The 41,669-nt window shown below is 73.5% G+C and carries 46 protein-coding genes and 1 riboswitch (1 of these 47 only partly in view); of the genes, 24 read left to right on the forward strand and 22 right to left on the reverse strand.

The genetic code is table 11. The features are described from left to right. Together ABD343_RS08320 and ABD343_RS08325 are read right to left on the reverse strand one after the other, a co-directional pair. On the reverse strand, nucleotides 1-608 hold the start of the coding sequence (locus tag ABD343_RS08320; protein WP_344525699.1) for a non-ribosomal peptide synthetase. It extends 3,370 nt beyond the left edge of the window; only the first 608 of its 3,978 coding nucleotides appear in the window; its start codon is at nucleotides 606-608; its stop codon lies beyond the left edge, outside the window. A 549-nt stretch (nucleotides 609-1,157) separates the two neighbouring features. Next, complete coding sequence (locus tag ABD343_RS08325) at nucleotides 1,158-2,090, reverse strand: NADP-dependent oxidoreductase (protein WP_344525701.1); 933 nt, start codon at nucleotides 2,088-2,090, stop codon at nucleotides 1,158-1,160. A gap of 122 nt (nucleotides 2,091-2,212) precedes the next feature. Between ABD343_RS08325 and ABD343_RS08330 the strand changes: the two genes are divergently transcribed. Both ABD343_RS08330 and ABD343_RS08335 read left to right on the forward strand, forming a co-directional pair. Then, entirely contained in the window at nucleotides 2,213-2,746 is a 534-nt protein-coding gene (locus tag ABD343_RS08330) for a MarR family winged helix-turn-helix transcriptional regulator (RefSeq protein WP_344525703.1), read from the forward strand. Nucleotides 2,747-3,062: 316 nt separating this feature from the next. Continuing rightward, a riboswitch (cyclic di-AMP (ydaO/yuaA leader) is annotated at nucleotides 3,063-3,271 on the forward strand. Nucleotides 3,272-3,276: 5 nt separating this feature from the next. Next, nucleotides 3,277-4,479: a peptidoglycan DD-metalloendopeptidase family protein gene (locus ABD343_RS08335; protein WP_344525705.1), complete on the forward strand. Its 1,203-nt coding sequence runs from the start codon at nucleotides 3,277-3,279 to the stop codon at nucleotides 4,477-4,479. Between the two features lie 40 nt (nucleotides 4,480-4,519). Here ABD343_RS08335 and ABD343_RS08340 read toward each other — a convergent pair whose 3' ends face one another. From ABD343_RS08340 to ABD343_RS08350, 3 genes are all read right to left on the reverse strand, one after another. Next, nucleotides 4,520-5,434: a glutathione S-transferase C-terminal domain-containing protein gene (locus ABD343_RS08340; protein WP_344525707.1), complete on the reverse strand. Its 915-nt coding sequence runs from the start codon at nucleotides 5,432-5,434 to the stop codon at nucleotides 4,520-4,522. 115 nt (nucleotides 5,435-5,549) lie between these two features. After that, nucleotides 5,550-5,681, reverse strand: coding sequence for a hypothetical protein (locus ABD343_RS08345; protein WP_344525709.1), 132 nt, complete (start codon nucleotides 5,679-5,681; stop codon nucleotides 5,550-5,552). Between the two features lie 60 nt (nucleotides 5,682-5,741). After that, nucleotides 5,742-6,350, reverse strand: coding sequence for a TetR/AcrR family transcriptional regulator (locus ABD343_RS08350; protein ID WP_344525711.1), 609 nt, complete (start codon nucleotides 6,348-6,350; stop codon nucleotides 5,742-5,744). 71 nt (nucleotides 6,351-6,421) lie between these two features. Between ABD343_RS08350 and ABD343_RS08355 the strand changes: the two genes are divergently transcribed. After that, nucleotides 6,422-6,829: a RidA family protein gene (locus ABD343_RS08355; RefSeq protein WP_344525713.1), complete on the forward strand. Its 408-nt coding sequence runs from the start codon at nucleotides 6,422-6,424 to the stop codon at nucleotides 6,827-6,829. A 17-nt stretch (nucleotides 6,830-6,846) separates the two neighbouring features. Here ABD343_RS08355 and ABD343_RS08360 read toward each other — a convergent pair whose 3' ends face one another. Together ABD343_RS08360 and ABD343_RS08365 are read right to left on the reverse strand one after the other, a co-directional pair. Then, on the reverse strand, nucleotides 6,847-7,323 hold the full coding sequence (locus ABD343_RS08360) for a MarR family winged helix-turn-helix transcriptional regulator (protein WP_344525715.1): 477 nt from the start codon (nucleotides 7,321-7,323) through the stop codon (nucleotides 6,847-6,849). Between the two features lie 207 nt (nucleotides 7,324-7,530). Further along, nucleotides 7,531-7,656 (reverse strand): hypothetical protein, encoded by a 126-nt coding sequence (locus ABD343_RS08365; protein ID WP_344525717.1) that lies wholly within the window; start codon nucleotides 7,654-7,656, stop codon nucleotides 7,531-7,533. A gap of 208 nt (nucleotides 7,657-7,864) precedes the next feature. On the opposite strand from ABD343_RS08365, the gene ABD343_RS08370 reads away from it, so the two are divergent. Then, the gene (locus tag ABD343_RS08370; RefSeq protein ID WP_344525719.1) at nucleotides 7,865-8,332 is read left to right on the forward strand and encodes a hypothetical protein; all 468 of its coding nucleotides are present in this window, start codon (nucleotides 7,865-7,867) and stop codon (nucleotides 8,330-8,332) included. Between the two features lie 53 nt (nucleotides 8,333-8,385). Continuing rightward, nucleotides 8,386-8,778 (forward strand): hypothetical protein, encoded by a 393-nt coding sequence (locus ABD343_RS08375; RefSeq protein WP_344525721.1) that lies wholly within the window; start codon nucleotides 8,386-8,388, stop codon nucleotides 8,776-8,778. A 34-nt stretch (nucleotides 8,779-8,812) separates the two neighbouring features. Here ABD343_RS08375 and ABD343_RS08380 read toward each other — a convergent pair whose 3' ends face one another. The 3 genes from ABD343_RS08380 to ABD343_RS08390 all read right to left on the reverse strand — a co-directional run bounded on the left by ABD343_RS08380 (nucleotide 8,813) and on the right by ABD343_RS08390 (nucleotide 10,587). Continuing rightward, nucleotides 8,813-9,178, reverse strand: a complete 366-nt coding sequence (locus ABD343_RS08380; RefSeq protein WP_344526383.1) for an antibiotic biosynthesis monooxygenase family protein — start codon at nucleotides 9,176-9,178, stop codon at nucleotides 8,813-8,815. Further along, on the reverse strand, nucleotides 9,103-9,822 hold the full coding sequence (locus tag ABD343_RS08385) for a hypothetical protein (protein WP_344525723.1): 720 nt from the start codon (nucleotides 9,820-9,822) through the stop codon (nucleotides 9,103-9,105). Before ABD343_RS08385 ends, ABD343_RS08380 begins: the two co-directional genes overlap by 76 nt. A gap of 291 nt (nucleotides 9,823-10,113) precedes the next feature. Beyond that, nucleotides 10,114-10,587: a carboxymuconolactone decarboxylase family protein gene (locus tag ABD343_RS08390; protein ID WP_344525725.1), complete on the reverse strand. Its 474-nt coding sequence runs from the start codon at nucleotides 10,585-10,587 to the stop codon at nucleotides 10,114-10,116. Between the two features lie 194 nt (nucleotides 10,588-10,781). On the opposite strand from ABD343_RS08390, the gene ABD343_RS08395 reads away from it, so the two are divergent. Both ABD343_RS08395 and ABD343_RS08400 read left to right on the forward strand, forming a co-directional pair. Next, nucleotides 10,782-11,609: a hypothetical protein gene (locus ABD343_RS08395; RefSeq protein WP_344525726.1), complete on the forward strand. Its 828-nt coding sequence runs from the start codon at nucleotides 10,782-10,784 to the stop codon at nucleotides 11,607-11,609. A 78-nt stretch (nucleotides 11,610-11,687) separates the two neighbouring features. Beyond that, nucleotides 11,688-13,127 carry an MFS transporter gene (locus ABD343_RS08400; protein ID WP_344525728.1) on the forward strand — a complete coding sequence of 480 codons (1,440 nt, stop codon included), beginning with the start codon at nucleotides 11,688-11,690 and terminating at the stop codon, nucleotides 13,125-13,127. A 73-nt stretch (nucleotides 13,128-13,200) separates the two neighbouring features. Here ABD343_RS08400 and ABD343_RS08405 read toward each other — a convergent pair whose 3' ends face one another. From ABD343_RS08405 to ABD343_RS08420, 4 genes are all read right to left on the reverse strand, one after another. After that, a complete protein-coding gene (locus ABD343_RS08405; RefSeq protein WP_344526385.1) occupies nucleotides 13,201-14,421 on the reverse strand; it encodes an MFS transporter in 1,221 nt (406 codons plus the stop codon). Between the two features lie 92 nt (nucleotides 14,422-14,513). Beyond that, nucleotides 14,514-15,626: a PLP-dependent cysteine synthase family protein gene (locus ABD343_RS08410; RefSeq protein WP_344525730.1), complete on the reverse strand. Its 1,113-nt coding sequence runs from the start codon at nucleotides 15,624-15,626 to the stop codon at nucleotides 14,514-14,516. 109 nt (nucleotides 15,627-15,735) lie between these two features. Further along, a complete protein-coding gene (locus tag ABD343_RS08415) occupies nucleotides 15,736-16,134 on the reverse strand; it encodes a hypothetical protein (protein ID WP_344525732.1) in 399 nt (132 codons plus the stop codon). Nucleotides 16,135-16,225: 91 nt separating this feature from the next. Then, the gene (locus ABD343_RS08420) at nucleotides 16,226-16,666 is read right to left on the reverse strand and encodes a hypothetical protein (RefSeq protein WP_344525734.1); all 441 of its coding nucleotides are present in this window, start codon (nucleotides 16,664-16,666) and stop codon (nucleotides 16,226-16,228) included. A 91-nt stretch (nucleotides 16,667-16,757) separates the two neighbouring features. Here ABD343_RS08420 and ABD343_RS08425 point away from each other — a divergent pair, with 91 nt between their 5' ends. Then, nucleotides 16,758-17,378 carry a dihydrofolate reductase family protein gene (locus ABD343_RS08425; protein WP_344525736.1) on the forward strand — a complete coding sequence of 207 codons (621 nt, stop codon included), beginning with the start codon at nucleotides 16,758-16,760 and terminating at the stop codon, nucleotides 17,376-17,378. Here the strand turns inward: ABD343_RS08425 and ABD343_RS08430 are convergent. Beyond that, nucleotides 17,347-18,693 carry an MFS transporter gene (locus tag ABD343_RS08430; protein WP_344525738.1) on the reverse strand — a complete coding sequence of 449 codons (1,347 nt, stop codon included), beginning with the start codon at nucleotides 18,691-18,693 and terminating at the stop codon, nucleotides 17,347-17,349. The two genes, ABD343_RS08425 and ABD343_RS08430, sit on opposite strands and share 32 nt — an antisense overlap. Continuing rightward, on the reverse strand, nucleotides 18,690-20,393 hold the full coding sequence (locus ABD343_RS08435; protein WP_344525740.1) for an amidohydrolase: 1,704 nt from the start codon (nucleotides 20,391-20,393) through the stop codon (nucleotides 18,690-18,692). The genes ABD343_RS08430 and ABD343_RS08435 overlap by 4 nt, the downstream gene beginning before the upstream one ends. 223 nt (nucleotides 20,394-20,616) lie before the next feature. On the opposite strand from ABD343_RS08435, the gene ABD343_RS08440 reads away from it, so the two are divergent. After that, nucleotides 20,617-21,534 (forward strand): Lrp/AsnC family transcriptional regulator, encoded by a 918-nt coding sequence (locus ABD343_RS08440; RefSeq protein WP_344525742.1) that lies wholly within the window; start codon nucleotides 20,617-20,619, stop codon nucleotides 21,532-21,534. 41 nt (nucleotides 21,535-21,575) lie between these two features. Here ABD343_RS08440 and ABD343_RS08445 read toward each other — a convergent pair whose 3' ends face one another. Then, the gene (locus ABD343_RS08445; protein WP_344525744.1) at nucleotides 21,576-23,189 is read right to left on the reverse strand and encodes an FAD-binding oxidoreductase; all 1,614 of its coding nucleotides are present in this window, start codon (nucleotides 23,187-23,189) and stop codon (nucleotides 21,576-21,578) included. Between the two features lie 70 nt (nucleotides 23,190-23,259). Between ABD343_RS08445 and ABD343_RS08450 the strand changes: the two genes are divergently transcribed. Both ABD343_RS08450 and ABD343_RS08455 read left to right on the forward strand, forming a co-directional pair. Then, nucleotides 23,260-23,976 (forward strand): TetR/AcrR family transcriptional regulator, encoded by a 717-nt coding sequence (locus ABD343_RS08450; RefSeq protein ID WP_344525746.1) that lies wholly within the window; start codon nucleotides 23,260-23,262, stop codon nucleotides 23,974-23,976. Continuing rightward, nucleotides 23,973-24,416 carry a cytidine deaminase family protein gene (locus ABD343_RS08455; protein ID WP_344525748.1) on the forward strand — a complete coding sequence of 148 codons (444 nt, stop codon included), beginning with the start codon at nucleotides 23,973-23,975 and terminating at the stop codon, nucleotides 24,414-24,416. Before ABD343_RS08450 ends, ABD343_RS08455 begins: the two co-directional genes overlap by 4 nt. 14 nt (nucleotides 24,417-24,430) lie before the next feature. On the opposite strand, the gene ABD343_RS08460 is transcribed toward ABD343_RS08455, so the two are convergent. Beyond that, complete coding sequence (locus ABD343_RS08460; RefSeq protein WP_344525751.1) at nucleotides 24,431-24,991, reverse strand: TetR/AcrR family transcriptional regulator; 561 nt, start codon at nucleotides 24,989-24,991, stop codon at nucleotides 24,431-24,433. Nucleotides 24,992-25,072: 81 nt separating this feature from the next. On the opposite strand from ABD343_RS08460, the gene ABD343_RS08465 reads away from it, so the two are divergent. Beyond that, nucleotides 25,073-26,023 carry an NADP-dependent oxidoreductase gene (locus tag ABD343_RS08465; RefSeq protein WP_344525753.1) on the forward strand — a complete coding sequence of 317 codons (951 nt, stop codon included), beginning with the start codon at nucleotides 25,073-25,075 and terminating at the stop codon, nucleotides 26,021-26,023. 35 nt (nucleotides 26,024-26,058) lie between these two features. Here ABD343_RS08465 and ABD343_RS08470 read toward each other — a convergent pair whose 3' ends face one another. Beyond that, entirely contained in the window at nucleotides 26,059-27,330 is a 1,272-nt protein-coding gene (locus tag ABD343_RS08470) for an MFS transporter (protein ID WP_344525755.1), read from the reverse strand. A 78-nt stretch (nucleotides 27,331-27,408) separates the two neighbouring features. On the opposite strand from ABD343_RS08470, the gene ABD343_RS08475 reads away from it, so the two are divergent. Continuing rightward, complete coding sequence (locus tag ABD343_RS08475; RefSeq protein ID WP_344525757.1) at nucleotides 27,409-27,993, forward strand: CGNR zinc finger domain-containing protein; 585 nt, start codon at nucleotides 27,409-27,411, stop codon at nucleotides 27,991-27,993. A 70-nt stretch (nucleotides 27,994-28,063) separates the two neighbouring features. Here ABD343_RS08475 and ABD343_RS08480 read toward each other — a convergent pair whose 3' ends face one another. Beyond that, a complete protein-coding gene (locus ABD343_RS08480) occupies nucleotides 28,064-28,897 on the reverse strand; it encodes a dienelactone hydrolase family protein (RefSeq protein ID WP_344525759.1) in 834 nt (277 codons plus the stop codon). A gap of 90 nt (nucleotides 28,898-28,987) precedes the next feature. On the opposite strand from ABD343_RS08480, the gene ABD343_RS08485 reads away from it, so the two are divergent. The 3 genes from ABD343_RS08485 to ABD343_RS08495 all read left to right on the forward strand — a co-directional run bounded on the left by ABD343_RS08485 (nucleotide 28,988) and on the right by ABD343_RS08495 (nucleotide 31,615). Beyond that, on the forward strand, nucleotides 28,988-29,959 hold the full coding sequence (locus ABD343_RS08485) for a GlxA family transcriptional regulator (protein ID WP_344525761.1): 972 nt from the start codon (nucleotides 28,988-28,990) through the stop codon (nucleotides 29,957-29,959). A gap of 99 nt (nucleotides 29,960-30,058) precedes the next feature. Next, nucleotides 30,059-31,159: a methyltransferase gene (locus tag ABD343_RS08490; protein WP_344525763.1), complete on the forward strand. Its 1,101-nt coding sequence runs from the start codon at nucleotides 30,059-30,061 to the stop codon at nucleotides 31,157-31,159. Between the two features lie 33 nt (nucleotides 31,160-31,192). Then, on the forward strand, nucleotides 31,193-31,615 hold the full coding sequence (locus ABD343_RS08495; protein ID WP_344525765.1) for a hypothetical protein: 423 nt from the start codon (nucleotides 31,193-31,195) through the stop codon (nucleotides 31,613-31,615). Nucleotides 31,616-31,652: 37 nt separating this feature from the next. Here ABD343_RS08495 and rox read toward each other — a convergent pair whose 3' ends face one another. Continuing rightward, nucleotides 31,653-33,104, reverse strand: coding sequence for a rifampin monooxygenase (gene rox / locus ABD343_RS08500; RefSeq protein ID WP_344525767.1), 1,452 nt, complete (start codon nucleotides 33,102-33,104; stop codon nucleotides 31,653-31,655). 206 nt (nucleotides 33,105-33,310) lie between these two features. Between rox and ABD343_RS08505 the strand changes: the two genes are divergently transcribed. From ABD343_RS08505 to ABD343_RS08540, 8 genes are all read left to right on the forward strand, one after another. Further along, nucleotides 33,311-34,354 carry a phosphotransferase family protein gene (locus ABD343_RS08505; RefSeq protein ID WP_344525769.1) on the forward strand — a complete coding sequence of 348 codons (1,044 nt, stop codon included), beginning with the start codon at nucleotides 33,311-33,313 and terminating at the stop codon, nucleotides 34,352-34,354. Nucleotides 34,355-34,512: 158 nt separating this feature from the next. Continuing rightward, complete coding sequence (locus ABD343_RS08510; protein WP_344525771.1) at nucleotides 34,513-35,568, forward strand: polyprenyl synthetase family protein; 1,056 nt, start codon at nucleotides 34,513-34,515, stop codon at nucleotides 35,566-35,568. A 470-nt stretch (nucleotides 35,569-36,038) separates the two neighbouring features. Next, nucleotides 36,039-36,791 carry a dienelactone hydrolase family protein gene (locus tag ABD343_RS08515; protein ID WP_344525773.1) on the forward strand — a complete coding sequence of 251 codons (753 nt, stop codon included), beginning with the start codon at nucleotides 36,039-36,041 and terminating at the stop codon, nucleotides 36,789-36,791. Nucleotides 36,792-36,911: 120 nt separating this feature from the next. Then, nucleotides 36,912-38,168, forward strand: coding sequence for a serine hydrolase domain-containing protein (locus tag ABD343_RS08520; protein ID WP_344525775.1), 1,257 nt, complete (start codon nucleotides 36,912-36,914; stop codon nucleotides 38,166-38,168). A gap of 78 nt (nucleotides 38,169-38,246) precedes the next feature. Then, nucleotides 38,247-38,555 (forward strand): hypothetical protein, encoded by a 309-nt coding sequence (locus ABD343_RS08525; protein WP_344525777.1) that lies wholly within the window; start codon nucleotides 38,247-38,249, stop codon nucleotides 38,553-38,555. Between the two features lie 60 nt (nucleotides 38,556-38,615). After that, entirely contained in the window at nucleotides 38,616-39,047 is a 432-nt protein-coding gene (locus ABD343_RS08530; protein ID WP_344525779.1) for a GNAT family N-acetyltransferase, read from the forward strand. A gap of 78 nt (nucleotides 39,048-39,125) precedes the next feature. Continuing rightward, on the forward strand, nucleotides 39,126-39,977 hold the full coding sequence (locus tag ABD343_RS08535; protein WP_344525781.1) for a MerR family transcriptional regulator: 852 nt from the start codon (nucleotides 39,126-39,128) through the stop codon (nucleotides 39,975-39,977). Continuing rightward, on the forward strand, nucleotides 39,974-41,005 hold the full coding sequence (locus ABD343_RS08540; RefSeq protein WP_344525783.1) for a BtrH N-terminal domain-containing protein: 1,032 nt from the start codon (nucleotides 39,974-39,976) through the stop codon (nucleotides 41,003-41,005). Before ABD343_RS08535 ends, ABD343_RS08540 begins: the two co-directional genes overlap by 4 nt. Nucleotides 41,006-41,036: 31 nt before the next feature. Here the strand turns inward: ABD343_RS08540 and ABD343_RS08545 are convergent, their stop codons facing one another. Beyond that, nucleotides 41,037-41,624: a dihydrofolate reductase family protein gene (locus ABD343_RS08545; protein ID WP_344525784.1), complete on the reverse strand. Its 588-nt coding sequence runs from the start codon at nucleotides 41,622-41,624 to the stop codon at nucleotides 41,037-41,039. Nucleotides 41,625-41,669 lie beyond the last annotated feature (45 nt).

The raw sequence follows: 41,669 nt of genomic DNA on the forward strand, positions 1-41,669 counted from the left end.
GAGAGGATGCGGGAGCGCTGGGCCTCGGTGTGCTCGGCGTACTGGAGCGGGAGGGGCGGCAGCGGGTCGGGGCCGGATCCGGGGTCGGAATCGGGGCTGGGGCCGGATTCGGTGCCGGGGGCGCCGTGTCGCGAGGCGGCGTAGAGGCGGCCGAGTTCGTCCAGCATGACGTTCATCGACTGCCCGTCGAAGACCGTGTGATGGATCGTGAGCAGGAGGACGTGGTGGCCGGGCGCGAGCGCGACGAGGGCTCCGCGGGCGAGCGGGCCCCGCGCGAGGTCGAACGGCGTGGCCGCGTCCTCGCGTCTCAGCTCCGCGAGCCGCGCGGCGGCGGCGTCGGCGGGCAGGGCGGTGAGGTCGTGCGTCTCCAGGGCGAAGCCGGTGCCGGGCGGGCCGACGATCTGCCGGACCTCGCCGTCGACGGCCACGAGGCGGGTGCGCAGGGTCTCGTGACGGGCGGTCAGCGTGTCCAGGGCGCGGCGGAGGAGGTCCGGGTCGAGCGGGCCGCGGAGGGTGAAGGCCATCGGCTCGTTGTAGGCGGCGTTCGCCCCAGGAAGCTGGGAGAGGAACCACAGCCTCTGCTGGGCGAAGGAGGCAGGGACGGACATGGGCGCGCTTCCCCTCTCGCACGGTACGGGGGGTGGTGGGGTGAGGAAGAGGAGGTCACGGGAGTCGCGGGACAGGGTGGCGGCCGAACGGGACGGCGGCGCCGACAACACCGACAACGTTGCCAGCGCGTGCCGGACTTGCCCTTCCGCGCTCGTTCTCCGGCATGCCGCGCACCAGCTCCCAGCTCTCGGCGCCGCACGCGTGCGGCAACGTCAGGGACACCGGCGCCGGCCGGGGCCGCCGGGACACCTCACGATGATGATCACCCCTCGGGTGGCTGTCAATGGCACCCTTTCCGCTGCGCACACGCCCTGGACGGACCGGCGCCGCGCCGGAACGACCGCTTCCGGAGGGCCCGTTGAGGGCGCGGCCACGCGGTGGCACGGCCCTGGCCACACGGTGGCACGGCCCTGGCCACACGGTGGCACGGCCCTGGCCACACGGTGCACGGTCCTCGACGGGCCCTCCGGCGCCGGTCCCGGCGCGTGCGTTCATCCGGGTCCGGGGCTGGGCCGGACCGGCCCCTCCGGGAGCCCCGGGCGGCGCCGTCAGCCGGCGAGCAGGACGGTCTTGCCCGGGAGCCGTCCCGCCTCGGCGTCCGCGTGGACGGCGGCGAGGTCGGCGAGGGGACGACGGTCGGCGACGTCGATACGCAGCTCGCCCGCGTCGACGCGGCGGACGAGCCCGGCGAGCTGGTCCGCGTCGCTGCGGGCGAAGACGTGCGAGGTCCGCACCCCGCGTCCGGCGTCCTCGGGCACCTCGGTGGTGGTGCTGACGAGGACACCGCCGTCCCGGGCCAGGCCGACGAGGTCCCCGGTCTCCTCCGGCGAGGTGCGGACCAGGTTGAGCACCACGTCGTACGGCCCGTCCGCCGCCTCGGTGAGCGGGGCCGCGGTGTAGTCGAGGACGCGGTCGGCACCGCGGGCGCGGATCCGCTCGGCCTTGCCGGGGCTCGCGGTGGCGGTGACGCGGGCCCCGGCGCGGTGCGCGAGCTGGACGGCGTAACCGCCGACCGCGCCGCTCGCGCCGTTGATCAGGATGCGCTGGCCGTCGCTCAGCCGCGCGTGCTCGAACAGGGACTGCCAGGCGGTGAGCCCGACGGCGGGCAGCGCGGCGGCGTCGGCCGGCTCGACCGCCGTGGGGGCGGCGGCGAGCGCCTCGGTGGGGGCGAGCACGTACTCGGCGGCCGCCCCGGGCCCGTTCAGCGGCAGGAACGCCACGACCGCGTCGCCCTCGCGCCATCCCCCGGCGCCGGGGCCGGTCGCGGCGACCGTCCCGGCCACGTCGATGCCCGGGGTGTGCGGGAACGCGAGGGGGAACGCCTCGCGCAGAAAGCCGGCGCGGATCGACGCGTCGACCGGGTTGAACGAGGTGGCGGCCACCCGCACCAGCACCTGCCCCGCGCCCGGCACCGGCCGCTCGGCCTCCTCGTGGACCAGGACGTCGCTGTCGCCGTACCGGTGGTATCGCACTGCCTTCATGATGTCCTCCACAGTGATGTGCTTCGAATTCGAAGTACATCCTCACCCTAAACTGCTTCGATGTCGAAGTAAACAAGTAGCCGGTTCCACTCCTTCGATCTCGAAACACATAAGGTGGGGCGATGACGGAGACCGACGCGCAGCGAACCGAAGAGCAGCCACTGCGTCCCGAAGAGCTGGGGACCTACTTCGCGCTCATGGAGGCCGTGAGCCTGCTCCAGCACGCCGTCGAGCGGCACCTGCGCGCCGAGGGCGACCTCAGCTACGTCCAGTTCCAGCTCCTCGCGCGCCTGGCCGGGTCCGACGGGGCGCTCACCATGACCGAGCTGGCCGACGGCGTGGTCTACAGCCGCAGCGGCCTCACCCACCAGGCCGGGCTGCTGGAGAAGGCCGGGCTCGTCACGCGCGGCCCCAGCCCCGACGACCACCGGGCGACCCTCGTCGCCCTCACCGAGGCGGGCCGGGAGCGCGTGGACCAGGTGCTGCCCGGTCACGTCCAGGTCGCGCGCCGCCTGCTTTTCGACCCGCTCTCCGCGCAGGACGTGGAATCCCTCGGCTCGATCATGACCCGCGTCCGCGACCACATGCGCGACCTGCCGCCCCGCTCCGCCGCTCCCCGGCGGGGGCGCGGCGGAGAGCAACGCGCGAACAGTTAGGGCATTTCGGGCATAAGCGTCGATACAACCTCTCGACGGCCCTTCCTCCAGGGCGACTTCGGGCGCCTCCGGAGGGCCCTGGTCGGTGAGTCGACTCACAGGACGCAGCTCACACCAGGGGGGCCATCCCTGACATGTCCGTACCGCACACCTCTGTGTTTTCGCAGCGCACGCCGGAATTGTGATCTCCATGCGGGCCTTCTGCGGAGAATTCCGACGAGCCTGTCAAGCACCCCGGAAAACGATCAATTGTTTGTCGCGCCCAAATCGGTGTGCTTAGGGTGCACGAGCTGTCGCCGACCCAGTGCGGCAGCTCGCCGCCCAGACGCCGAATCCTGCCGCTGGCGCGCGAAAACAACACCGTTGGCAGGAGCGGGGGAACCAGGTAAGCGCCTCGCCGGACCTTCAGGGGTCCGCCCGGGGCTTGGGGTGAAGCCGCACTGGCGCGCGAAACGTGCCTTTGCGGCCGGGCTACTACTCCGGCCCGAATCCGACAGCTCACCTCGTAGGCGTAGGAGAGGAATTCCCCTATGTCCGGAGCGCATGCTCGAAAGTCCCGTCGCCTTCGCATAGCCGCCTCCCTCGCGCTGACCGCGGGTGGCGCGGGCGTCGTCCTCCCGCTCGTCACCGCCGGCCAGGCCTCGGCCGCCTCGGTGGACACCTGGGAGAAGGTCGCCCAGTGCGAGTCCAGCGGCAACTGGCAGGCCAACACCGGCAACGGTTACTACGGCGGCCTGCAGTTCAACAACTCCTCCTGGGCCGCCGCCGGCGGCACCAAGTACGCGCCGCGTGCCGACCTGGCCACCAAGGACCAGCAGATCGCCACCGCCGAGAAGCTCCTCGCCATGCAGGGCCCGGGTGCCTGGGCCTGCGCCGGTGCCGGCGGCCTGACCTCGGGCGGCCCCAAGGCCGACGTGAACCCGGACGGCAACGCGCAGTCCAGCACCCAGAACGCCGCCAAGCCGCAGCAGCAGGCCGCGCCGAAGCCCGCGCAGCCCAAGCCCGCGAAGCCGGCCCAGCCCGCGAAGCCCGCGCCGCAGACCGGTGGCAGCGCGTACGTCGTCAAGAGCGGCGACACCCTCCACAAGATCGCCGCCGCGCACGGCGTCGAGGGCGGCTGGAAGGCCGTCTACGACAAGAACCGCAAGGCCGTCGGCGACAACCCGAACGTGATCTACCCGGGCCTCAAGCTGACCGTCAGCGGCTCCTCCGCGTCCTCGGCCCCGTCCGACAAGGGCGCGAAGCCGCAGGGCTCCGTCTCGGGCCCGGCCAAGAAGGCCGCCCCGAGCGCCGCGCAGAAGTCCGCCCCGGCCGCCCCCTCCTCCTCGACGGGCTACGTCCGTCCGGTCCCGGGCGGCACCAGCACCCCGTACCAGGCGTCCGGCGGTAGCTGGTCCAGCGGCAGCCACACCGGCGTCGACTTCACCGCCGCCTCCGGCACCCCGGTGAAGTCCGTCGCCGCGGGCGAGGTCGTCCAGGCGGGCAACGGCGGTGCCTACGGCAACCAGGTCGTCATCAAGCACGCCGACGGCAAGTACACCCAGTACGGCCACCTGTCGTCGGTCAACGTCCAGGTCGGCCAGAAGGTCGGCGCGGGCAGCCAGATCGCCCTGTCCGGCTCCACCGGCAACTCCACCGGCCCGCACCTGCACTTCGAGGTGCGCACCGGCCCCGACTACGGCTCGGACATCGACCCGGTCTCGTACCTGCGTGCCCACGGCATCTCCGTCTGAGCTGCCACTGAGCACCACCCCGGCCTGACCGGCCGGTTCCTTACCTCGCGGTCCGATGGGCGGCATCCCTCGCGGATGCCGCCCTTTCGGCGTTCCCGGCCCTTCCGGGGAGGTGCGCCTCCCAGTCCACGATCCGTACGGCGGCGCCCGCCGCCTCCTCGCCGCGGCACCGGGCGTGATGCCGCCGGGCGATGCCGTCGAGGTCCAGATTCCCGCCGAAGGCGGGGTGCGCGGCCAGCCTGCGCGCGTACGCCCACAGGTGCGGGTGGGCGGTGACGCGGTGCACGGCCGAGGCGTCCAGGTGCCAGCGGTGCACCGTGTCGAGCTGGACGAGCGTGACCCAGACCCGTACGTCCGCGACCGTCAGCCGGTCCCCCAGCACGTGTGTGTCGTGGGCCAGCCGCCGCTCCAGCGTTCCCAGGCTGTCGAGCAGAGTGGCGAGCGCCCGCTCGCGGTCCCCCTCCCCCGCCCCGGGCTCCCCGGCGCGCTGCGCGGCGGCGGCGATGCCCCGGCCGCAGAGCCGGCCGACCTCCTCGCTCTCCCGTTCCGCGCCGCGCGTGAGGGGCGCGAGGGGCGAGCCCTCGGCGCCGCCGAAGCGGCGGACCAGGTCGGCCAGGATGCCGGGCGCGTGCGTACTGACGATGCGCCCCGTCCAGTCGTCGCTGAGCACCGGCGCGACGGCCGGTCCCCGGTGCCGGTGCGCGCTGGCCTCGTACAGCGGACGCAGCGCGGCGTACTCCCCGTCCGGCGCGTCGGGCACGGCGGGCAGCAGGCTCACCCGCACGGCCGCGTCGGGGCCGAGCAGGCTGTGGGTGACGGCGAGGCCCAGACAGCGGGGACAGGACAGGGCCAGGTGCAGTCGGTAGCGATGCGGGACGGGGTGGTGGCCGCTGCGCGCGTCGCGGCCGATCCTGCCGCGGAGGGAGGGCTCGGCGTTCGGGGGCTGGAGGGACATACGTCTCCCTGAAGGTTTCGGGTGCGGCGGGGTACGGCGCAGGGGTGTACGGGGGTACGTGGGCGCCGGAGTGCCCGGGTGCGGAAGGCGCGGCTGACGAGAGGGTGCGAGGGCGTCAGGCGCGGCGGAGCGAACTCGCCGCGCTGCACACGCGGAGCAGATCGATGTGGCGACGCGAGGTCAGCGGGGGCTGCTGGATCGCGCGGACCGTGGCGTCCGCGTCCGCGTCCGGCTCTGAGCGCCCCATGCTTCCCACCTCTTCGTCAGGAAACCCTTCGTGGAGTGTCGAGGCGCGTCCGGGAGCCCGTCAAGGCCGCCGCCAGCCGCGTGCGACCGAGCGGCGGCAGCGGTCCGGCTCGTCCCCCGCGCCGGTGAACAGGGCGGTGAGCAGGGGCACTCCGTGCGCGAGCGCCTCCGGCGGCAGGGGGCCCGTGGCGACGAGGGAGGCGAGGCCGTGGCCGATCGCCCAGCTCTGTGTGGCCAGTTCCAGCGGGTCGACGTCCTCGCGGAAGCGGTCCCTGGCCTTGGCGCGTTCGACGGTACGGACGAGGCAGTGCAGCGTCTCGTCCGCGGCCCCGGCGTCTTCGAGGGCGAATCCCGCGTCGAACATGACGCGGTAGAGGTCCGGGCTCTCCAGGGCGTTGGCCAGATAGGCGGCCCCGAGCGCGGCGAGGTCGCGCACGGGGTCGGCGGTCATGGTGACGGCCGTGAGTTTGCCGTTCAGGCGCGTGAAGCCCTCTTGGCGGAGGGCCGTCCAGAGGCCGTCCATGCCGCCGAAGTAGGTGTAGACGGCCATCGTCGACACGCCGGTCCCGGCGACCAGGGTGCGGAGCGTGACCGGCTGCCGCGTCCGCAGCATGTGCGCGGCCCGGTCGAGCAGCAGGGCGCGGACCGCCGGATCCTTCGTTCTCGCCATGACCCCACATTACATAGCGCTGCTATGTTTTGATGACGTCCACGTCCGCTACGTCTGGAGAGAGGCCGATCATGTCCGTGACCCTGGTGAATCCCGAGGGATTGCCGAAGCCCGAGGCGTACCGGCAGTTGTCGGTGGCCACCGGTTCGAAGATGGTGTTCCTCGCCGGGCAGGTCGCCCGCGACGCCGACGGCACCCCCGTGGGCGGCGGGGACTTCGCCGCCCAGGTCGAGCAGTGCTACCTCAACATCGCCACAGCGCTGGCCGAGGTCGGCGGCTCCTTCGACGACGTCGCGAAGCTGACCGTCTACGTCGTCGACTGGAGCCCCGAGAAGATGCCGCTGCTGGGCGAGGGGGTGAACCGCGCGGCGACGAAGCTCGGCATCGACCCGGTCAAGCCGGTCACCCTGCTGGGCGTCGCCGCCCTCGGGGAGCCGGACCTCCTGGTCGAGGTCGAGGCGACGGCGGTCCTCGCGTAGGGCTCCGCCGCTCCGTCTCAGGGGAGGGTGCCGCCGGTGTTCCGGATCATTTGCCGGAGCACCTTCAGGGCCGTCACATAGTCCGCGTCGTCGATGCCCGCGTGGATACGGTCACGGATCGCCGGGGCGTGCTGCTTGAGGCGCAGGCGCTCCGTCTCCCCCGCCTCGGTGATCCACAGCCGCCCCTCGTCGTCGCGGCTGAGCGCACCGCGCTCCAGCAACGCCCCGGCCTCGGCGGCCACATCGTCCTCGGGCCGGATGTAGGAGCGCATGGCTTCCTGGAGTTCGGGGACGGTCATGCCATGGCCGTCGGGCGAGATGTCGTTCGACGAGAGGTTGCGCAGCAGCCAGAACTGCGGCTGCGTGAAGCCGAGCTGCGCCTGCTGGTCCCGCGTGAAGGCGATGAGCGCCTCGTAGGCCAGACCGGTCCAGTAGGCGGCGGGCTGCCCGGCGAGCCGGTCGTCGGTGAGGGTCGAGTCCGTCGGGGTCGTCATGGTCGTCGCCTCCTGGGGCGTACGCGTGCGTGGATGGTGACGCGCACAACGTAGAACTTGAAGGGGACTTGAAGTCAAGGCGCGGTAGCCGGACGTACGCCCGTTGCCTACGCTCGCCGCGTGCAGTGACCTCAGCTCCGTCGGCCTGTCGGCTCTCGTCATGTCGTCGGCCCGTGCGCTGACGGCGGTGACGCCGGCGGGCGCCGTCTACCCCGTCTGGCCGCGCGTCACCACGTGGCGGGCGGCGGACCGCAGGGCGGAGGGGACGCGCCGGAGGCGGTCGCGCCTGCCGTGGTCCCGCTGCGGGAACTTCGGCCAGGGGCTGTGGTCCAACGTCCTGGCTCCTCCTGTGGACGTCCGTGGTCTCCGCGGCCCGTACAGCACTCGACACCCCACGGTTCGCCGCGCGACGAGCCGCCTCGCGGGGACCGTGTCGGATGCGGTCGGTTTGATCAATTTCTGGCGCTTGGGGTAGCTTCATGATCAACAACGGGCCCGTCCCGTTGCCCTGAACGACCGTAGGACCGTAGAAGAGAACGACGTGAATCGCACCGCGAAAAACCTTTCCATAGCCGCCGGAATAGCGGGACTTCTGCTCACCGCCGCGCCCACCGCCAGCGCCTCGACCGTGGAGACGGCTTCCGTTTCCGCCCGTGGCTACATCCAGTGCAAGGTGAAGGCGAACATCCCCCATGATTCCCACGGGAAGAACGGATGGATCGTGGGCAAGTCGCAGTTCGGCTGCACCGCCCCCGTGGACTCGGTGACGAACGTCGTCAAGCTCCAGAAGAAGGTCAAGGGGAAATGGGTCGACGCCACGAAGAGCAAGGCCCGTAATGTGAAGAAGCCGAAGGCCGGGACGAAGAAGTACCGGAACCAGACGCGCAATTACACGTGCAGGAAGGGCACCTTCCGCACGGCGTCCATGGGGCACGGCGTCTATCGGGGTGTCCCCTCCAAGTCACGTCACTGGACTTACAGCAAGTCCGTGAAGAACCCCTGCAAGTAGGCGTGACCGCCTCCGCCCCCTCCCGAGGGGCATCCGATCAAGGAGAGTCCCACATGCGTGCGGACATCGTCGAAGTGGTGCGGTCCTTCGAGAGCGAAGGGCGTGTTCTCTTCGCTCAGGCGGGCGCCGGTGCGGTGGTGCTGGTGCCCGAGGACAGTGGGTGCGCCATTGTCGTTCAGGAGCGCGGAGATGCGCTCACCGTACGGACCGGGCTGGACATCGAGATCGGTCTGGACCCGGAGGAGGCGGAATTCCCCGCCCTCCTCCGGGAGGTCCTCACCGCCCTGCAGCGGGGAGAGGCGGCGGAGCGGCTGAGCACCGTGTACCGGAACCGCCTCGCCCCGGCGGGCTACACCGTGGAGTATCCCGGCGGCTCGATGAGCGAGCACGGCGACCGTCCGGGGCGGCAGTTCACCGTGCGGCTGCCGCCGTGGAACGGCGAGTAGAGCGACGAGGACGGCTCAGCCGTCAGCTCGGCCGTCAGTCGCGCACGTAACTGCTGGTGCGCTCGACCTTGCCGACGTGCAGGCTGTACGCGTCGTACCAGCGTTCCCGGCCCTGCCGCTGGGCGTCGCGGTGCTCGGCGTTCTCGCGCCAGGCGGTGAGGGACGGCTCGTCGCGGAAGTACGCGACGGTGATGCCTATGCCGCCCGGCGTGCGGGCCGACTCGTAGCCGAGGAAGCCGGGTGTCTCCTGGACGATCTCCTGCATACGGGCGAGGGTCTCGGCGTATCCCCCGGGCTCCAGGGTGTTCGTCGGCGGGGGTGCGCTTATGAGACGAAGCCGCGGGTGATGTGCGTGCCCGCGCCGTCCGGTTCCGCCTTGTAGCCGGACTCGCCGACGCAGTCGCTGTACTCGTAGTTGGCCTTCGACGTGCCGCTCAGCCCCCCGGCGTCGGTGGTCGTGGGGCCGCCGAAGACGACGTCGGAGCGGGGCATCTCGGCGCAGCTCGGGATGCCGAGGTAGTACTCGACGAAGCCGCCCTGCGAGCCCTGGAGGTTGCCGCTGCCCTCGGGGAGGGTCCAGGTGCCGAGGTGGGTGGACCTGCCGTTCACGGTGTCCGTGGCCGTACCGCTCCAGGTGTCGGTGCCGGTCCGCTCGACCTTGATGTCGTAGCGGTGGCCGTAGACGGCGTCGAAGTCGACCGCGCAGGTGACGCCCGGTCCGCCGTCGGCGCCCTCGTGGCAGAGCGGATCGCTGGTGGTGGCGCCTGCGGTGAACGTCGAGAAGCGGGCGGACATGCGCTCCTTGCCGCCGCTGTTCTCGCGGGGCTGGAGACCGGTGTAGCCCATGGCGTCGGCGAAGTCGTACTGCTGGGCGAAGTAGATCCCTTCCTTGTGCGCCGTCCCTGGGTTGACGGTGATCGGAAAGGTGATGTTGCTCAGGCCCTCGGACGGCGTGTTCCCGATCGACCAGCCGACCGAGACGTTGCCGCCTCCTACGTCGGCGAGGGCGGTCTGGGGCATCGCGGCGAGCAGCCCTGCGGCCATGGCGGGCAGGGCACAGCGTCGAAACGTCCTGGTCAGAGACATGTGGGTTCCTCTCCTCTGCGCGAGGGAGCGTGGGGGTCGTCCCGCGGCGCGCACGCGGTCCGGAAGCAGTGCGAACGCGGTGCGCACGCGGCGGAGCCGTCCTGCGATGGCACGGTGCGCCCGGACGGCGGATTCGTGCATCGAACGTCGTGCATCGAACGTCGCCGATTGTGCGCCCGCGCCGCAGGACGGCTCCATGGACTCGACTCCCCGGCCCTTGGACTCCTGGGCCTCCCGCCGGTCCCCGGGTCAGCCGAACATGCCGGGCTGGTAGTCCCCGGCGGGCTGCTGGACGAGGACATTCCCGCGGTTGAAGGCGTTGATGAGGGCGATGGTGGCCACCAGCGCGGCGAGCTGGTCCTCGTCGTAGTGCTTGGCGGCGTTCGCCCACGCCTCGTCCGTGACGCCTCCGGCCGCGTCGGCGATACGGGTGCCCTGCTCCGCCAGCTCCAGCGCGGCGCGCTCGGCGTCGGTGAAGACCGTGGCCTCGCGCCAGGCGGCGACGAGGTTGAGGCGGGTGGCGGTCTCGCCGTCGTGCACCGCGTCTTTGTAGTGCATGTCGGTGCAGAATCCGCAGCCGTTGATCTGGCTGGCGCGGAGCTTCACCAGCTCCTGCGTCGAGCGGGGCAGCGTCGACTCCTCGATCGCCTTGTTCGCGCCGACGATGTGCCGGAAGAACTTGGCCGCGACCTGGTTCTCCATGAGGTTCAAACGCGCATTCATGGTGGGCTCCTCGGTTGTGGTGGCTACACCCCTATGACGAGGTGGCGCCACGAGTTGTGACAGACCCCGCGTGACGCGTCTCCGGCGACCGTGCGCGAGTGATCGACACGGCTTGACTTTATACCCCTGGGGGGTATGTTGTGCTGCGTGGTCGCCGCCCCGGCGCCCCGATCGAGAGCGAGAGGACGTTCGCCATGAACAGCAGCACCCCGTCGCACGCGGCACACGCGTCACACGCGGCCCACGCACTCCCGGGCGGGCTCCGGGCTTCACTGGACGGCTACACGCTGGAGCTGGAGACCTCCGAGATCGACACCTCCTCGGAGCTGCGCTTCGCCGTCGTCGCCGACTCCGACCGCCGTCGCGTCACGGCATACCAGGAGTCGCACGGCAAGCAACTGCACCTGATCGTCGCCTCGCGCGATCTGACCGTCTACCGCCACCTGCACCCCGCCCTCGGGGCCGACGGCGTCTGGTCGGCGGCGGTCGAACTGCCGCACCCCGGCGCGTACCGGGTCTTCGCCGACTTCACGCCCGAGGGGCGCGCGGAGGGGCTGACGCTCGGCGCCGGCCTCACCGTCACGGGCACGGCGCTCCACGTCGAGCTGCCGGAGCCCAGCACCCTCGCGCACGTGGACGGGTACGAGGTACGGCTCGCGGGCCAGCCGCGCGCCGGCACCCCCTCGCCCCTCACCCTGCGCGTGGCGAAGGGCGGGAAGCCGGTGCGGGACCTCCAGCCGTACCTGGGCGCGTACGGGCACCTCGTCGCCCTGCGCTCCGGCGACCTCGCCTATCTCCACGTCCACCCGCACGGCGAGCCCGGCGACGGGACGACGGCGCCCGGGCCCGACGTCACCTTCACGGCGACCGCGCCGAGCGCCGGGGCGTACCGGCTGTTCTTCGACTTCCAGCACGAGGGCACGGTGCGCACCGCCGCCTTCACCGTACGAGCCGAGGAGCCCGCCGCCGACGAGCACTCCGCGCACACCGCCCCGACCCCGCACCACCACCACGCCCACTGACCGACACGCGTTCTCTTATGACCTCTACATACCCCCCGGGGGTACATAGAGGTGTCGACAAGAAAGCGAGGCCACCCGATGTCCCTCTCTACCGTCGATCCACGCCGCTGGTGGGCGCTGCTCGTGCTCGCCGCGGCCCAGTTCATGGTCATCATGGACACCTCGATCATCGGAGTCGCCCTCCCCGAGATGCAGCGGGACCTGGGCTTCTCGCAGGGAGACCTCCAGTGGGTCTTCAACGCCTACGTCATCGCCTTCGGCGGCCTGCTGCTCCTCGGCGGGCGGCTGTCCGATCTGCTCGGCGCCCGCAAGGTGTTCACCGCCGGCTGGGCCGTCCTGATCGCGGGCTCCGTCGTCGCCGCGGCGGCGAGCACCGCGTGGGTCGAGGTCGCCGGCCGCGCGATACAGGGCGTGGGCGGCGCGTTCATCGCCCCCGCCGCGATGACCCTGCTCATGATGCTCTTCGGGCACGACTCCCGGGAGCTGGGCAGGGCCCTCGCGGTCTACGGCGCCGCGGCACCGGCGGGCGGCACGGCCGGTGTCTTCCTCGGCGGCGTCATCACCGAATGGCTGAGCTGGCCCTGGGTGTTCATCGTGTACGTGCCCATCGGCGTCGCCACGCTGCTCGCCACCAAGCTGCTCCCCGCCGCCTCCGGGGCCCGGGGTTCCGTCGACGTCCTGGGCGCGGCGGCCGTGACCGCCGGACTGGCGCTGTCCGTCTTCGCGGTCGTCCGCGCCCCGGAGACCGGCTGGGGCTCGGCGCAGACGGTGCTCGGACTGGCCGGTGCCGCCGCCCTGCTGGCCCTCTTCCTCCTGCTCCAGAAGAAGGCCCGTACGCCGCTGATGCCGCTCGGCGTGTGGCGCACGCCGCGGCTGGCCTCCTCCAACCTGGCCATGGCGCTGCTGGGCGCGGCGTGGATCCCGATGTGGTTCTTCCTGAACCTCTATCTCCAGCAGGTCCTGGGCTACGGCGCGTTCGCGAGCGGAGCGGCCCTGCTGCCCATGACGACGCTGCTGATGGTCTTCATGGTCGCCCTCACCGCACGCCTGCTCGGCCGCTTCGGGGCGAGACCGCTGATCGCCGGAGGGCTGGCGCTGCTGGCGCTCGGGCTGCTGTGGCTCGCGGCCGTCGAACCGACCGGCACGTTCGCCGTCGACGTCCTGCCCGCCTCGCTCGTCGCGGCGCTGGGCATGTCGCTGGCGTACATCCCGGCGATGATGACCGCCGTCTCGGGCGTACGGCAGGAGCAGGCGGGCCTGGCCTCCGGCATCGTCAACACCACCTACCAGGTGGGCTCGGCCCTCGGGCTGGCGGCGCTCACCGCGCTCGCCACCTCGCGGGGCGCCGGGCGGATCGGCGATCTGCCCGCCCTCACCGAGGGGTTCAGCGCCGCGTTCACCTGGGCGGCGGCGATCGCCGGGGCGGGTGCGCTGCTGACCCTGCTCCTGATGCGCGACCGCGCGACCGTACGTACGGAGGAGAAGGGGGAGAAGGAGGAGGAGCGGATCGGGGTGTGAGGAGTGGGAGATTCCGGCCACGTGAGCCGTGGAAGCCGCAGACCGGCTTCCACGGCTCACTCATGTCACGGCATCAGGCCGCCGCGGGGCGCGCCGGGGCCAGCCGGCCCGTGCGGTGCAGGCCGTGCAGGGCCGCCGCGCATCCCAGGCCGAGGGCGCCGAGCACCAGCCAGGGCAGCGCGGAGAGTCCCGCCGCGCGGGCCGCGTCCAGGGCGGTCCCGGTGAGCAGGTTGCCCAGGGCGATGCCGATGCCGCTGATGGTGTTGTAGAGCCCGTAGTGCGTGGCCACGAGGCGGTCGCCGGAGAGCCGGACGAGGGTGTCCATCTCGAAGGGGTAGGCGACCATCGTGCCCATGGCCAGCAGGAACGCCGTGAGCGCCGGGGGCACCGCCACCAGCAGCCAGCGCGCGGCACCGCCGTCCGGCACGGGCACCGCCGTCGCGGCGAGCAGCGGCAGGAACGCGGCGCCCATCAGGACGAGCCCCCGGCTCAGTGCCTGGCCCGGCGCGAGCCCGGCCTCGCACCAGGCGGTCACCCGGGTCTGGGCGAGGATCGTGCTGAGCCCGGAGACCGCGAAGAGCAGCGCCACCGCCGACGTCCCGGTCGCCCCTTCCCCGCCGAGCCGCCGGACCTCCAGCGGCAGCGCCAGATAGATCTGGAACGACAGGACGTACGAGCCGACCATCGCCAGGGAGAAGAGCAGGAACGGGCGGTTCGTGACGACCGTCCGCCACTGCGCGAGGACGCTCTCCCGCTCCTCGGGGCCGCCCGCGGCCCGCCGCGCCGGAAGGGCGCGGAGCTGTACGGCGCTCAGCACCGCGAAGATCGCGGCCGAGGTCAGGCAGGTGACGCGGAAGCTCACCCCGGTCAGCGCCATGCCGACGACGGGGCCGAGGAGGATGCCCGCCTGGTAGTAGACGTTGAAGAGCGCGAACGCCTCCACGCGCCGCTCCCCCGCGTCGGCCGCCAGGTACGCCCGTACGGCCGGGTTGAACAGGGCGCCCGCGAGGCCCGTCGCGGCCGAGGCGGCGAGCAGCGCGGGGAGCGAGTCGACCAGGCCGAGCACGGCGAAACCGGCGGTGCGCAGCACGCAGCCCGCGACGATCAGCGGCTTGTACCCGAGCCGGTCGGCCAGGGTGCCGCCGAGCAGGAACATGCCCTGCTGGCTGAAGTTCCGCACCCCCAGGACCAGTCCGACCACCCATCCGGCCAGCCCGAGGCCGCCCGACAGGTGCTGGGCGAGGTAGGGCATCAGCATGTAGAAACCGAGGTTGATCGTGAACTGATTCACCATCAGCAACTGGACGGCGCGCTCATGGCTCCGGGTCCGTGCGAGGAGGGACCCGGCGGCCTTCCGCTGCTTCCGTTGCTTCCCTACGGACGTGGTCACCGGCCCGCCTCCTCGGCCACCGGCGCGGACGCGAGGGACAGGGGGTCGACGACCTCGGCGCAGCGCGTCCAGCGCACGGCCTCCTTCTCCGCCGGGCCGCCGATCACCTCGGGCTCCGGCGCGGGCGGGACGTCCAGCAGGCCGTGCGCCGCGCAGTAGTCGTCGTCGAAGACGGTGCCGAGATAGCGCTGCGGCCCGTCGGGGAAGACCGCCGCGATGCGTGCCGACGGCGGCAGCGTACGGGCGAGCCACCCGGCGACGAGCGCCACGGCGCCGACGCTCCAGCCGCCGGTGGCGTAGTGCGAGGTCGCCAGGCGGCGGGCCGCCCAGACCGCCTCGGCGGGCGCGACCCAGTGGACCTCGCTGAAGTGCTCGTAGGCGACGTTGCGGGGGTGGATGCTGGAACCCAGTCCGCGCATCAGCCGGTTCCGGGCGGGCTGGCCGAAGATGGTCGAGCCGACGGTGTCGACGCCGACCAGCCGCAGCCCCGGGTGGAGCTGGCGCAGCACGCGGGAGATCCCGGCCGAGTGGCCGCCGGTGCCGACGCTGCACACCAGGATGTCGATGTGGCCCATCTGGGCGGCGAGTTCGAGGGCGAGCGGGGTGTAGGCGGCGACGTTGTCGGGGTTGTTGTACTGGTCGGGGCACCAGGCCCCGGGCGTGTCCGCGAGGAGCCGTGCCACGCGGTCGCGGCGGGCCTGCTGCCAGCCGCCGGTCGGGTGGGGTTCGTGGACGGCCTGGACCTCGGCGCCGTAGACGCCCAGCAGCCGCGCCATGGTCGGCTCCAGGCCCGGGTCGGTGACGAGCGTGACGGGGTGGCCGTGCACGAGTCCGGCGAGCGCCAGGCCCAGGCCGAGGGTGCCGCTGGTGGACTCGACGACGGGCGCGCCGGGCCGCAGTTCGCCCCGCGCGCGGGCGCGTTCGAGCATGTGGAGGCCCGGACGGTCCTTGATGCCGCCGGGGTTGAAGCCCTCCAGCTTCGCCCAGAAGCCGCGCCCGGCCGGCGCGAACGGCTCGGTCACCCGGATGAGGGGCGTACGTCCGACCAGCCCGGCGAGCGCCGTGCGGTCGGAGGGCAGTGGGGGTGTGCCGGTGAAGGAATGGTTCATGGGTCCGCTCTCGTGAGGTGGATGGCGTGTGCGGGCGTCCGCGCGGACCGCGTACGACGTGCGTGCGACATGCGTGCGACGTGCGTACGGCGGTCGCGCGGGGGCGCTCCTACACGCGCCACCGGCAGACGAGGAGCAGGGTGGTGCGGCCCGTCCGTACCGGCGCCGGCCCGGGTCTCCCGAGCCCGGCGGCGTCACCGGCTGCCGGGCGTTCCGCGTCCCCGCCCGCGAGGGCGAGGTGGTCCCAGGACGCGCCGGACGAGGACGGGGGCCCCTGCGGGGCACGGGTCTGCTGGGACGTCTGTGCCAGATGGTCGCTGACGGAACAGGAGACGGGCGGATGCGGGTGCGGCACCGACGGCGGCCCCGGGATTGCGGCTGACGCGGCCGCCGGGGCGGCGGCAGCGGCGTGGCCGTGGCCGGTCGGGGCGCAGACGGCCGCCGCGAGGGTGAGCAGGAGACTCAGCAGCCCCCATACGAACAGGGCTGGGGTGCGGTACGAGGACACGGATCCTCCGTGCGGCGCGCGGGTCGGAGAACGCGCCGAGGGGGCGAGCGGGCAGGGCGGGTTCGCGAACGGCGGGATTCCGCCTGCCCTTCTAGATCCGCAGAACCGCGGCCGTTCCCGGTGTCGCTACGGCGGTCCCGGCGCCTGTGCCTACGGCCGCCGCGCGGAGGCCCGGATCCGCCCCGGGCCCGTCATACGCGCACGGCGTCCACGGCACGGGGGCGGGACCGGGGCCGTCGAGGACGAAGTCCTCCTGCGGCTGCCCGGAAAGGCACTCCAGCGCCTGGTGCGCGGCGTCCGGCCGTTCCTCGTGGCCCTCGTGTCCCTCGTGCCCCCCGGAGACATGGTGCGCGGACGCGGACACGGACTGGACGGACGCGGACTGGGCGGCGACGGCTCCGCCGTGGTGCCCGGCGGCTGCGTCCCCCGTGCCCGCTCCGTGCGTGTACAGCAGCCCGAGCAGGAGCAGAGCCAGCCCGACTGTCCACAGCGGCCCCGCCGACGCGCGGAGCCGCCGTACACTCGGCTGCAATCCTCCTGTGACCACGCCGTGATCTCATCATCCGGCCGCAAGTCGAGGGGAAGATTCCGGCCAGAGGAAGCCCACCGTGAAGGAGAGAGCGATGACCCCACGTACGGGCAGGGTGGTCTGCGGCATCACGATGACGGCCGACGGGTACACGGCCGGGCTCAACCAGACGGAGGAACGCCCGTTCGGGGACGACGGGGGCGACGGCTGGGGCGACCGGCTGCACGCCTGGTTCGCCGAGACGCCCGAGGAGAACAGGGCCGAGATCGAGCAGATGACCGACGCCGGGGCCTTCATCATGGGGCGCAACATGTTCGGCCCCGTGCGCGGCGCGTGGGACCGGAAGTGGAACGGGTGGTGGGGCGACGAGCCCCCGTACCACGCGCCGGTCTTCGTGCTCACCCACCACGCGCGCGAGCCGCAGCCGATGGACGGCGGGACGACGTATCACTTCGTCACCGACGGGATCGAGTCGGCGCTGTCGCAGGCCCGCGCGGCGGCCGGTGACGGGGACGTCGCGGTGATGGGCGGCGCGACCACCGTCAATCAGTACCTCGCCGCCGGGCTCGTCGACGAACTGCGGCTGCACATCGTGCCGATGACGCTCGGCGCCGGTACGCGGCTCTTCGAGGGCGTGCCGCCGCTCAGGCTCGAACAGGTGTCGGCACGCCCCGCGAGCCTGGTCACGCATGTGACGTATCGCGTGCTTCCCTGACCTGCCCGCCCTCCGCGGGCGCGGCGTCGTCGGTGTGCTGCGGCGCCTTCAGCAGGCAGGCGATGCTCAGCGCGCACATGGCGACGAGCAGCACGATGACCGGAACCACGCTGTCCGTCGCCTGGAACATCAGCGTCGAGGCGACCGGCGAGAGGCCGCCGAACAGCGCGCCCGCCACCTGGTACGTCACCGAGATGCTCGTGTAGCGCGCCCGGGGGCGGAACATCTGGGACAGCACCGCGGCCACGGGGCCGTACGTCGCCGCCATGACCAGCCGCATCGCGGCGAAGACCACGAAGATCAGCACGGTCGAGTCCGTGGAGACCACCAGGAACTGGGGCGTGGCCAGGACGGCCACCGCGGCCAGGCCCCAGACGACGACGCGCACGCGCCCGACCTTGTCGCCGAGCCACGCGACGCCGAGCGTGGCGATCAGCTCGACGACGGCCCCGACGCTGAGCGCGTTGAGCACGGTCGTCTCCGAGAGCCCCACGGAGGGATCGGTGGCATAGGCGGTGAGGAACGTGGTCACCAGGTAGTAGCCGCCGACGGCGATCGGGAGCGTGCCGATGCCCAGCAGGATGGGCCGCCAGTTCGTCCTCAGCGCGTACGTCAGCGGGAGGCCCTCGTCCTCTCCGGCCTCCGTCTCCTCGAACACCGGCGACTCCTCGACCTTGAGCCGGATGAGGACGCCGACGACGATGAGCACCGCCGACAGCAGGAACGGCACGCGCCACGCCCACTCCTTCAGGGCGTCGTCGCCGAGCGTCGACAGGAGGCTGAACAGGCCGGTGGACAGCAGCGCCCCGGCCGGGTTGCCGAGCTGGGCGAAGCCCCCGTAGAAGGTCTTCTTCCCCTCCGGCGCGTGCTCGACGGCCATCAGGACGGCGCCGCCCCACTCCCCGCCGACCGCGATGCCCTGCACGAAGCGGAGCAGGACGAGCAGGACGGGGGCGAGCGCGCCGACGCTCGCGTACGTGGGCAGCAGGCCGACGAGGAACGTCGCGGCGCCCATCATCGTCAGGGTGATCACGAGCGCGCCGCGCCTGCCGAACCGGTCGCCGATGTGGCCGAAGACGATCCCGCCGAGGGGCCGCGCGAAGAAGCCGACGGCGTACGTGGCGAAGGCCGCGGCGATGCCGGTGAGCCGGTCGGTGTCCTCCGGGAAGAAGACGCTGCCGAAGACGAGGGAGGCGGCGGTGGCGTAGACGTAGAAGTCGTACCACTCGATGGTGGTGCCGACGAAGGCCGCGATGCCCGCCTTGCGCGCTCTGCGGGCCTGGGTCCGGGCCCCGGACCGGTCGTGTTCCGTCACGGCTGCCCCTTGGTCGATGTCGCTGTGGTGGTGGAGTGCTGGAGCGCGCCGTCGACCCACGTCTGGAGGACGTCGATCGCGGCGATGGCGGCGGGGTCGACGGCGAGCGGGTCGGCGCCGAGGACCGTGAAGTCGGCCAGCTTGCCGGGCGTGAGGCTGCCGAGTTCGTGCTCGCGGCCCAGGGTGCGGGCCCCGCCGAGGGTGTGCGCGGCGAGCGCGTCGGCGGCGGGGATGCGCAGGGCGTCGTCGCCGAGCCGGTGGCCGCGCCGGGTGACGCGGGTGACGGCGGCCTGGACGGCTTCGAGGGGCTTGGGCTCGGCGACCGGGGCGTCGGAGCTGAGGGTGGCGGGCACCCCGGCGGCCAGGAACTCGCCGAGCGGGTTGAAGCGTTCGCCGGGGGTGCCGATGGCCTCGGTGACGCCCTCGCCCCAGTTGTAGTAGTGCTGGGTCTGGTTGACCGGGTGGATGCCCAACTGGCGCATGCGCGCGATCTGTCCGGGGGTCGGCAGTCCGCAGTGCTCGATGCGGTGCCGCGCGTCGGCGCGCGGGTGGGCCTCCTGCGCGGCCTCGACAGCGTCGAGGACCATCCCGATCGCGTCGGGCGACTGGGCGTGGGTGGCGGTCTGGAGCCCGGCGGCGTGCGCCTTGGCGATGAGTTCCCGGTACGCCTCGGGCTCGTGGTAGAGCTGCCCGGTGCGGCAGGGGTCGCCGGCGTAGCCGTCGGGGAAGTAGGCCGTCCAGCCGCCGAGGGTGCCGTCGGCGTAGAACTTGATGCCCGCGAAGGAGAGCCGGGCGTTGCCGAACGCGCCGTGCATCCCGGTGTCGAGGACGTGGTCCAGCAGATGGCTCAGCAGATACATCCCGACCCTGGTACGCAGCTCTCCGCCGTCCGCCAGCCGCAGATACGTGTCGAACTCGCGGCGGGTCACCTGGCAGTCGCCGATCGTCGTCACGCCCCCGGCGAGGAACCGCTCCTGAGCGGCGCGCAGTTGGCGCAGGTGCTCCTCGGGCTCGTCCCCGAGGTGGAAGTTCGGCCCGTGGCGGCCGATCTTGACGCCGCCGACGCCGGTGAGGATGTTGCAGGCCGCGTCGGAGACCTCGCCCGTCAGCTCCCCGTCGGCGGCGCGGAAGAACGTGCCGCCCGCCGGGTCCGGGGTGTCCCGGGTGACGCCGTGCCGGGCCAGGGTGGCGCTGTTGACGACGCCGCCGTGGCCGCTGGCGTTCATCAGGTAGACCTCGCGGTCGGTGCTGACCCGGTCCAGCTCCTCCTTGGTGGGGTGGCGGCGCTCGGCGAGGTTGCGGTGCTCGTAGCCGTAGCCCCGTACGGGCCGCCCGGGCGGCAGGGTCTCGGCGGCGGCGCGCAGCAGGGCGACGATCCCGGGGATGTCGGCGGCCCGGTCGGGCCCGCAGTCGACCCAGCTCATCATCTGGCCGTACATCAGGGGGTGCGCGTGCGGGTCGACGAAGCCGGGCACCACGACGGCGCCGCCGAGGTCCACCTCCTCCGCCGGGCGGCCGCCCAGCCGCGCGGCCTCGGCCCGGCACTCCTCGGCCGTGCCGACGGCGGCGAACCGGTTGCCGTGCACGAGGAACGCCCGCGCCCCCTCGGTGCGCGGGTCCACGGTGCGCAGGGCGGCGCCGGTGAAGAGGGTGGTGGTCGCGTCCAGGACTGACGTCTCCTGGTGGCGCAGTGCGCGCATGTGATTCCTCGTGCGGGTGTCGGGGGCGGTACGGGTGATCGGCACCGTAGGACCGGCGGGCACCCACGGCAATGGCATGTACGCTGCCCCGCACGGCCGCTGCCGCGTTTGTGTCGCCTACGGGCACCGATGTGCGGCTGATCGGTGCTCAACAGCCGCCGCTGCCGTCGTTCTGTTCGACCGGAAGCACGGAATCACTCTGTAAAGATTGGGTCTCGGGCACATGAGCGAGGATCTCGACGCACAGCTCATCGCCGCGCTCCAGCAGGACGGCAGGGCGAGCTACAGCGAGCTGGCCGCCCGGGTGGGCGCGCCGAGGACGGCGGTGTCGGCGCGGGTGCAGGCCCTGCTCGGCTCGGGCGCCGTGGAGATCGTGGCCGTGGCGCACCCCCAGCTCCTCGGGCTCACCTCGCTCGCGCACGTCTCCGTCGCCGTGTCGGGGCCCGCCGACGACGTGGTGGAGGCGCTGTGCGCCACGGACGCGTCGGTCTTCGTCTCCGCGGTCAGCGGCGCGTACGACCTCGTCGCGGAGCTGCGGGTCTCCAGCGCCCACGAGCTGTACGAGGCGCTCGCCGGACTTCGCGCGCTGCCGCGGGTGCGGGCGGTCAACACGCTCCTCTACACCGACGTCGTCACCTCGGTCTTCATGCCGCAGGGCCCGCTGCGCGGCGATGTGCGCGTCGACGACACCGACCGGCGCCTCATCGAACTCCTGGAGCGGGACGGCCGTATGCCGTACGTCGAACTCGCCCGCCGCGCGGGCATGTCGCCCAGCGCCGCCCGCGCCCGGGTCGGCAGGCTCGTCACCAGCCGCGCGCTGCACGTCGCCGCCGTGGTGCGGCGCGGCACGGGCGGCAGCGGCGGGAGCGGACGTCCGGCGCTCGGCGCCGGACTGAACCTCGGCGGGGACGACGCGCACGTCACCGGGTTCCTCGCCGCGCTGCCCGGGGTGGAGTTCGTCGCGCGCACCGTGGGCCGCTTCGACCTGGTGGTCACCGTCGGCGCGGACTCCACGACGCGGCTGCACCGCGTCACGGAGCGGCTCAAGGCCCTCGACGGGGTGCGCGGCCTGACGACGTGGGCGCACCTGGAGGTGTTCAAGGAGCACTATTCGCGAGGGGTCGCGAGGACATCGGCGTAGCGCCGAGCGCGGGGTGCCGAGCGCCGAGCCCCCGTGCGCCGTCAGCCCAGCAGCACCCCGGGGTTGAGGGTGCCGCGCGGGTCCAGCGCGTCCTTCGCGGCGCGCAGCGCGGTCGCGAAGGGGTCGGGGCGCTGGCGGGCGTACGCGGGCAGGTGGTCGCGGCCGACGGCGTGGTGGTGGGTGACCGTGGCGCGGTGGCGGTGCAGTACGTCGGTCGCGGCGGCCTTGATGTCGTCCCAGATCGCGACCTCGTCGCCGGGGCGTCCGGCGACGGCCACGGTGAAGTAGGGCGCGGCGCCGTCGGGATAGACGTGTGTCAGGCGGCAGTTGACGGTCGCCGGGTGCCCGGTGGCCTTGAGCGCCGCGGCGCCGACCTCTGCCCGTACGGCGTCGATCAGGGCGGGGATCCGGTCCCAGGTGGCGGCGGTCTCGAAGGTCTCCACGACGGCGCCCATACGGGCAAGGCCGTCCCGCAGATAGGGCATGCGCAGGAACGCCGTGCGCCAGTCGCTCACGGCCGCGTCGGCGGCGCGTTCCGCACGGCCGCTCTCCGGCTCCGGTGCCGCTCCCGTACCGCCGTGGGCGCGGGCCGTCTCCAGGGCGGCGGCGAGACGGTCGTCCACGGGCGCCGTGGCGGACTCGAAGCCCAGGAGCAGCACGGCGGAGCCGTCGTCCGAGGCGCCGGAGAGGGCGGCCTCGCCCGCGTCGAGGAGGCGGCAGTTGGCGGGCGCGAGGTCGGACTGGGCGAGCGCGCGTACGGCGTCGAGCGCGGGACCGAGGTCGGCGAACGCCACGGACGCCGAGGCCTTGTGCCGGGGCCGCTCCTGCACCCGCATCCACGCCTCGGTGATGACGCCGAGGATGCCCTCGGAGCCGAGGAAGAGCCGGTCGGGCGAGGGGCCCGCGCCGGACGCGGGGAGCCGCCAGGAGGTGTTCGTCCCGGCGGGCGTGACGACGCTCAGGGACTGGACGAAGTCGTCGATGTGAGTGCGGACGGTGGCGTAGTGGCCGCCCGCCCGGGTGGCCAGCCAGCCGCCGAGGGTGGAGAACTCGAAGCTCTGCGGGAAGTGCCGCAGGGTGAGGCCGTACGGCCGCAACTGGGCCTCCAGCACGGGGCCGAGCGCCCCCGCCTGGATCCGCGCCGAGCGGCTGACGGTGTCGACCTCCAGGACCCGGCCCATGGAGGTCGTGTCCAGCGAGAGCACCGCGCGGTGGGCGTCGCCCCGGTACTCGACGCCGCCGACCACCGAGGAGCCGCCGCCGAACGGGATCACGGCCACGCCCTGCCCGTCGGCCCAGTCCAGCAGGTCCGTCACGTCCCGTTCGCCGCCCGGGCGTCCGACGAGGTCCGGGATCCGGCCGGGACGGCCGCGCAGCGCCCGTACGACATCGCGGTAGGCCTTGCCCATCGCGTGCGCCGCACGCGCCCCGGGTTCGTCGGTGACCAGGTGCGCGAGGCTCGCCGGGGGCGTGACGCGGGGGCGGCCGAGGGCCAGGTCGGCGACCCGGGGCACCGGCAGCGGGCGGTCCAGGGTGCCGGGCAGCAGGGCGCCCATCGCCACGCACTCGGCGTCGCCGGGCTGCGCGTCGGCGTACCCCCAGCCCCACCAGGAGCGGGCGCGGGAGGAATCGGGGCCGGTCGTGGTGGCGGGCATGTGTGCTGCTCCCAACGGAGGCCGGGGAATTGACCCTTGGGTAAATTACCCTAGGGTAAACTCCCCGTGCATGACAACGCCGCAGTCCCGCGCACGTACCGCCCGCGCCGGTACGACCCGCGCCGGCACCAAGGGCATGCCGAGGGCCGAGCGCGAGCGGCAGCTCCTGGCCGCGGCCACCGAGGAGTTCGCCCGCCACGGGTACGAGGGCACGACCGTGGCCGCCGTCGCCGCGCGCGTCGGCGTCACCAAGCCGCTGCTGCACCAGTACTTCGGCAGCAAGCAGGACCTCTACCTCGCCTGCCTCGCACCCGTCGGCGACCGGCTGCTCGACGCCGTCCGTACGGCGATGGCGGCGCACGGTCCCGGCGCGCCGCCCACTCCGCTGCGGGTGCTGCGCGGCCTGTTCACCGCGCTGGACGGGCAGCGCGAGGCGTGGTTCGTCCTCTACGACGCCACATTGCCGCCCGCCAGCGAGGCCGCCCGGCGCGCGGCGTCCTACCGCGGCGCCGTCGACGACCTCGCGGCGGCGGGCACCGCCGACCTCCTGCACGCCGCGGGCTTCGACGACCCGCTCGACGCCGACGCGCTCACCCACGCCTGGCGCGGCCTCGCCACCGCGCTGGTCCGCTGGTGGATCCAGCACCCCGAGCAGTCCCCGGACGCCATGACGCGCCGCTGCGCCCGCCTCTTCGCCGCGGGCCGGACACTCCTCGCGGCGGACCCCGACGGCGCGGGGGACGCGGATCCCGGCACCGGCCGGGGCTCCCCTAACCTGCGGACATGAACATCGACATCCCTGTCGCGGAGCTGACCGAAGCCGACCGCGAACTCGTCGAGACCGCCCGCGAGATCGCCGACACGCACTCCGACGGGGAGGACGGCATCCACACGGTGGGCGCCGCGGTACGGGCCGCGGACGGCAGCGTGCACCGCGGCATCAACGTCTACCACTTCACCGGCGGTCCCTGCGCCGAACTCGTCGCCCTCGGCGCCGCGAGGGCCAACGGCGCCCGCGAACTCACCACGATCGTCGCCGTCGGGAACGGCGATCGCGGCGTCCTGGGCCCCTGCGGCCGGGACCGCCAGATCCTCCTCGACCACCACCCCGGCATCCGCGTCGTCCTCCCGACCTCCCACGGCCTCGCCACCGCCCCCGTCCACGCCCTGCTCCCCTTCGCCACAACCTGGTCGACGACCGAGGCCTCGGTCCCGTTCACCCCCTAGTCGCGCGGACACCGTCAGGCCTGCGGCGCGACCACTTCGCACAGTTCGGCGGCGGCCTGGTCGACGAGGGCGGAGAAGGTCGCGTCCGGGTCGGCCAGCCAGCGGGACGTGGCGCGCCGGGAGACCGCGATCGCCACATCGCTGATGAAACGCGCCCTGTCGGGCTCGACGCCGCGGCGCCCGAGCGCCGGCACCAGCGCCTCGGCGATGTCGGCGAGCTTGATCAAGTCGCGCTCGGCCAGCGCCGGGCTGGCGGCGATCACCCTGACGCGGCGCAGCAGGAACTCGCGCGAGCGGAAGACCTCGTCGGCGGTCCTCAGCGCGGCCAGCAGCGCCTCCAGTGGCCTGAGCCCCGGGTCGGCCGCCTCGACCTGTCCCACGAGGTGGGCCTCCAGCTCGTTTCCGGCGAAGAGGACTTCCCGCTTGTCGGGGAAGTAACGGTAGAAGGAGCGCTCGGTCAGACCGGCGGTGCGCGCGATCTGCGCGACCGACGTGCGCTCGTACCCCTGCGTCTCGAACAGCTCGAGCGCCGCGCGCTCGAGCCGACCCTGTGCGTCGGACTCCCATCTCGGCATACGCCCAAGAGTATGACAGCAGATGCTGTTGTTGCGCTAAGCTCCATGACAACAGATGCTGTCATCACAGAGGAGACGGGCATGAAGGCTCTTCAGTTCGACCGGTTCGGCCCCCCGGAGGTGATCGTGCTCCGCGACGTCCCGAAGCCCGAGCCGGGACCCGGACAGATCCGGATCGCCGTGCGGGCGTGCGGCCTGACCCCGGCCGACTGGCACGTCGTCGACGGCCTCCTCGCCGACCGGATGCCGCCGCTGCCGCGCGGGCTCGGCCTGGAGATCGCGGGCACCGTCGACGCGCTCGGCGAGGACGTCACCGGCATAGAGACCGGCGACCCCGTGTTCGGTCCGGCCACCTTCGACGGCCCGACGGCCGGTGCCGCCGAGTTCGCGCTGATGACGGCCTGGGCGCGTATCCCCGAGGGCGTCACCCCCGAGCAGGCCGCCGCGCTGCCGATGGCGGCCGAGACGGCGTGGCGCGCGCTCGACGACCTCGGCGTCCGGCCGGGTGAGCTGCTGCTCGTCCACGGCGCGGGCACCACGGTGGGCGAGGCGGCGGTGCGCCTCGCGCTGCACCGGGGTATCCGGGTGATCGCCACCGCAGGGCCGACCCGGGCCGCCGCCCTGGAAGAGATCGGCGCCCGGGTGACCGCCTACGGCGACGGGATGGCCGAACGCGTCACCGCGCTGGCCGGAGGCCGCGTCGAGCGCGCCCTGGACGCGTCCCCGACCGGCGGCCGTATCGACCGAGCCGACCAGGCCAGCCCGGCGGGCGGCGCACTGCCCACCCTGATCGGGCTGACCGGTGATCCCGACCGCGTCCTCACCGTCTCGGACTTCGCCGCCGCGGCCGAGCTGGGGGCCCGGGTCACCACCGAGATGCGCTACGACCGGATGGGCGAGTTCGCCCGGCTGGCAGGCGAAGGTGTGCTGGCCGTATCGGTCGCCCGCACCTACCCGCTCGACCAGATCCAGGAAGCGGCCCGGCTCAGCCAGTCCCGCCGCCCCGGCGGCAAGCTCATGCTCGTCCTGTGATCGCCTTGCCGGCCTGGTCGGGCGAGAGGGCGAAGTCACACGCGCGTAGTGGCGGGCGGCGGCGTGCCGAACGCCCCCAGGCGGGACGCCGTCGGCTGGAGGGCGGCGAGGACGAGGCAGAGGGTGGCGGTGGTGAGCCAGAGGGTGGTGGTGTTCGTGTGCTGGAGGAGCTGGGTGCCGAGCAACGGCGCCGCGACGCTCGCGACGCCCCAGCTCGTGCCGTAGACGGCGAGGTAGCGGCCGGTGGCGCCCTGCGGGGCGAGGTCGGCGGCCGTGGCCATGAAGCGGCCCATCACCAGGAGGTCGCCCAGGCTCCAGACGACGGTGGCCAGGGCGAAGGAGGGGAGGGAGTCCGCCGCCGCGTAGCCCACGAGGCCGATCGCCAGCAGGAGATAGCCGCAGGTGAACGCCGTACGCGGAGCGAGGGCCGCGAGCGGGCCACGGCGCAGCGCGGGCTGGCCCGCCACGACGGTCACCGCGGAGACGGTCAGCAGCAGCCCGGCGTCGGCGGGCTGGAGGCCCCGGCGTTCGAGGGTGAGCGGGAGCATGGCCATGACGAGGAGATAGGCCAGGGCGAAGAAGGTGCCCGAGGCGAGCAGGGTCAGCAGGGCCCGGTCCCGCCAGGGAGAGATCCTCCCCGGGGACGGGCGGTTACTCGTAGCGGGGCCGGTCGTCGCGGGGCCGGTCTTCTCGGGAGCCCGGCTCGGGCGGTCGTCCGGGAGGGCGAGGCGCATGACGAGGGCGCACAGGAGGCAGGTGGCCGCGTCGGCGACGAACAGCCAGCGCAGGTCCCACCGTCCGAGCCCGGCGGCCAGCAGGCCCGCGCCCATGCCCGCCACGGCGAGCGCGGCGTTGAGCAGGCTGTACGCGCGGACGCGGTGCTCGGTGCCGACCGCGTCGGCGATGATCGCCTGGCTCGGCGGCTCGTACAGCTCGAAGGCCAGGCCGAGCAGGACGGCGCAGACGGCGGCCGTCGCGAGGTTCCCCGCGGCGGCGATGCCCGCCTGCGCCACGGCGCAGCCCACGAGGCCGAGGACGAGGGTGCGGCGGCGCCCGATCCGGTCGGCCATGCGGCCGCCCGCCAGCCGCGAGGGGATCGTCGCGACGCCGAACGCGGCCGAGACGATCCCGGCGGTCGCGGCGCTCGCCCCGAACGCGGTGGTCATCAGCACCGTGAAGAAGGAGAGCGAGAAGGCCCCGAGGCGGTTGACCGCGCGGGCGGCGATGAGCAGCCACACCGTACGGGGCAGATGCTGAGGGCTCTGCTCGCGCCCTTCGTACCGGACAACGCGACTCTGTACACGCACCGCGCACTCCCCCGTGACTGGTGAAATGGATAATGCCGGTGACAGAATCTAGAGTCCGAAGGAGTGACTGGTCAAGTGATGTTCGACAGTCACGTGGCGCTGCTGCTCGACGCGGCCGTCTCGCTCGTGAACGCCCTGACCGACGGCCACCGGCGCGGCAGGCCCTATACGGCGCCGCGCGGCGACGACGAGCTGACCGCCGCCGTCGTCGCCGCTCTCCCCGCCACCGGCACCGCCCCGGCGGCGATCGGGGCCGAGGACGCGGAGTACCTCGCCCGTACGGCGCGGGAGATGCGGCAGGTGTTCGAGGCCGCCGCCACCGGGGACCTGGACGCCGCCGCCGGCACCCTCAACTCCCTCCTGCGCTCGACCGGCGCCCGCCCCCAGCTCGACCGCGCGCCCGACGAACCCTGGCAGGTCCACTTCCACGGCGCCCAGGACTCCCCCGGCGTCGGCTGGAGCGCGGGGTGCGCGGCCGGGCTCGCGCTCGCCGCGGGCAGCGATCTCGCCGGGCGGCTCGGGGTGTGCCAGGCGCCGCGCTGCGACCGGGTCTTCACCGACACCTCCCGCAACGGCACCCGGCAGTTCTGCTCCACCGCCTGCCAGAGCCGCGTCAAGGCCGCCGCGCACCGCGCCCGCAGGACGGCGGACTCCGGGGACTGACCCTCCCTGTCCGGTACGGAGGGTCAGCCGCCCGGTCGGCCAGCCGCCTGACGGTCAGCCGCCCGGCCGCTCAGCCGCTCAGCCGCTCCCTCAGGAACGCGAGGATCTCGTCCCTCGCCCGCACCGTGGGGTGTCCCTCCTCGTCGACCAGGTGGGCGGTGACGACGCTGTGCGGGGTGCCGACCACGTCGCGGAAGAACGGGGGCGGGTCCGTACGGGCGGAGTCGCCCGGCAGGACACGGCCGTCGAAGGCGTCGCCCAGGAGCGCGCGGTACGCGGCGAACCGCTGTCCCGTGCACCAGCGGTCGTTGTCGAAGCGGTAGGCGAGGACCTTCAGCCGGTCCCGGGTCACGCGTTCCCGGAGCGCCCGGGCGTCCTCGTCGCTCAGCTCCAGCCCGCCGGGGTCGTCGAGGGGCAGCGACGGGTGGTTGACGACGGGCGCGATCACGGCCGGGTCGAGCGCCATGGCCAGCGCGAAGTTGCCGGTGAAGCAGAGCCCGACCGCGCCGACGCCCGGCCCGCCGCACTCCTCGTGGGCCCGGCGCGCCAGGCCGCGCAGCCACGCGGCGACGGGGCTGGTGCCGCCCCCGGCGAACGCCCGGAACTCGGCGCTGACGCACGCCCGCCGCACGACCTCCACCCCCTCGGCCCCGGGGTGGGCGCCGTCGAGCCCGAAGAGCGACGGGACGTGGACGGTGAAGCCCGCGTCCCGCACCCAGCGCGCCAGCCGCAGCACGTCGGGGCTGATGCCCGGCATCTCCGGCATCAGCACGACGGCGGGCCCGGAGCCCGCGACGTACACCGTCTTCGTCACCCCGGCGATCTCGACCGACCGCCGGGAGAAGTCCGTCATCGGGTCGTCGCGCCGCGTCGCCCCGTCACCGTGTCCGTTGTCCGCGCTCATGGGGGCAGCGTGGCCCGGGGAGCGCGCGTACGGTGAGAGGCGGGATCGCCGGATGAGCGGGCGATCCCGCCACGAGGAGGGAGGCGCGGCGTGAGTGCTCTGCGGATCGGGGTGCTGGCCTATCCGGGGTGTTTCGCCTCCGAAGTCTTCGGGGTGCCGGACCTGTTGACGATGGCCTCGCACGTCGCCGGGCCGGACGGTCCCGCGTACGAGGCGTCGGTCGTCTCGCCCCGGCGGCGCGTCCGCGCGGCGGGCGGCGCCGCCCTGGCCGTCTCGCCGCTGCGCGCGTGCGACGTGCTCGTCGTGCCGGGGTTCGCGCTCCGGCCGGGGCTCGACATACGGGAGAGGCTGGCGCCCCTGGCCCCCGAGATCGCGGCGGTCCGCGCGCACGCCGCCGAGGGGCGCGCCGTGGTGTCGATCTGCGTCGGCGCGTTCCTCCTGGCCGAGGCCGGGCTCCTCGACGGGCGCCGTGCCACGACGGCGTGGCTCCTCGCGGACGAGCTGGCGCGGCACTGCCCGGCCGCCGACGTGCGTGCCGAACGTCTCGTCGTCACGGACCGGGGCGTGACGACGACGGCCGCGTTCAGCGCCATGTACGACTTCGCGCTGGAGCTGATCGCCCGGCACAGCGGCGCCGAGGTGGCGCGGACGACGGCGCGGGTGGCGCTCGTCGACCACGCGCGCGCCTCCCAGACGCCGTACGTGGACGCCCGGCTCCTGCCGCAGCCCGGCAACGACTTCTCGCGCCGCGTCATGCGGTGGCTCGACCAGCACCTGGACGCCCGCTACGACCTCGCGGCGCTGGCGGACACGTTCCACGTCAGTACGCGCACGCTGCTGCGGCGCTTCGCGGACGAGACCGGGCGGAGCCCGCTCGCCCACCTCCAGGCCTCGCGCGTGCGGCGCGCGCGCCATCTGCTGGAGACGACGGACCGTACGGTCGCGAGAGTCGCCGCCGCGGTCGGATACCGGGACCCGGGTACGTTCGCCGTGCTCTTCGCCAAGCACACGGGGCAGCGCCCGCGCGACTACCGCGCGGCCTTCCGCCGTGCCGCGCGCTGAACCGCGCGCCGAGCCGCACGCCGAGCCCTGCGGCGCCCCGGACGGATCCGGTCTGCCGCGCCTCTGGAGCACCGCGGCACCCGCTGCCACCATGGCGCGATGAGCCGACCCGAGCACGCCCCCGACGACGGGGCCGGGCCCGCCCCCGCCCCGGTCGCCGACCCCGCGGAACTCCTCGATCTCTCCCTCGGACACCTGTACGCGGGCGCGATACGTGCCGTCGCGCGCCATCGCGTCGCCGACCTCCTCGCCGAGCTGGGCCCCTCCACGGCCGCCGAACTCGCGCGTGCCGCCGGGCTCGACGCGGCCCATCTGCGCGGCGTGCTGCGGCTGCTGGCCACCCGCGGCGTCTTCGCCGAGGAGGAGCCGAGCGGCTCCTCCGGCGGCCCGGAGCCCCGGTTCCGGCTCACCCCCGCGGCGGAGCTGCTGCGCGAGGACGTCCCGCACTCGCAGCGCACGCTCTCGGTGATGCTGACGGACGAGATGTTCGAGCGGCTGTCGGCGCGGCTGGACGAGAGCGTACGGACGCCGGGACCGTCGTTCGCGGAGGTGTTCGGCGTCGAGTTCTTCCCGTACCTGATGGCCAACCCGGAGAAGGGCGAGCTGTTCGACCTCGGCATGACCTCGTTCGCCGCGCCCGTGGACGAGGCGGTCGCGGAGCTCTTCCCGTGGCCGGAGCGGGGCACGGTGGTGGACGTCGGCGGCGGCCGGGGCGGACTGCTGCGCGCGGTGCTGCGGCGGCACGCGGGCCTCACCGGCGTCCTGTTCGACCGCCCGGACGCCGTTGGCCGTCATCTGCTGGGCGACGAACCGGAGTTGGAGGGCCGCTGGCGCGCCGAGAGCGGCGATTTCTTCGACGGGGTGCCCGGGGGCGGCGACGTGTACGTCCTCAAGCACGTGCTGCACGACTGGCCGGACGAGGACTGCCTGCGCATCCTCCGGGCCTGCCGCGCCGCGGCCCCGGAGGACGCCCGGCTCCTGGTCGTCGACTCCGTGATCCCGCCCGGCAACGCCCCGCACCCGGCCAAGTCCCTGGACGTCCTGATGGCCGCGCTCCTGGAGGGCCGCGAACGGACCCGTGAGGAGTTCGCCGCCCTCCTCGCCCCGGCCGGATTCCGGCTCCGCCACGTCCACGACACGGGCCTGTTCGCCTCGGCCGTCGAGGCGGTGGCGGCCCGTGTCCCGCCCGCCGACGCTTGACTTGAAGTCTGCTTCATGTTCCAGGATGGCGGCATGACTTCACATGACGACGACGTCCTGCTCTTCCGCAACACCATGCGCATCACGGACGGCCACTTGGAGGAGTTCCGCGAGGCCGTCACCAAGGCCGTCGACTTCGTGCGGCAGCACGGGCCGCAGTTGATGGTGCAGACGTTCGTGGACGAGGAGCGGATGCTCGCGCACAGCTTCCAGCTCTACCGGGACTCGGACGCGGTCCGCCTGCACTGGGAGCTGTCCGATCCGTACATCCAGGACGTGATGAAGCACTGCCGGGTCGAGCACTTCGAGGTCTTCGGCGAGCCGGACGCCGAGGTGGCGGCGGGGCTGCGGTCGGCGCTGGGCGAGGAGGGCGCGCTCACGTTCGCGCCGCGCCTCACGGGCTTCCTGCGCTTCGGGGACGCGTCGCCGGGCCAGGAGGACCGGCCCGGCGACTGACTCACCCGCCGGGGGCGTCAGCTCACGGGGGCGAGCGTCAGCTCACGGGGGCGCCGAACCAGCGGGCCAGCTCGGCCCGCAGCCCCTCCTGCTCCTCGCCGACCCACGCCACATGCCCGTCGGGCCGGAGCAGCGCCCCGGGGATGTCCAACTCGTCGGTGGAATCGACGACATGGTCCACACGGTCCGACCAGCCCTCGGCGGACAGCCGCCCCGCCCGGTCGAGCAGGAGCCCGCGGCCCCCGTGCGTCAGCTCGTAGAGACGGCCGCGCCCCAGCCGGACGTCGCGCAGCCGCCGGCCGACGAGCGGATGGCCGCCGCCGAAGTCGTAGACGATGCCGATCGCGATGATCTTCTCGGTCAGGAAGCGGCTCACCTCCTCGAAGTCCGCCAGCTCCGCGACGAGCCTGCGGGCCGCCCGGGGGCCGGGCGCGCTGGTCATCAGCTCGGCCTGGGCGCGGGTGTTGTCCAGCACGTCGGCGGCGACCGGGTGCCGCTCGGAGTGGTAGCTGTCCAGCAGGCCCTCGGGCGCCCATCCGCCGACCTCGGCGGCCAGCTTCCAGCCGAGGTTGAACGCGTCCTGGACGCCCAGGTTGAGGCCCTGGCCGCCCATCGGCGGGTGGACGTGCGCCGCGTCCCCGGCCAGCAGCACCCGGCCGGTCCGGTAGCGCTCGGCCAGCCGTGTGGCGTCGCCGAAACGGGAGAGCCAGCGCGGCGCGTGGATGCCGAAGTCGGTTCCGGCGTACGCCCGCAGCCGCTCCTTGACCTCCTCCAGCGTGGGCGGCACATCGCGGTCCCCGGTCACCTTCCCGGCGGGGACGACGAGCCGGTACATCCCGTCCCCGACCGGCCCGATGCCGAACATCAGCTCCGTCTTGCGGACCTCGGCCACCACGGAGGCCACCGTCCCGGGCTCGACGCCGATCCGGGCCTCGCCCACCAGCGTCTCGGAGGTGGCGTCCTCGCCGGGGAACGGGACGCCGAGCAGCTTGCGGACCGTACTGCGGCCGCCGTCGCAGCCGACGAGATAGCGCGCACGCAGGGACGTGCGCGAGGGCGCACCCCCTCCCCCTCCGCCGTCCAGCTCCGCGGTCACGCCGTCCTCGTCCTGGGCCAGGCCGGTCAGCGTGCTGCCGCGCCGGATCTCGGCGCCGAGTTCGGCCGCGCGCTCGGCGAGCAGCCGGTCGGTGACGGGCTGCGGGATCCCGAGAACGTACGGATGCGCGGTGTCCAGCCCCTTGGGCGCGGGCTGGGGAATACCGGCGAAGAATCCGCCCACGGGGTGCTTCTTGCCGTGCGCGAGAAAGCGTTCCAGCAGTCCTCGCTGATCCATCACCTCGATGCTGCGCGCGTGCATTCCGAGCGAACGGACGTCCTTCCTCGGCTCCGGTTCCTTTTCCACGACGACCACCCGTACGCCGTGCAGCCGCAGCTCGCAGGCGAGCATCGTGCCGGTCGGACCCGCGCCGACGACGATCACGTCATACATGAATCCCCCACATCCCCGAATTCCCCAGGCTCCCGGATTCCCCGGATTCCCGAATTCTGGTTCCGGCCGGAGATTCTGCGGCACGCATGGGGCCTTGCCGCAAGCCCCCATGTGCGCTATAGGTTGAGAGTGGCAGGGAGAGTGCGTACTCCCTGCCTTTCTCGTGGGCGTTCGTGGGCGTTCGTGGGCGTGCGAGGATGACCGCCATGCGCTCAGAGCTGCCGTTCGGGGAGAAACTGCGGGCCGAACTCGGCGTACCGGCCCGGGGCCGCCGACTCGACAGCAGCCCCCGCTCACGCGTCTGGCGGGCCGAGCTGTCCGGCACGCCGGTGGTCGTCAAGCAGCTCGTCGACGGCCCGGAGGCCACCGAGAGGTACGACCGCGAGGTGACCGCACTCAAGCTCGCCGCCCGCGTCGAGCCGCCCGTGGTCCCGGCCCTCCTCGGCACCGACCCCGACGCCCGTGTCCTGGTGCTGGAGCACGTCGACCACCGGCCGCCCGGCGAGGACTGGGTGACCGGCCACGCCACGGCGCTGGCCCGGCTCCACGCGGCCACCGGCCCCGACGACACCGGCCTGCTCCCCGCCTGGTCCGGCCCGGTGCAGGGCGACATCGACTCCTTCCTCGCCCTCGCCGCGACGCTCGACGTCCCCGAACCCCCCGGCGTACGGGCCGAGCTGGAGGGCCTCGTGGCCCGGCTGCGCACCGCGCCGGGCCACGCCCTGCTCCACGGCGACCCCTGCCCCGGCAACGACATGCACTCCGGCGGCGGCGTGCGCTTCATCGACTTCGAGCAGTCCTCGCTCGGCAGCGGCCTCGTCGAACTCGCCTATCTGCGCATCGGCTTCCCGACCTGCTGGTGCGCCACCGCCCCGCCCGCGCCCCTCCTCCACGCGGCGGAGGCCGCGTACCGCGCGACGTGGCGCGAGGCGACCGGCACCGACGTCCCGGACGATCTCACCGACGCCTGCGCGGGCTGGCTGCTCCGCGGCGACGCCCTGGTCCAGCGGGCGTACCGCGGCACCACCGACCATCTGGCCCTGCTCCCCGGCCAGGACTGGGAATGGGGCACGGCGACGGCCCGCCAGCGCCTCGTCCACCGCCTCGGCGTCGTCGCCGCGATGACGGGGGACGGCAACGGGCGGCACGGCGCCGAGCTGAGGGGCCTGGGGCGGCTCGCGACGGACCTGCGCCGTTCGATGCTCACCCGCTGGCCCCACCTCCGCCCCCTCCCCCGGCTCCGCCCCTAGCGGGGACCTAGCGGGGACCGCGCCTCGCGGAACGGTCATTGGAGTGACATATCGGTCGGATGTCCACCGAGCGGGAGTCTCGGTCGCATTCTGGGCAGGCCCTCTCGTGGATCACCGGGAGTGAACCCGGCAGCCCCCGAATGTGCTTGGAGACGAGAGTGCTTCCTACGCAGTCCCCCGTACCGGAATCCGCCGCCGAAGAGGCCACGCCTCGCGCCGCCGGGCAGGCGGACCGGTACCTCGACGAGCTGCTGAGCGGGTACGGTGAGGAGCAGGCCCGGCTCCGCACCGCCCTGCGGCAGCTCGTCACCTGCGGCAGGCGGTCCCCGCTGGAGTTCTCGCTGCCCCTCCTCGTCCACGCGGCCATGACCGGCGACGCCGGACCGGCCGTCCCCCTCGCGGGCGTGCACGCGCTGTGGTGGCGCGCGGCGAACACGTTCGACGACGTGGCGGACGGCGACGCGGGGAAGGAGATGTACGGGCTGCCCCGGGGCGTGGCGCTGACGGCGGCTCTGGAGTGCGGGTACGCCCTGCCGTTGCGCGCGCTGTCCCTGCTGCCGGTCGGGGCCGGACTGCGCGACCGCCTCCGGCGGGACTACCTCGACTGCTGGACCGCCGCCGGCAACGGACAGTTGGGCGACCTCCTCGCCGAACCGGCCGCGACGACCCCGGAGGCGGTCCTGGCCACGTACCGGGACAAGAGCGGTTCCGTCTACGCGATGGCCGCCACCATGGCGGCCCGCCTCGCGCAGGGCGACGACGACGCGGGCGGCACGGGCGTGGGCGGCGCGGGCTCCGTGGCGGCCTGGGGCCGGTTCGGGCATCTCCTGGGCATGCTGGCGCAGTTCCGCAACGACGAGGACGACCTCCGCCACGGGTCCGGCGAGGACCTGCGCAACGGAACGGCCACCTATCTGCTGGTCCGTCTCCTCCACTCGGCGGACGGCGCCCGGCACCGGCGGGTCCGGTCGCTGCTGGCACAGGCCTCGTCCTCCGATGCCGGACGCCGTGAACTGCGGGCGATGATGCTCACCCCCGAGGTCCTCCGGCCGTATCACGAACATCTGGCCGGGCTGTGCCGCGAGGCCGCCACGCTGCTCGGCACGCTCGCGCCGGGCAGCCCCTACGCGTACGCCCTGCGCACCCGCCTTCTCGCGGAGGCCCGTTACCTGCCGACGGACACCGCCGCGGCGGCGGTGGGTGCCGCGCCCTGAAGTGACCGGCACGGCGGACAGCGCGCGTGCACGGCGGACGCGCCTCCTCCCGCACGGGAGGAGGCCCCGCCGCCCCGGCCGGCAGGTCGCCGTCATGCCGCGGGCGGCGGGGCCCGGCGGTCCCGGGCGTGGACGCGTGTCCCGGTCCGCCTTTCACACGGGCCCCCGTGGGCGTGCCCAGCCCCCGTGTTCCACCCCGCAAAACGTTTCGTCGGCCCGCCGGGACACGCGGTGCGACGGGAGAGTACGCATGTGCTGTTCCGTCGCGCCCGTGGCGTGGATATATGCCGTTTCCGGCCGCCCGACGGCATGCCTGCCGAGGCGGCGCCCCGGAGATTGCGCGGGTCCGGCCGACGGGGTACGTTCGCTCGCACCGAGATCGTTAGACAGGCGAACTTTCTTCGAGCGCACTCCAAGAGGCGCGTTCGTTCCTCATCCCAGATTCGTTCCTCATCCCAGAAAGGCAGATCTTGCCCACCACCACACTCCGGATCCCGACCCAGGACGGCGAGGCCGACGCCTTCGCCGCGTTCCCCGACGGCGGCGGGCGGCACCCAGGGGTGCTGCTCTACCCGGACGCCTTCGGCCCGCGACCCGAACTGGAGCGGAAGGCCCGCGAGCTGGCCGGGCACGGGTACTACGTGCTCGTCCCCAACCTCTACTACCGGGAGGGCCCCGCGCCGGTCGTCGCGCTCCCCGAGTACATCGGCGAGGACGTCCGGCCCCAGGTCTTCGCCGCGCTGATGCCCCTGATCCAGGCGCACACCACCGAGCGGGTCCTGCGGGACGCCGACGCCTACGTCACGTTCCTCACCGGCCGGCCCGAGGTGAGCGACGGGCCGGTGGGCGTGATGGGCTACTGCCTGGGCGCCGCCCTCGCGATGCGTACCGCCACGGCCCACCCCGACCGGGTGGCCGCCCTGGCCGGATTCCACCCCGGCATGCTGGTCACCGACGCGCCGGACAGCCCCCACCTCCGCGCCTCCGAACTCGCCGCCGAGGTCCATCTCGGCCTCGCGGAGGGCGACTTGACGCCCGAGGCCCTGGGCGCGCTGCGCAAGGAGCTGGACGCCGCGGGCGTCGCGTACACCACCGAGGTCTACCCCGGCACCGTGCACGGCTTCACCATGTCCGACACCGCCGCGTTCGACGCCGACGCGCTGCGGCACCACTGGGACCGGCTCCTCCCGCTCCTCGCACGGGCCCTGCCCCAGCAGCCCTGAGACGGGGACGCCCGGCCGGCCCGGCACGACGAACGCAGGCCCGCGCACCCGACGTCGGTCGTGCGAGGGGACGACTTTCGTCGATGCCGCCGGGGGTGCCGTCCTTCCTAGCCTCCTGGCATGCGAACAGGAACACACCGCCGCCGCGCGCTCGGCGCCCCCGCCCGTACGACCGCCGTCGCCCTCGCTCTCGCCGCACTGGCGGGGGCGGGCGTGACCGCGCACGCCGTCGTCGGCCAGGCGCCCGACGGCGGTACGGACGAGCACCGGGCGACGAGGAAGGCCCTGCGGGCCGTGGTCGAGGAGGCCGGTCTGCCGGGTGTCGCCGCCGAGACGTGGCAGAAGGGGGACGGGTGGTTCGGGGAGGCCGGGTACGCGGACACCGCGACGCGACGTGAACGGAGCCGCGCCGACCACTTCCGGGCGGCGAGCATCACGAAGGTCTTCCTCGCCACCGTCGTGCTCCAGCTCCAGCAGGAGGGGCGCCTCGACCTGGACGACACCGTGGAGACCTGGCTGCCCGGCGTGGTGCGCGGCCACGACAACGACGGCCGGAAGATCACCCTCCGGCAGCTCCTCAACCACACCAGCGGCCTCAACGAGTACACCGAGGACCCCGAGTTCCAGCGCCGCACCTCGGGCGCGGGCTTCCCCGAGCACCGTTACGACACCCACCGCCCGGCCGACCTGGTCGCGCTGGCGACGAGGAAGACCCCGCCGCACGCGCCGGGCACGTCGGCCTCGTACAGCAACACCAACTACGTGCTGGCGGGCATGATCGTCGAGAAGGTGACGGGGCGTCCGTACGCGCGGGAGATCGAGCGGCGCGTGCTGCGGCCGCTCAAGCTGCGCGAGACCTCGTTCCCCGGGCAGCGGGCAGGTCTGCCACGCCCGCACCCCGTCGGCTACTCCCGGCTGCGTGACAAGCGGCCCGACGCGCCCGTCATCGACGCGACCCGCCAGAACATGACGTGGCTCGGAGCGGCGGGCGAGGCGATCTCCACGACCGGCGACGTCAACACGTTCTTCCACGGCCTCCTCACCGGCAAGCTGCTGCGCCCGGCCGCCCTGAAGGAGATGCTCACGACCGTCCCCGCCGAAGAGGAGGGATTCGCGTACGGCCTCGGCGTCGAGTCCGTCACCCTCTCCTGCGGCGTCCAGGTGTTCGGGAAGACCGGCCGCACCAACGGCTCCCTGTCGGGCACCGCGGCCACCAGGGACGGCTCCCACCACCTGACGTTCAACATCAACGGCGACTGGCCGAAGGACGCGAGCGCCTACGGAGGCGTGGTGGAGGCCGAGTTCTGCGGCTCGGATTCGGACTCGGGCCCGGGTCCGGCCCCGGCTCCGGACTCGGATTCGGACTCGGACTCGTAGCGGCGGCGGCCCAGCAGCGGCCAGGCCGCGACCGTGCCCGCGGCGACGACCGCGACTCCGGCCCACAGGGCGTTGGCCATGCCGGAGTTGAACGCGTCGCGGGCCGCGGCCGCCCCGCCGGCCCGGGTCGGCCCGGCGGAGGGGCGCTACCTGGCCGCGCTCACCGCCGCGCTGCCCCAACTGTCCCCGCGCGAGGTCGCCTTCCGCTACCGCGCGATGGTCGGCCTCCTCGGCCTCTACCAGTCCGGCGTGCTCGCCGACCTCCACCCCGGCCGGTCCGACTCCGACTCCGCGGACGGGGGTTCCCTGACCGTCGAGGAGGAGACCGAGGCCCTCGTCGCACTGCTCACCGCGGCGGTGACGGGGCAAGGAGCCGAACGGGATTGAGGCGCCCATGCGGTGGGGCCGCTCGGCGCAAGGTTCACCGGGGCCTGTAGCGTGTAAGGCATGACGAGCCTGAGTGAGCCTTACGAGTTGCGGGAGGGCGTGCCCTCCGTCGACGACTTCCGCCGTCTGCGTACCGACGCGGGTCTCTCCGACAAGGCCCCCGAGGCGGTCGCCCTGGCCCTCCCCCGCACCTGGTACGGCGTGGTCCTGCACCACGAGGGGCGGCCCATCGGCATGGGGCGGATCATCGGTGACGGCGGCACCGCGTTCCAGATCGTGGACATCTGCGTGCACCCCGGCCACCAGGGGCGCGGCCTCGGCAAGCACATCATGGCGGCGCTCACCGAGGAGCTGGAGCGCCGGGCCCCCGCCACCGCCTACGTCTCCCTGATCGCCGACGGCCCCGCGCGCTTCCTCTACGAGAAGTTCGGCTTCGCCGACACCGCCACCCACGACTCGATCGGCATGTACCGCCTGATGGGCGCGGACTGAGCCCGAGAAGCCACACGGGGCGCGGGCACGGGGCGCGGCGGTGGACTCTCCCTCTGTGGGAGGGTCCACCATGAGGGCATGCGCGACGGACTTCTCAGCATCGGGCGCTTCGCGCGCCTCTGCCGGCTCAGCGTGAAGCAGCTACGGCACTACGACGAGACGGGGCTGCTCGGTCCCGCGCGCGTGGACGGCCGTACCGGTTACCGCTACTACGCGCCCGGGCAGGCGCGGGACGCGCTGACCATCGCGCTGCTGCGGGAGATGGACCTGCCCCTGCCCGTCATCGCCCGTGCGCTCGCGGCCGTGCCGGAGGAGCGGGCGCGGATCCTGCGCGCGGAACGGGACCGGCTGGCGGAGCGGATCCGCCGGGACCGGGCGCGGATGGAGATGCTGGAGCGGCTCGCGGAGGGCGGCCTGCCCGGGTACGAGGGGTACGAGGTGGCGCTGGGCAGCGAGCCGGACCGGCGGCTCGCCGTGGTGCGGGCGGTCTGCGGTCCCCCGGAGATCGGCGAGCGGGCCGGGGAGTGCGTCGGCCGCCTGATGGCGGCGCTCGGCCGGGCCGGGATCGCGTGGGAGCCGCCGCTGTGGGGGCTGTATCCGGTGGACCTGGACGAGGGGATGGAGATCGCCGTCGGGGCGGCGATGCGGGCGCCGGTGCCGGTCGCGGACGCGGTCGCGGACGCGCGGGAAGTCGCGGGAGCCGGGCTGGAGTTCGAGGTCCTGCCCGGCGGGCGCGTCGCCGGGACCACGCACGTCGGGTCGTACGCCCAGCTCCCCCTGGCGTACAACGCGCTCTTCGCCGCCGTCCACGCGCGCGGGCTGCGGCCGCGCGCGCCCGTGCGCGAGGCGTATCTCGTCGGGCCGGACGAGGCACCGCCCGAGGAACTGATGACGCGGCTGACCGTCCCCGTCGAGGAGGAACCGGCATGACACAGGTGAACGTGGGCGGGGCCGATCCGCGCGGGACGCGGCCCATGCGGCACTGCGAGACGACCGCCCTGGGCGTACTGCTGCGCCACGAGGGGATCGATCTGTCCGAGCCGATGCTCTTCGGGCTCGGAGCGGGACTGTCCTTCGTCTACTGGGACAGCAAGAACATGGATGTCCCGTTCCTCGGCGGACGGGTCAGGCCCTTCGAGCTGACCCGGAATCTGACGGCCGGGCTGGGGCTGGACCTCCGGGTAAAGGAGACCACCTCGCCGCGGAAAGCATGGGAGAACGTGACGGGCCCGCTCGGCACCGGCCGCCCCGTGGGGCTCCAGCTCGACAGTCACCACCTCGGCTACTTCACCACGAAGGTGCACTTCGGCGGCCATATCGTCGCCATGTACGGCTACGACGACCGTGACGCGTACCTGGTGGACACCGACCAGCAGGGCGGGGCCGTGACCGCCGGTCTGACGAGCCTGGCCGAGGCGAGGGCCGCGCGCGGCCCGATGACGGCGCGGCACCGGTCCTTCACCCTCGCGGCGCCGGACGGCGGCCCGCCCTCCCCGCGCGACCACCTCGTGGCGGCGGTCACCGCCTGCGCCGACGCGTTCCTCCACCCGCCGATCGCCAACCTCGGCCACCGGGGCATCGCGAAGGCGGCCGGGCTGGTCCCGAAGTGGCTGCGGCGCGCCGAAGAGCCCGCGCGGGACCTGCCGCACGCCGCCCTCCTGATGGAGGAGGGCGGCACCGGCGGCTCCCTCTTCCGCGCGCTCTACCGCGACTTCCTCGCCGAGGGCGCGGACCTGCTCGGTGAGGGCCCCGCGGCGCGGCGGCTGCGCGCCGGCCACCGGTCGTACGCCGAGGCGGCCACGCTCTGGACCGAGGTCGCCGCGCTGATCGCGAAGGCCGGGGAGTCGGGCGACGCGCGGTGCCTCACGGAGGCGGGCGCCCTTCTCGGCACGCTCTCCCGCCTGGAGCGCGAGGCCATGGAGACGCTGAGCACCCTCGGCGACGACGCCCCGGCCTGACCAGGCCCCGGCCCCGTCCGGCGGCGCGTCGTCACGCGGGCCTCTGACCGCTCTCGCGGGCGTAGGTGTGGACGGCGGCGCCGCCCGCCAGGACCTGGGTGCCGGTGAGGGTGAGGTGGGTGGGCGCGATCGGGCCGTGGAAGACGCCGATGCCGGCGCCGAGCACGAACGGGTAGATCTTCACGACCAGTTCGTCGATCTCCGGCGCCAGCGCCGCGGCCAGGCTGCCGCCTCCGGCCAGCCAGATCCCCTCCCCCGGCCCGCGCTTGAGCTCGCGCACCGCCGCGACCGGATCGGTGGAGACGACGGTGACGGCGGGGTCCGGGCTGGTCATACCGGTGGAGAACACGTACTGCCGCAGGTGGGAGTACGGGCTGACGACGCCCTCCTTCAGGCCCGGTTCGTACGTGCCGCGGCCCATCACGACGGTGTCGAAGGGGCCGTGGAGGTCGCGGACGCCGAGTCGGCCGTGGAGGTGGGTGGGCAGGGTCTGCGGGTAGTGGGCGACCACGTGCTCCAGGAGGCCGTCCGGCAGCGGGAAGAAGGCGTCGAGGGAGCCGTCGGCGGAGGCGATGAAGCCGTCCACGCTGGAGCCGACGAGGTAGGTCAGACGTCGCATCGCAAATTCTCCTGGGATGAGGGCCGGGACGGCGGGTGCGCCGCC

Source organism: Streptomyces albiaxialis, assembly GCF_039530985.1.
GTDB lineage: Bacteria > Actinomycetota > Actinomycetes > Streptomycetales > Streptomycetaceae > Streptomyces > Streptomyces albiaxialis.

Coding starts and splice junctions, on each gene's coding strand:
- ABD343_RS08325 (WP_344525701.1), bottom strand. CDS start 2,090: ATGAAGGCAGTGCGATACCACCGGTACGGCGACAGCGACGTCCTGGTC.
- ABD343_RS08330 (WP_344525703.1), top strand. CDS start 2,213: ATGACGGAGACCGACGCGCAGCGAACCGAAGAGCAGCCACTGCGTCCC.
- ABD343_RS08335 (WP_344525705.1), top strand. CDS start 3,277: ATGTCCGGAGCGCATGCTCGAAAGTCCCGTCGCCTTCGCATAGCCGCC.
- ABD343_RS08340 (WP_344525707.1), bottom strand. CDS start 5,434: ATGTCCCTCCAGCCCCCGAACGCCGAGCCCTCCCTCCGCGGCAGGATC.
- ABD343_RS08345 (WP_344525709.1), bottom strand. CDS start 5,681: ATGGGGCGCTCAGAGCCGGACGCGGACGCGGACGCCACGGTCCGCGCG.
- ABD343_RS08350 (WP_344525711.1), bottom strand. CDS start 6,350: ATGGCGAGAACGAAGGATCCGGCGGTCCGCGCCCTGCTGCTCGACCGG.
- ABD343_RS08355 (WP_344525713.1), top strand. CDS start 6,422: ATGTCCGTGACCCTGGTGAATCCCGAGGGATTGCCGAAGCCCGAGGCG.
- ABD343_RS08360 (WP_344525715.1), bottom strand. CDS start 7,323: ATGACGACCCCGACGGACTCGACCCTCACCGACGACCGGCTCGCCGGG.
- ABD343_RS08375 (WP_344525721.1), top strand. CDS start 8,386: ATGCGTGCGGACATCGTCGAAGTGGTGCGGTCCTTCGAGAGCGAAGGG.
- ABD343_RS08385 (WP_344525723.1), bottom strand. CDS start 9,822: ATGGCCGCAGGGCTGCTCGCCGCGATGCCCCAGACCGCCCTCGCCGAC.
- ABD343_RS08390 (WP_344525725.1), bottom strand. CDS start 10,587: ATGAATGCGCGTTTGAACCTCATGGAGAACCAGGTCGCGGCCAAGTTC.
- ABD343_RS08395 (WP_344525726.1), top strand. CDS start 10,782: ATGAACAGCAGCACCCCGTCGCACGCGGCACACGCGTCACACGCGGCC.
- ABD343_RS08400 (WP_344525728.1), top strand. CDS start 11,688: ATGTCCCTCTCTACCGTCGATCCACGCCGCTGGTGGGCGCTGCTCGTG.
- ABD343_RS08405 (WP_344526385.1), bottom strand. CDS start 14,421: ATGGTGAATCAGTTCACGATCAACCTCGGTTTCTACATGCTGATGCCC.
- ABD343_RS08410 (WP_344525730.1), bottom strand. CDS start 15,626: ATGAACCATTCCTTCACCGGCACACCCCCACTGCCCTCCGACCGCACG.
- ABD343_RS08425 (WP_344525736.1), top strand. CDS start 16,758: ATGACCCCACGTACGGGCAGGGTGGTCTGCGGCATCACGATGACGGCC.
- ABD343_RS08435 (WP_344525740.1), bottom strand. CDS start 20,393: ATGCGCGCACTGCGCCACCAGGAGACGTCAGTCCTGGACGCGACCACC.
- ABD343_RS08440 (WP_344525742.1), top strand. CDS start 20,617: ATGAGCGAGGATCTCGACGCACAGCTCATCGCCGCGCTCCAGCAGGAC.
- ABD343_RS08445 (WP_344525744.1), bottom strand. CDS start 23,189: ATGCCCGCCACCACGACCGGCCCCGATTCCTCCCGCGCCCGCTCCTGG.
- ABD343_RS08450 (WP_344525746.1), top strand. CDS start 23,260: ATGACAACGCCGCAGTCCCGCGCACGTACCGCCCGCGCCGGTACGACC.
- ABD343_RS08455 (WP_344525748.1), top strand. CDS start 23,973: ATGAACATCGACATCCCTGTCGCGGAGCTGACCGAAGCCGACCGCGAA.
- ABD343_RS08460 (WP_344525751.1), bottom strand. CDS start 24,991: ATGCCGAGATGGGAGTCCGACGCACAGGGTCGGCTCGAGCGCGCGGCG.
- ABD343_RS08465 (WP_344525753.1), top strand. CDS start 25,073: ATGAAGGCTCTTCAGTTCGACCGGTTCGGCCCCCCGGAGGTGATCGTG.
- ABD343_RS08475 (WP_344525757.1), top strand. CDS start 27,409: ATGTTCGACAGTCACGTGGCGCTGCTGCTCGACGCGGCCGTCTCGCTC.
- ABD343_RS08480 (WP_344525759.1), bottom strand. CDS start 28,897: ATGAGCGCGGACAACGGACACGGTGACGGGGCGACGCGGCGCGACGAC.
- ABD343_RS08490 (WP_344525763.1), top strand. CDS start 30,059: ATGAGCCGACCCGAGCACGCCCCCGACGACGGGGCCGGGCCCGCCCCC.
- ABD343_RS08495 (WP_344525765.1), top strand. CDS start 31,193: ATGACTTCACATGACGACGACGTCCTGCTCTTCCGCAACACCATGCGC.
- rox (WP_344525767.1), bottom strand. CDS start 33,104: ATGTATGACGTGATCGTCGTCGGCGCGGGTCCGACCGGCACGATGCTC.
- ABD343_RS08505 (WP_344525769.1), top strand. CDS start 33,311: ATGCGCTCAGAGCTGCCGTTCGGGGAGAAACTGCGGGCCGAACTCGGC.
- ABD343_RS08520 (WP_344525775.1), top strand. CDS start 36,912: ATGCGAACAGGAACACACCGCCGCCGCGCGCTCGGCGCCCCCGCCCGT.
- ABD343_RS08525 (WP_344525777.1), top strand. CDS start 38,247: ATGCCGGAGTTGAACGCGTCGCGGGCCGCGGCCGCCCCGCCGGCCCGG.
- ABD343_RS08530 (WP_344525779.1), top strand. CDS start 38,616: ATGACGAGCCTGAGTGAGCCTTACGAGTTGCGGGAGGGCGTGCCCTCC.
- ABD343_RS08535 (WP_344525781.1), top strand. CDS start 39,126: ATGCGCGACGGACTTCTCAGCATCGGGCGCTTCGCGCGCCTCTGCCGG.
- ABD343_RS08540 (WP_344525783.1), top strand. CDS start 39,974: ATGACACAGGTGAACGTGGGCGGGGCCGATCCGCGCGGGACGCGGCCC.
- ABD343_RS08545 (WP_344525784.1), bottom strand. CDS start 41,624: ATGCGACGTCTGACCTACCTCGTCGGCTCCAGCGTGGACGGCTTCATC.